Genomic DNA, 56,505 nt, shown 5'->3' with positions numbered 1-56,505 from the left:
TTCGCAACAACGCCTGTAAAGGCATCAAGGTGGAACAGGTGCTCGACGCCGTGGGCATCTCTCGCTCTAATCTGGAAAAACGCTTCAAAGAGGAGGTCGGGGAGACCATCCACACGGTGATCCACAGTGAGAAGCTGGAAAAGGCGCGCAGCCTGCTGGTGTCCACCAGCCTGTCGATCAATGAGATTTCACAGATGTGCGGCTATCCGTCGCTGCAATATTTCTATTCGGTGTTTAAGAAGGAGTACGACGTGACGCCGAAGGAGTACCGTGACCGGCACAGCGAGGTGATGCTGTAGGGCAAAAAAATGCCCGGCGACAAGGCCGGGCATCGGGATTACAGATGGGCAGCGATAAGCCGCTGATTGTCCTGATACATTGCGAAGAGATAGTTGTTGTAGCTCGACCCTTTGGTCGAATAACCCTTCAGCTTATGAATCATGGTGCTGGCCGTCACTTCCTGATCCGCCTTGCGCAGCTGCAGACGCGATTTGCGGAAAGAGGAATAGGCCGGGTGGGTGTTCAGGTTTGTTACGTAAGCCTGCACCGACTGCTCCACCGACTCAAACTGCGAGTAGCCTTTCATCGCTCCGCGGCAACGCCCGGCGCCGCACTTCATGCCAAACAGGTTGTTGTTCTCACGCGCCAGCCTGGAGGTCCCCCAGCCACTTTCCGCCGCTGCCATGGTTGCCACCATGCTGTTCGGAATAATGTCGACACGCTCAAGCAGCGCGTTCCAGGGCACATGACGCGTATTGCCTGACCACTTCACCTTATAACGGGCAGCGATGTCCTTCAGGCGCGCCTTCTCAGTCGGCGACCAGCGAGCATCGTACTGCTTGGAAACAAGCCAGTTACGATCCGCAGTAATCGCCTGATTCTGCTTGGTAATATAAGGCATGACCGTCCGGAGAAACGCTTTTTTCCTTGGTGTTCCGGAAGGGTATTTTCGCAAGTCAGGAAGTGAACTGCTCTTTACACTATTGCGAGAATACTCTTGTTTACTGCTTACCTTAGTACTACTGATCTTCTTAACCGTTGGGGCTTTATGACTCTTTGTTGCTGTGTGCGTTGTGGCCAACACACTACCTGAAAAAATGCAGGTTAGTAACATAAGTATTGCGGCCCCATATCGTCGTATGGGATTCGATATCATCAGGTCTCCTGGTCGGATATATGCATTCCAACACCTTGTTTTTCACAAAAAAACGATAGCTGAATCGCTAATAGTATCAAAAATACGCAATGAGAGCATCAACAGAAATAGTCCAATTCCGAATTGGTGTCATCTGAAATCGGTTTCTGCGCCGCAACGCGAGTGCGAAAATGCTAGCTCCGTCTCATTTTTAGCCTATTTTTTGAGCGGTGTCACTCACCCCTTTTCATCCTCCTGGTAAACCCCCTCGCCAGGAGGAGTTCACCCGCGCGGCAACAAGGCACACTAGTTAAAAACCGCTCACAGGATCCCGCAATGAAACTCGCTGCGCTTGCCACGTTATTCGTGCCTGGGATGGCCTTCGCCGCCTGGACTACTGCCGACTTCCCGGCTTTTACCGAAGAGGGGACGGGCCGATTCATCAGCCAGAAAGTGGTTGAGAAGGGTACACGTCCCCTGCAGCTAAATTTTGACCAACAGTGCTGGCAGCCGTCCGGCGCCATTAAGCTCAACCAGATGCTGTCCATGGAACCCTGCCGCGGCACCCCGCCGCAATGGCGCATCTTCCGCCAGGGTCTATATACCCTCGAGGTGGATACCCGCTCCGGCACGCCGACGATGATGATTTCGCTGGAGGAAAAAGAGACCAGCGCCGCGGCGCCGCAGATCCGTCAGTGTCCGAAGTGGGATGGAAAACCCCTGACCATCGACGTCAGTAAAACCTTCGCTGAGGGTAGTAAGGTCCGCGATTTCTACAGCGGCAATGTCGCGACCGTCAGCGGCGGCAAAATCACCCTGCAGCCCGCCTTCGGCAGCAATGGTCTGCTGCTGCTCGAGCGCGCCGAGACTGCCGCCCCAGCGCCGTTTGACTGGCACAACGCCACTGTCTACTTCGTCCTGACCGATCGCTTTGTAAACGGCAACCCGGCCAACGACAATAGCTACGGTCGCCATAAGGACGGCATGCAGGAGATCGGCACCTTCCACGGCGGCGACCTGCAGGGATTAACCAGCAAGCTGGATTATCTGCAGCAGATGGGGGTTAACGCCCTGTGGATCAGCTCCCCGCTTGAGCAGATCCACGGCTGGGTCGGCGGCGGCACGAAGGGCGATTTTCCTCACTACGCCTACCACGGCTATTACACCCAGGACTGGTCGAAACTGGATGCCAACATGGGGACCGAAGCGGATCTCCGCCGGCTGGTGGATGAAGCGCATAAGCGCGGCATACGCATCCTGTTTGACGTGGTGATGAACCATACCGGTTACGCTACCCTGGCCGACATGCAGGAGTTCCAGTTCGGCGCTCTGTATCTGCAAGGCGATGAGCTGAAAAAAACCCTCGGCGAGCGTTGGACAGACTGGAAGCCGGGCGCGGGCCAAACCTGGCACAGCTTTAACGACTACATCAACTTCAGCGACAAAGCCGGCTGGGAGAAATGGTGGGGCAAGAAGTGGATCCGCACCGATATCGGCGATTATGACAACCCAGGCTATGACGATCTCACCATGTCGCTGGCCTTCCTGCCGGACCTGAAAACCGAATCGAAGGAAGCCTCAGGCCTGCCGAACTTCTATAGCCATAAACCAGACACCGCAGCGAAAGTGATCCCGGGCTATACGCCGCGCGACTACCTGACCCACTGGCTGAGCCAGTGGGTACGTGACTACGGCATCGATGGCTTCCGCGTCGATACCGCCAAACATGTGGAGATGGACGCCTGGCAGCAGTTAAAAACCCAGGCCACCGCCGCGCTGGCGGAGTGGAAGAAAGCCAATCCGGATAAAGCCCTGGATGCGGCGCCGTTCTGGATGACCGGCGAAGCCTGGGGACATGGCGTGATGCAGAGCGATTATTATCGCCACGGTTTTGATGCGATGATCAATTTCGACTATCAGGACCAGGCGGCGAAAGCAGCGAACTGCATGGCCAATATTGACCTCACCTGGCAGCAAATGGCGGACAAGCTGCAGAGCTTTAACGTCCTGAGCTATCTCTCTTCACACGATACGCGCCTGTTCCGCGAAGGGGGCACTACGGCGGCGGAGCTGTTGCTGCTGGCCCCTGGCGCGGTGCAGATTTTCTATGGCGACGAATCATCGCGCCCGTTCGGCCCCACCGGTTCGGACCCGCTGCAGGGCACCCGTTCGGAGATGAACTGGCAGGACGTCAACGGCAAGGCGGCCCGCAGCGTCACCCACTGGCAGAAGATCGGCCAGTTCCGCGCTCGCCATCCGGCAATCGGTATGGGCAAACAGACAACGCTGTCGATGCCGCGCGGTTACGGTTTCGTACGTGAGCGCGGTGAAGACAAAGTGATGGTTATCTGGGCCGGACAGCAGCAGTAATCCACACGTGGCTCTCCGCCCTCGCGGGGAGCCACTCAGAACAAAACGCTAGCAAAATAGCAATTACCAGGATAAAGATAAAAAGCCTCCTCCTCCCTCAGATTTGCACCACGCTGGCGCTGGCGTTATGGTTAGCCACTTTCCAGAACCACCGACAGACTATTCGCGATGACATTTTCCCTTTTCGGCGACAAATTCACCCGTCATTCAGGCATCACCCGCCTGATGGAAGACCTTAATGACGGTCTGCGCACGCCGGGCGCTATTATGCTGGGCGGCGGTAACCCCGCGCAGATCCCGGAAATGAATGACTACTTCCAGCAGCTGCTGTCCGACATGCTGGATAATGGCAAAGCCCTTGATGCGCTATGTAATTATGATGGCCCCCAGGGCAAAAGCGAGCTGCTGAACCTGCTGGCGAACATGCTGCGCGACGAGCTGGGCTGGGAGATCGAACCACAGAATATTGCGCTGACAAACGGCAGTCAAAGCGCATTTTTCTACTTATTTAATCTGTTTGCAGGCCGTCGGGCAGATGGCACCACGCGTAAGGTGCTGTTCCCGCTGACGCCGGAATATATCGGCTACGCCGATGCCGGCCTGGAAGAGGATCTGTTCGTTGCCACCCGGCCGAACATCGAACTGCTGCCGGAAGGTCAGTTTAAGTACCATGTTGATTTTGAGCATCTGCAGGTAACGGAAGAGACCGGGATGATCTGCGTCTCGCGCCCCACCAACCCGACCGGCAACGTCATCACTGATGAAGAGCTGATCAAACTGGATGCGCTGGCGAATCAGCACGGGGTCCCGCTGGTAATTGATAACGCCTACGGCGTACCGTTCCCGGGGATTATCTTTAGCGACGCCCGACCGCTGTGGAATCCAAACATCGTGCTGTGTATGAGCCTGTCCAAACTGGGGCTGCCGGGGAGCCGCTGCGGGATTATCATCGCCAACGAGAAAATCATCACCGCCATCAGCAATATGAACGGCATTATCAGCCTCGCCCCTGGCGGCATCGGGCCGGCAATGATGTGCGAAATGATTAAACGACAGGATCTGCTGCGCCTGTCAGAGACGGTGATCAAGCCCTTCTATTATCAGCGGGTGCAGGAAACCATCGCCATTATTCGCCGCTATCTGCCGGAGGAGCGCTGCCTGATTCACAAACCGGAGGGAGCGATCTTCCTCTGGCTGTGGTTTAAGGACCTGCCGGTCTCCACCGAGCTGCTGTACCAGCGGCTGAAAAAGCGCGGCGTATTGATGGTGCCGGGGGATTACTTCTTCCCGGGGCTGGACAAGCCGTGGCCGCACACTCACCAGTGCATGCGCATGAACTATGTACCGGACCCGCAAAAAATTGAGGCTGGGGTGAAAATTCTCGCCGAAGAGATTGAATTCGCCTGGCGCGAACAGGAAGCGTAATCCATAACGCCGCTGACGGGTAATGCCTGTCAACGGCCCCGCTCACGCCAGCGCCAGCCGCTGGCGTTTTTGCGCGCACTGCGCCTCCAGCTCCGCGGGAGTCATCACCCGCAGGGCCTGCGTCGGGCAGGCGGCCACGCAGGCCGGACCCTCGGCGCGATGGTGGCATAAATCGCATTTCAGCGCCTGCGCCTGCTGGTTCACCACCGTGACGGTCATCGCGCCGTACGGGCAGGCCACCATGCAGGTTTTGCAGCCGATGCAACGCCGCTGGTCGACCCACCACACCTCATTATCGCGCTGAATCGCCCCCTGCGGGCAGACGCTGGCGCACGGCGCATCCTCGCACTGCCGACAGGCCGTCGCCGTCGATATGTCACCGCTTTTCACCACCCGAATACGCGGCGCAAAATGGTTCGTCGACAGGGCGGACACATCCTGCGCCTGCTGGTGCGCGACCACGCAGGCCACTTCACAGGTACGACAGCCAATACACTGCTGGGCACTGGCAATAAGAAACCGGTTCATCCTCTGCTCCCTGGGGATAAAACCGCAGGGTGCCAGAATAGTCCCTGCCCGCGCTTTGATCCTGAATGGAATCAGCGCTGTTTTTTGTCAGATGATGAGGAAGATGTGGTCATGTGCCTGACGCTTCACGCACCGTAAAGCCCAGCTCACGTGAGATTGCTTCGGCGGTCTCACGCAGTGGCTTTAACAAGTTCTTTTCGCCTATCTGCTTGAGGCGCGACGTCGACAGAGAAATAGAAATGGCGTAGGGCACGCGCTGGTGAATATCGAAAACCGGCACCGCCAGACAGGACACCCCCAGCTCATTCTCTTCCCGGTCCATGGCCATGTTCCGTTCACGGATCTGCGCCAGCTCATCATGCATGGCTGGCAAGCCGGTGATGGTGTTGCGGGTCAGCGGCTGAATAATATCCTGGTGAGTGTTCCAGTAATGCTCCACATAGTCAGGATGGCCGAACGCCATGTAAATCTTCCCCATCGCGGAGCAATAGAGCGGCATATGTTGGCCAATATAAGCGCGGGTACGCAGCATGCCGGTGGTCGGCTCAAGCTTGTAAATCAGGATCGCATGATCGTCTTCCCGGCTGGAAAAGTTCACCGTTTCGCCCGTCGCCAGGTTAAGCGCTTCAAGATGGGGAGCCGCCACATGGATGATATTCAGCGAGGAGAGCGCTTTCTGGCCAACGGCGATGAACTTGGTGGTGAGCCGATAGCTACCCGCCGCCGGGGCCGGTGTGACATACCCACAGGACTGCAAACCCTGCAGTAATCGATGGACGGTACTTTTATTGAGCCCCGCCAGCTCTGACAGATGCGCCAGCGGGCAACCGTTTGGATAGTTGCTCAGAATTTCAATCAGCATCAGTCCACGGAACAGGCTCTGACTTCCCGCCGGCCGCTCTTTGTCTTGTCCTGTCTCGCTCTCTTTCATCACCATCGCTTCCGCTCCCCCATTTCGTTGCGCTCTGATGGTAGCGCAAAGTGTGTGTCAGTTCACGATCTGAGATCAAAAAACATAATTCATTGATTTTTATTGTTTTTAAAAAATAGTCCTCCCGTTGATCTGGCCAATTTAGATCGTTATATTTGAAATCAGATTTCGCATTGTGAAATTTAACGATAAAAAAGCGATCAGAACTCACCAGGGAAACACGTATGAAAGTAACTTTTTCGCAGTTAAAAGAGGCCTTCAATCAGGTACTGCTTAAACGCGGCGTGGCGGCGGAAACCGCCGAGGCCTGCGCGGACATGTTCGCCCGCACCACGGAATCCGGCGTCTATTCACACGGCGTGAACCGCTTTCCCCGCTTTATTCAGCAACTGGACAATGGCGATATCATCCCGGAGGCCAAACCACAGCGGATTACCAGCCTCGGCGCGATTGAGCAGTGGGACGCCCAGCGCTCCATCGGCAATCTGACGGCGAAAAAGATGATGGACCGGGCCATTGAGCTGGCATCCGATCACGGCATTGGGCTGGTGGCGCTGCGTAACGCCAACCACTGGATGCGCGGGGGCAGCTACGGCTGGCAGGCAGCGGAAAAAGGCTACATCGGCATCTGCTGGACTAACTCCATCGCGGTGATGCCGCCGTGGGGCGCCAAAGAGTGCCGCATCGGCACCAACCCGCTGATCGTCGCCATCCCGTCCACGCCGATCACCATGGTGGATATGTCGATGTCGATGTTCTCCTACGGCATGCTGGAGGTGAACCGCCTGGCGGGTCGCCAGCTCCCCGTCGACGGGGGATTCGACGATGAAGGCAATCTGACCAAAGAACCGGGCGTGATTGAGAAAAATCGCCGCATTTTACCCATGGGCTACTGGAAAGGATCCGGCCTGTCGATCGTGCTGGATATGATTGCCACCCTGCTTTCCAATGGATCTTCTGTGGCCGAAGTGACCCAGGAAAACAGCGATGAATATGGTGTTTCGCAGATTTTCATCGCCATTGAGGTCGATAAGCTCATCGACGGTGCGACCCGCGATGCCAAGCTGCAGCGGATTATGGATTTCATCACCAGCGCCGAACGGGCCGATGAAAACGTGGCCATCCGTTTACCGGGACATGAATTTACCCGCCTGCTGGAAGAGAATCGTCGCAACGGCATCACCGTTGATGACAGCGTCTGGGCGAAAATTCAGGCGCTGTAAGGAGATATATCATGATCTTTGGCCATATCGCGCAGCCCAATCCGTGTCGGTTGCCTGCGGCAATTGAGCGAGCGCTCGACTTCCTGCGCAGCACCGATTTCAGCAAACTGGCCCCCGGCGTAGTGGAGATCGACGGCAAAAACATCTTCGCGCAGATTATCGACTTAACCACTCGCGAAGTTGCCGAAAATCGCCCGGAAGTACATCGCCGCTATCTGGATATTCAGTTTCTGGCCTGGGGTGAGGAGAAAATAGGTTTCGCTATTGATAACGGTAATAACACCATCAGCGAATCGCTATTAGCGCAGCGCGATATTATTTTCTATCACGGATGCGAAAATGAATCTTTTCTTGAAATGATCCCGGGAAGCTATGTCATATTTTTCCCGCAGGATGTTCATCGCCCGGGATGCCATAAATCGGTCGCCACGCCGATCAGGAAAATCGTGGTTAAAGTGGCGATTGACGCTTTATAAAAGCATTATTTTCAGGAGCACATTATGAAAAATAATACCGGTTATATTATCGGTGCGTATCCCTGTGCACCCTCTTTTCACCAAAAAAGTGAAGACGAAGAAAAAGCATTCTGGCGACAACTGGCTGATACCCCGGATATTCGCGGGCTGGAGCAACCCTGCCTTGAACATCTCCATCCACTGGGCGACGAGTGGTTAATGCGCCATACCCCAGCAGACTGGCAGATTGTCGTCACGGCAATTATGGAAACCATGCGCCGCCGCGGGGGTAACGGCGGCTTTGGCCTGGCATCGAGCGATGAGGAACAGCGTAAAGCCTGCGTGGCCTACTACCGCCACCTTTACCAGAAAATTAATGCGATCAATGCGGCAAATGCCGGAAAAATCGTGGCGCTGGAACTCCATGCCACGCCCTGCGCCAGCAACCCTAACGTCGCCCAGGCTACCGATGCCTTTGCCCGTTCACTGAAGGAGGTGGCCAGCTGGGACTGGTCGTGCAGTCTGGTGCTGGAACATTGCGATGCCATGACCGGCCCCGCGCCGCGCAAAGGATTTCTGCCTTTAGAGAATGTGCTGGAAACGCTTGCCGGTTATGAGATTAGCGTTGCCATAAACTGGGCCCGCTCCGCGATTGAAGGCCAGGACACCACTCTGCCGTTGACCCATACCCGGCAGGCCAGCCAGGCCGGTAAGCTTGGCGCGTTAATGTTTTCCGGCACCACGCTCAATGGCGAATATGGCGAATGGCAGGATTTACACGCGCCCTTCTCTCCGTTCTGTGCGCAAAGTTTAATGACCCACACGCATGTGCGGGAATTATTAGCCTGCGCGGGCAGCGACGCCCTGCAATTTCTGGGTATTAAATTACTGGAAATTAACCCGGATGCGGACGTCAATCACCGCATAGCGATATTACGCGACGGCATCGCTGCCTTAAATAAAGCACAACAATAATAAAAAAAGAACACTTACTCTACGAGACTATAAATATGAATATGACCTCTAGACCAGGACTAAATGAAGTCCCACGTCAGCGTTGGCTGCGAATTATTCCACCCATTCTGATCGCCTGTATTATCTCTTATATGGACCGCGTCAATATTGCTTTTGCAATGCCGGGCGGTATGGATGCTGAACTCGGTATTTCCGCCACCATGGCGGGACTGGCCGGCGGCATTTTCTTTATTGGTTATCTGTTCTTACAGGTTCCCGGCGGCAAGATTGCCGTTCACGGTAGCGGCAAGAAGTTTATTGGCTGGTCGCTGGTCGCCTGGGCGGTGATCTCCGTCCTGACGGGATTAATCACCAACCAGTATCAGCTGCTGGTGCTGCGCTTCCTGCTGGGGGTGGCGGAAGGTGGGATGCTCCCGGTAGTGCTAACCATGATCAGCAACTGGTTCCCGGACGCCGAACGCGGGCGCGCTAACGCCATTGTCATTATGTTTGTCCCTATCGCCGGGATCATCACGGCTCCGCTTTCCGGCTGGATCATCACCGTTCTCGACTGGCGCTGGCTGTTTATTATTGAAGGGTTACTCTCGGTGGTTGTCCTGCTGCTGTGGACCTATGCCGTTTATGACCGCCCACAGGAAGCGCGCTGGATCTCCGATGCCGAAAAGAATTATCTGGTGGAAACGCTGGCCGCCGAGCAAAGGGCCATTGCCGGCACCGAGGTGAAAAACGCCTCTCTCGGCGCGGTGCTTTCCGATAAAACCATGTGGCAGCTTATCGCACTGAACTTCTTCTATCAGACCGGGATTTACGGTTACACCCTGTGGCTGCCCACCATCCTCAAAGAACTGACTCACAGCAGCATGGGCCAGGTTGGGGTGCTCGCCATTCTGCCCTACGTTGGCGCCATTGCCGGCATGTTCCTGTTCTCTTCTCTCTCGGATCGTACCGGCAAACGCAAGCTGTTTGTCTGCCTGCCACTGATTGGTTTTGCCCTGTGCATGTTCCTGTCGGTGGCTCTGAAGAGCCAGATCTGGCTGGCCTACGCCGCGCTGGTCGGCTGCGGATTCTTCCTGCAATCGGCGGCGGGCGTGTTCTGGACCATTCCGGCACGGCTGTTCAGCGCCGAAATGGCCGGCGGCGCGCGCGGGGTCATCAACGCCCTCGGCAATCTTGGCGGTTTCTGCGGCCCCTATGCGGTGGGCGTCCTGATCACCCTCTATAGCAAAGACGCGGGAGTATATTGCCTGGCCATCTCTCTGGCGCTGGCCGCGCTGATGGCCCTGCTGCTGCCGGCGAAATGCGATGCCGGCGCCACGCCCGTCAATACGGTGAATCCGCGGAAGCACGCCGCGTAATACCGCGCCTGGCCTGTGGGGCATCCTCCCACAGGCCAGATAAGCGCAGCGCCATCCGGCAACATTGAGAGATGAAAAATGAGTGAGAAAGCACGCTTCTGGCTGGGCATTGATTGCGGCGGAACGTATCTGAAAGCGGGATTATATGACGCGCAAGGCCGTGAACATGGCATTAACCGGCAATCGCTGCAGACGCTATCGCCCTTGCCGGGTTACGCCGAACGCGACATGGACCAGCTCTGGCAACAATGCGCCGCCACCATCGCCGGCCTGTTACAACGTACCGGTATCCGCGGCGAACAAATTAAAGGCGTGGGCATCTCCGCGCAGGGTAAGGGGCTGTTCCTGCTTGATAAACAGGATCGCCCTCTGGGCCATGCCATGCTCTCTTCCGACCGTCGGGCGCTGGCGATCGTCCAGCGCTGGCAACAGGACGGGATCCCGGAAAAACTCTATCCCGTCACCCGCCAGACCCTGTGGACCGGTCACCCGGCTTCACTGCTGCGCTGGGTGAAAGAAAATGAACCGCAGCGCTACGCGCAAATTGGCTGCGTGATGATGGGCCATGACTATCTGCGCTGGTGTTTGACCGGCGTGAAAGGGTGCGAAGAGAGCAACATCTCTGAATCCAATCTCTACAACATGACCAGCGGCCAGTACGATCCACGCCTGACGCAATGGCTGGGGATCGGCGAAATTGACAGTGCGCTGCCGCCTGTCGTCGGTTCAGCAGAAAAAGGCGGGGAGATCACCCCTCAGGCAGCCGCCATCACCGGTCTGGCGGCGGGTACCCCCGTCGTCGGCGGCTTGTTTGATGTGGTCTCCACCGCACTCTGCGCCGGTATTGAAGATGAATTCACGCTCAACGCGGTGATGGGCACCTGGGCCGTCACCAGCGGGATCACCCATGGCCTGCGCGACCATGAAGCGCACCCTTACGTCTACGGCCGTTACGTTAACGACGGGCAGTACATCGTTCACGAAGCCAGCCCCACCTCGTCGGGCAACCTCGAATGGTTCACTGCCCAGTGGGGTGAACTCTCTTTTGACGAGATCAATCAGGCCGTCGCCAGCCTGCCGAAGGCCGGTAGCGACCTCTTTTTTCTGCCATTTCTCTACGGCAGCAACGCCGGACTGGAGATGACCTGCGGCTTCTACGGTATGCAGGCGCTCCACACTCGCGCGCACCTGCTGCAGGCGATTTATGAGGGCGTCGTTTTCAGCCACATGACCCACCTCAACCGCATGCGCGAACGCTTTACCCGCGTGCAGGCCCTGCGCGTCACCGGCGGCCCGGCGCACTCTGACGTCTGGATGCAGATGCTGGCGGACGTCAGCGGCCTGCGCGTCGAGCTGCCGCAGGTTGAGGAGACCGGCTGCTTTGGCGCCGCGCTCGCCGCCCGGGTCGGCACTGGCGTCTATCGCGATTTCAACGACGCCTGCCGCCACCTTCAGCATCCGGTGCGCACGCTGCTGCCCGACATGGCCGCCCACGCGCGCTACCAGCGCAAATATCACCATTACCAGAATCTGATTGAAGCACTACAGGGCTACCACGCCCGCATTAAGGAGCATGCATTATGAGCCGACCATTACTGCAACTGGCGCTCGACCACACCAGCCTGGAAGCCGCCAGCCGCGATGTCGCCCTGCTACAGGACCACGTCGATATCGTTGAAGCCGGTACCATCCTCTGCTTAACCGAAGGCCTGAGCGCGGTGAAAGCTCTGCGCGCCCAGTGCCCGGATAAACTCATCGTCGCCGACTGGAAGGTTGCCGATGCGGGGGAAACGCTGGCCCAGCAGGCCTTTGCCGCCGGCGCTAACTGGATGACCATCATCTGCGCCGCGCCGCTCGCCACCGTTGAGAAGGGCCACGCCGTCGCGCAGGCCTGCGGCGGCGAAATTCAGATCGAGCTGTTCGGTAACTGGACGCTGGATGACGCCCGCGCCTGGTACCGCACCGGCGTCCGCCAGGCGATTTACCATCGCGGCCGCGACGCTCAGGCCAGCGGACAACAGTGGAGTGACGCCGATCTGGCGCGGATGAAAGCGCTCTCTGATATCGGCCTTCAGCTGTCGATTACCGGCGGCATCACCCCGGCCGATCTGCCCTTGTTCAAAGATATTCAGGTGAAAGCGTTTATTGCCGGACGCGCGCTGGCCGGAGCACCGCAACCGGCGCAGGTCGCTGCGGCGTTCCATGCGCAGATCGATGCTATCTGGGGAGATAAGCATGCGTAACCATCCGTTAGGGATCTATGAGAAGGCGCTGGCGAAAGATCTCAGCTGGCCGGAGCGGCTGGTGCTGGCGAAAAGCTGCGGCTTTGATTTCGTCGAGATGTCGGTGGATGAGACCGACGAGCGGCTGTCGCGTCTCGACTGGAGCCCGGCGCAGCGCGCCTCGCTGGTCACCGCCATGCTGGAAACCGGGGTGGCGATCCCGTCGATGTGCCTCTCTGCCCATCGCCGTTTCCCGTTTGGCAGCCGCGATGCGGCCGTGCGCCAGCGGGCGCGGGAGATCATGAGCAAAGCTATCCATCTGGCGCGCGATCTCGGCATCCGCACCATCCAGCTGGCAGGGTACGACGTCTATTATGAAGCGCATGATGAAGGCACCCAACAGCGCTTCGCCGAAGGGCTGGCATGGGCGGTGGAACAGGCCGCGGCGGCGCAGGTGATGCTGGCGGTGGAGATCATGGATACCGCTTTTATGAACTCCATCAGCAAATGGAAAAAGTGGGATGAGATGCTCGCCTCGCCGTGGTTCTCGGTCTACCCCGACGTGGGCAATCTTAGCGCCTGGGGAAACGACGTCACCGCCGAGCTGAAGCTGGGTATCGATCGCATCGCCGCCATTCATTTAAAAGATACCCAGCCGGTGACCGCGCAGAGCCCAGGTCAGTTCCGCGACGTACCGTTTGGCGAAGGCTGTGTGGATTTTGTCGGCATCTTCAAAACGCTGCATGAGCTGAACTATCGCGGCGCATTTCTGATTGAGATGTGGACGGAAAAAGCCAAAGAGCCGGTACTGGAAATTATCGAGGCCCGACGCTGGATAGAAGCGCGGATGCAGGAAGGAGGATTTGCATGTTAGAACAGTTAAAAGCCGAGGTGCTGGCGGCCAACCTGGCGCTCCCGGCGCACCAGCTGGTGACGTTTACCTGGGGCAACGTCAGCGCGGTCGATGAAACTCGCACACTGATGGTGATTAAACCTTCCGGCGTGGAATACGACGTGATGACCGCCGAGGATATGGTCGTGGTCGAGATCGCCAGCGGCAAGGTGGTGGCCGGCGGCAAAAAACCGTCATCAGATACCCCGACCCATCTGGCGCTTTACCGCCGCTATCCGCAGATCGGCGGGATCGTGCATACCCACTCCCGCCACGCCACGATCTGGTCGCAGGCGGGTCTCGATCTGCCCGCCTGGGGCACCACCCACGCCGACTACTTCTATGGCGCGATCCCCTGTACCCGCCTGATGACCGAAGAGGAAATTAACGGGGAATATGAGTATCAGACTGGCGAAGTGATTATTCAGACCTTTGAAGAACGGCGCCTCGATCCGGCGCAAATCCCGGCGGTACTTGTCCATTCACACGGTCCGTTCGCCTGGGGAAAAGACGCCGCCGACGCCGTACATAACGCCGTGGTGCTGGAGGAGTGCGCGTATATGGGGCTGTTCTCACGCCAGCTCTCGCCTCAGCTGCCGGAGATGCAGTCGGTATTGCTGGATAAACACTATCTGCGCAAGCACGGCGCCAACGCCTATTACGGACAAGGCTGACATTCTGTTCCCCGGCAGGTCGCCATGCGCTGCCCGCCGGGGAACAGGCGATCATGATTACCGGAACAGCGCTTTATCGCGCAGGATATGATCGTTACCGCGACGGCGGGTGAAGCCAATCCGGTCAAAATACTCCAGGATCTGGATCGCCAGCTTCCGCCCTACGTTTAAGGTATCGCGGAAATCCGCTGCGCAGGTTGATCCGCGCAGTTGATCCAGCTCGCGCACCCGCTGGGCGAACTGCACAATGCGATCGTTGCGGTAGTAACGATCCTTTACGATCGCGGTTATCATCCCCTGCTGCGCGGCCTGACGCAGCACCGCGCGCATCAGCGACTCTTCAACATGGACTTCGCGCGCAAGATCGCGCACCCACCAGGGGTCATCGCCGAACAGGATCTCCACCTTCTGCCAGACCGCCTGCTGCTCGTCAGTAAATCCGGCTTTATGCTCCGGCAAATGCAGCCAACCGTGATGGCTGTGGACTAAGCCGCTCTCGCGCATCTGCTCAATCAGCAGCAGCACCAGCGCTTCATCTTCCATCGGCAGCGCGATGCGGCGCAGGCGCTCCCGGCCTGGACCGGGCTCGTCGCGATGCTGCTCATGGTAGCGTGCCAGGGCATCCAGCAATTTTCGCTGCCAGCGGGCGGCAAGCGGCGCGCTGAGCAGGCGCTGTCCGGCCTGCAGATAGTCCGGTCGCTGGATCAGAGCCGTCATTCCGGCTTCGCTGAGCTGCCGCGCCCAGGCGAAGCGCTCAAGGCGGACGGCGTCCCGCTGCAGATGCAGCTCCAGCGCCTGCGCATCGTCAGCGCCAGCTGCCGCCAGGGCGTGCAGCCACTGCAGATATTCCGGTTTCCGTTTGCCGCGACGCGGGGGATCCAGCGTCACCACCCGTGCGCCGGCCAGCGTTAAGCGAGCGGAGATATCGCGGAGCACCAGCCGGTCGTTATCCGCCAGCCACAGCGGGGTATCCAGCACCAGCTCCGCCAGGTTGCCCTCAAGGAGCGACACCCGGCCGGTAATGTGGCTGGCAGCGTGGTGAATATGCAGCGGCTGCCACTGGCTGAGCGGCGTATGGCACTGTAGCTCGACAATCACCCGCTCTGCGGCCTCCGGCGGCGGTGAGGAGAGCAGCCAGTCGCCGCGATGCACGGCCTCTTTTTGCGCATCGCCGACAATATTCAGCGCAATGCGCTGCCCGGCGTGCGCCTGTTCAACCGCTTGGTTCTGGGCATGCAGACCGCGGACGCGCATCGGCGTGTTGACGCCGGTGAGCCACAGGGTATCCCCGACCCGTACTTCGCCGGAGAGTGCCGTCCCGGTGACCACCAGCCCCGCCCCCTTGACGGTAAAAGCGCGGTCCAGCGCCAGGCGAAACCGCTGCTGCTGCGGGTGGGAACGCTCCGCAAGCTGCAGCAGATGGCTGCGCAGTTCGGCAATACCGATATTTTCCGGTGCCGCGGTGGGAAAGAAAGCGACGGCGTCAAAGCCCAGCTTGCGCAGGGTCTGCTCGACCTCTGCCTGAACTTCCGCCACCCTGGCGGCCGCCACGCGGTCCGTTTTAGTGAGCGCCACGGTCAGCGTCGGCTTTCCGGTCAGCTGCAGGATCGCCAGGTGTTCGCGGGTTTGCGCCATCACCCCGTCATCGCAGGCCACCACCAGCAGCGCATGGTCGATCCCACCCACCCCCGCCAGCATGTTGGACAAAAACTTTTCGTGCCCGGGAACGTCAATAAATCCCAGCACCCGCCCGTCCGGCTGCGGCCAGTAGGCATAGCCGAGATCGATCGTCATTCCCCGCGCTTTCTCTTCCGGCAGACGATCGGCATTCACGCCGGTTATCGCCTGCAGCAGCGTCGTTTTGCCGTGGTCAACATGTCCAGCGGTGGCAATAATCATCGTAACAACATCTCCATAAACCGGGTTTCATCTTCCAGACAGCGCAGGTCCAGCCAGAGCCGACCGTCATAAATGCGGCCAATCACCGGACACGGCAGCGCGCGCCAGCAGGCCGCCAGCGCCTCCAGCCGGCTGCCGCGGCCGTCATGCGGGGTAAAGGTCAACGCCGCGCTGGGCAGGCGGTCGACGGGTAACGAACCACTGCCAATCTGCGACTGACAGGCTGCCACGCTGACGGCAAAATCAGCATAGTGTGCCGCCAGGGCAGGCTGCAGGCGTTCACCCGTCCGGCGGATCTCCTCCGCCGGACGGGTGAGCAGGCGCAGCGTCGGCAATTTCTCCCTCAGCGCCTCCGGGTGCTGATAGAGGCGCAGCGTGGCTTCCAGCGCCGCGAGGGTCATTTTATCCGCGCGCAGGGCCCGCTTCAGCGGGTGGCTTTGCAGCCGGGCAATCAGCGCGCGTTTGCCGACGATAATTCCGGCCTGCGGACCGCCGAGCAGCTTATCGCCGGAGAAACTGACCAGGCTCACCCCGGCGGCAATCATCTCCTGCGGCATCGGCTCCTTTGGCAGGCCATACTGACTGAGATCCACCAGCGACCCGCTGCCCAGGTCGGCCACTACCGGGACGTCCAGTTCGCGGCCAATGGCCGCCAGCTCCGCTTCGTCGACGGCTTTGGTAAAGCCTTCAATGCTGTAGTTGCTGGTGTGAACCTTCATCAGCAGCGCAGTATTGTCATTCACCGCCTGGCGATAATCTTTAGCATGGGTGCGGTTGGTGGTGCCCACTTCGTGCAGCTGACAACCCGCCTGGCGCATCACGTCGGGGATGCGAAATGCCCCGCCGATCTCCACCAGTTCGCCGCGGGAGACCACCACTTCGCGGCCGCTGGCGGTGGCCGCCAGCATCAACAGAACGGCCGCCGCGTTGTTGTTCACAATGCAGGCATCTTCCGCGCCGGTGATCTGGCACAGCAGATCGGCAATGGCGCGATCGCGATGGCCACGCCCGGCGTCGTCGAGATCATATTCGAGGGTCACCGGCGCGCGCATCGCACTGGCAACTGCCTCCACGGCCGACTCTGCCTGGATGGCGCGTCCCAGATTAGTATGCAATACCGTACCGGTGAGATTAAACACCGGACGCAGGGCGCTCTGCCGACTGGCGGTCAGCCGCTGTGCGCAGGCGTTCAGCCAGTCATGGCTCCAGTCCGGCAGCGTCTGATGCTGGCGGATTTGCTCCCGCGCCTCATCGAGCATCTGGCGCAGTTGCGCCACTACCTGCGAATGGCCGTGCTGCGCCAGCAGAGAGGAAAAAGCGGGGTCGCGTAGTAAGCGGTCAATGGCCGGAAGCCGGGTATAAAGCGCACGAATTTCGGTAGTCATGAATGGGCCTGGCGGTAAGTTATTTTCCCCCCTCCCGACGGGAGAGGGAGTCAACAATCAGCGGCGATTGTAACGCCTCCTTGCACAAACTGTTACCTGCCTGGGTCAAGTCCGCGGCGGTTCGGTACGCGCAAAGCTGGCGCGCTGGAACAGGGCATCCACCAGCTTTACCAGCTGCGGCCGGGTGGCGCACCAGCCGGGCGCTACCCGGCGAAAGTTCAGGTAGGCAATGGCGCAGGCCGTGGAAATGGTCGCCAGATTGACCTCGTCGCCGCGCAGCGTTCCGTCTGCCGCGCAGGCTTCCAGCCTGTCGAGACCGCGAGCCACTTTCTCCCGCTGACGAAGCAGCTCTTGCTCTGACTGCTGCGCGCCTGGGCGGGCTTTTTCGCGCACCAGTGCCTGGGCGGCCTCCATCACCCCATCCGCCAGCGCTTCAAGCTGACGCATCCTGAGAGCGGCTCTGGGGTCGGAGGGGAGCATCGGCGGCGCCACGCCCAGCAGCTCCAGATACTGGGCGATGACCGGAGAATCAAACCAGCACTCACCGTCGTCCGTCACCAGCGCCGGCACTTTGCCCAGCGGGTTATAGCGCGCCACGCCGTTGTCTTCGCTGTACGGGGATTCGTTGACAAACTCAAACGGGATGCGCTTTTCCAGCAGGATGACGGAGATTTTGCGCACAAAGGGACTGGTGTAGCTGCCGATCAGTTTCATAGCCTGCTCCTTATCGCCAACAAATTATCGCCAATAAAGATATGAGTATGGCTCAGGGCAGGGCAAAAGGCAGGTGAGCGTCCCGCTCAACCTGCCGCCGATCGCATTAATGATCGAGATAGAGGTAGTGCATCCAGCTGGTCATGCGCAGCAGCACTTTACGCATCACCGAGACGTGGGTGAAATGGTCGGAGTAGACCGCCACCTGCGCGTAGATGCCATCAGGCAGCGCATCAATTTCGGCATTAGGATCAAGCTCGATGGTCGCCAGCACGCCATCGCTGCCCGGCGTCACGGTCAGCGACTGTAACGCCCCCTGCGCCTGATAAGTTCCTCCCGGCACTACCGGTAAAATATCGACCAGTTTGCCGTGGAACACCTGCCCGGGCAGGGCGTTAAACACCGCTTCCGCGTCATCGCCTTTCTCCAGCCTCAGCAGGGAATTTTGCCGAAACTGGGCGACGATCAGCCGTTTTTGCTCCGGGATAAACACCATCACCGGACGCAGCGGCAGCGAGGCAGCGTAGGTCCCAGGGCGGATCAGCACCTGGGTGATATACCCATCGCTTGGCGCCCGCACGGTGGTCTGATCGAGATTATATTTCGCCTCCGCCAGCTGGGCGCGCAGGCTGGCCACTTGCGACTGCTCGCCGTTGATCATGCTGTCCAGCTGGCTCTGGATCTGCGCCTGCTCCGCCACCGACGCCTTGACCAGCGCGTCCTGGGCAAGGTAATTCTGCCTGGCGTTATCGATGTCGCTTTCCGAGAACGGGTTCACCCGCGCCTGGCTCCCTTTCAGGTAGCGCTGATAGTCCTTGTATAAGCGATCGCGTTCCGCCGACACGCGGGTGGTGTTGGCCTGGGCTTCAGAGAGCTGCGCTTTGAGGGTGTTAATACTGTGCAGCGCCGTCACCAGGTCGGCCTGCAGGCGGTCGACTCGCGCCTGATAGCGCGCCGGGTCAATCGTAAAAAGCACTTCGCCCTTTTTAACGCGCTGATTCGCTTTGTCAGTAACGCTGTTCACCACCCCGGTAACCTGCGGCGTAACAGGAATAGATATCACCGCCTTTTGCGCCAGAAACGTATACGGGTGGTTATAGTTCATTAATAAAATAAGCGCGCTAACAATAAATACGCCACCCAGCGCCGCGGTGGGTACCGTCCATTTATTTACCGGTATTTTGAAGATTTTAAATATCGACCAGGCGATGGCCACGTAGGTCAAAATTATCAACAGATCCATCGTTTATTTCTCCGCCGCAGAGGTGGACTGCGGCCGCTGGATGGCCGCCACCTGGTGTTCAAGGTCGCTCAGTCGTTGGCGAAGCTGTTGTATATCGGTCTCTTTTTCAGGTTCGTCAGGGGCCGTATTCGCCTTATGCTGCATGCCCCAGCCGCGCTCAGGCTGGTACAACGTGGCCCAAATCCATAAAAACGGCCAGATGACGTGGAGCGTAAAAAGGCTCACCCATCCGGCAACATGAATAGCATCCGAATGGGGGTGGTTGCGTTTTTTAGCAATCATATAGGGAATATCGTGAAGAATGATAATCCCATAAAAAATGACCAGAAAAACGAAGATCAGAACGCCCAGCGCAAAATAATTGAGAAACATAATTCCCTCGGCTTTACGCTAATAATTTATATGAATTTTATTCACGACCCACTGACATTCGGGCCGCTATTTTGAGCATAATTCACGCCTTTCATTTTTGCCATCCGGCGTAAAAAAGTTATTCGGCAGTTAAGGTTGCTTAGTTACAGAGCCATCTCGCCCTGGCCGCAAAACCGGGCCGAGATCACAGCGGCAAAAATCCACCGTGAAATTCTTTGTGATCAAAATCACAAACAAACAACAAAACCACGAAACAAAATTGTGACAAATATCACACAAAAAGGCAGATCAGCGGCTAAAAAGGCGCTGTGTTGTTTTTTTACACAGGAATTATGTGATCAGCATCACTACAAAAAGCGCTTTGCCCCCTATATTCATGTGATCCGTATCACACAAAAGGGCGCTGGCTGGACAGCTAAACGATTCAGTGCCAGATTTCGCACTATCAATCAGGGCCCGGCTACCTCTGCCGCCACATTAACAACAAACCTCGGGCTTTTAGCCTGCGCGATACGCAAAACAGAAGAAGGGGTGTTTTATGTCATCCGATATCAAGATCAAAGTGCAAAGCTTTGGTCGTTTCCTCAGCAATATGGTGATGCCGAATATCGGCGCGTTTATCGCGTGGGGTATCATCACTGCGCTTTTCATTCCGACAGGGTGGTTGCCAAACGAAACGCTGGCGAAGCTGGTCGGTCCGATGATCACCTACCTGCTGCCGCTGCTGATCGGTTACACCGGCGGTAAATTAGTCGGCGGCGAACGTGGCGGGGTGGTCGGGGCGATCACTACCATGGGCGTTATCGTCGGCGCGGATATGCCGATGTTCCTCGGCTCCATGATTGCCGGCCCGTTGGGTGGTTACTGCATCAAGAAATTCGATAACTGGGTAGATGGTAAGATCAAATCCGGTTTTGAAATGCTGGTGAATAACTTCTCCGCCGGCATCATCGGGATGATCCTCGCCATTCTGGCCTTCCTCGGCATCGGCCCGGCGGTTGAAGTTCTGTCAAAACTGCTCGCAGCTGGCGTGAACTTTATGGTGGCGCACGACATGCTGCCGCTGGCGTCTATCTTCGTGGAACCGGCAAAAATCCTGTTCCTCAATAACGCCATCAACCACGGTATCTTCTCACCGCTGGGTATTCAGCAGTCCCACGAGCTGGGCAAATCCATCTTCTTCCTGATTGAAGCTAACCCGGGTCCGGGGATGGGCGTTCTGCTGGCGTACATGTTCTTTGGTCGCGGCAGCGCAAAACAGTCTGCAGGCGGGGCAGCTATCATCCACTTCCTGGGGGGTATCCATGAAATCTACTTCCCGTACGTGCTGATGAACCCGCGTCTGATCCTGGCCGTTATTCTCGGCGGGATGACCGGTGTCTTCACCCTGACTATCCTCAACGGCGGTCTGGTCTCTCCGGCTTCCCCGGGCTCTATCCTGGCGGTGCTGGCGATGACGCCAAAAGGCGCCTACTTCGCTAACATTGCAGCGATTATCGCGGCGATGGCGGTCTCCTTCGTGGTCTCTGCAGTTCTGCTGAAGACCAGCAAAGTCAAAGAAGAAGACGATATCGAAGCCGCAACGCGTCGTATGCACGACATGAAAGCGGAATCCAAAGGCGCCAGCCCGCTGGCGGCCGGTAATGTCACCAACGACCTGAGCCATGTGCGTAAAATCATCGTCGCCTGCGACGCCGGTATGGGTTCCAGCGCCATGGGCGCAGGGGTGCTGCGCAAGAAAGTGCAGGATGCCGGGCTGAGCCAGATTTCGGTCACCAACAGCGCAATCAATAACCTGCCGCCGGATGTTGACCTGGTCATCACCCACCGCGACCTCACCGAGCGCGCCATGCGTCAGGTGCCGCAGGCGCAGCATATTTCGCTGACCAACTTCCTCGACAGCGGTCTGTACACCAGCCTGACCGAGCGTCTGGTCGCGGCGCAGCGCCACATCGACAACGAAGTCAAAGTCACCGATAGCCTGAAAGACAGCTTTGACGATACTAACAAAAACCTGTTCCAGCTGGGCGCGGATAACATCTTCCTCGGTCGCAAAGCGGCCACCAAAGAAGAAGCGATTCGCTTCGCCGGTGAACAGCTGGTGAAAGGCGGCTACGTCGAGCCGGAATATGTACAGGCGATGCTCGACCGCGAAAAACTGACCTCAACCTATCTCGGGGAGTCCATCGCGGTCCCGCACGGCACCATTGAAGCGAAAGATCGCGTGCTGAAAACCGGCGTTGTCTTCTGCCAGTACCCGGAAGGGGTGCGTTTCGGCGAAGATGAAGACGATGTTGCCCGCCTGGTGATCGGCATCGCCGCCCGCAATAACGAACACATCCACGTTATCACCAGCCTGACTAACGCACTGGATGATGAAACCGTGATTGAACGACTGGCGAAAACCACCAGCGTCGACGAGGTTTTGGCGCTGTTGAATAAATAACCACAACGTCCCTTCCCTCTCCCTTTGGGAGAGGGTTGCGGTGAGGGAAAAGCCTCACCCCAGCCCTCTCAGGTAAAAACATTAATTGAAGGTTAATACTATGAAAGCATTACATTTTGGCGCAGGTAATATCGGACGTGGCTTTATCGGTAAATTGCTGGCCGACGCGGGCATCGAACTGACGTTCGCCGATGTCAATCAGACCGTACTTGATGCCCTGAATGCCCGTCATAGCTATCAGGTTCACGTCGTCGGCGAAAATGAGCAGGTGGATACCGTCTCCGGCGTCAATGCCGTCAGCAGCATCGGCGATGAGGTGGTGGACCTGATCGCTGAGGTCGATCTGCTCACTACCGCCGTCGGCCCCGTCGTGCTCGAACGTATCGCCCCGGCGATCGCCAAAGGGCTGGCGAAGCGCAAAGCACAGGGCAGCGAACGCCCGCTGAACATTATCGCCTGCGAAAATATGGTGCGCGGCACCACGCAGTTAAAAGGCCACGTGTTTAACGCGCTGGCGGAAGAAGATAAAGCGTGGGTGGAAGCGCATATCGGCTTCGTCGACTCCGCCGTAGACCGTATCGTGCCGCCGTCAGCCTCCGCCACCAACGATCCGCTGGAAGTCACTGTGGAAACCTTCAGCGAATGGATTGTGGATAAAACCCAGTTTAAGGGCGAGCTGCCGAACATCCCGGGAATGGAATTAACCGATAACCTGATGGCATTTGTCGAACGCAAGCTATTCACCTTAAACACCGGGCATGCTATAACCGCCTACCTCGGGAAACTGGCGGGCCACCAGACGATTCGCGATGCGATCCTCGATGAGAGCATTCGTGCCGTCGTTAAAGGCGCGATGGAAGAGAGCGGCGCGGTGCTGATCAAACGCTACAGCTTTGATGCCCAGAAGCACGCAGCTTATATCCAGAAAATTTTGGGACGTTTCGAGAACCCGTACCTGAAAGACGATGTTGAGCGCGTTGGCCGTCAGCCGCTGCGCAAACTGAGCGCTGGCGACCGTTTAATTAAGCCGCTGTTGGGTACCCTGGAATACGGTCTGCCGCACCGCAACCTGGTGAAAGGGATTGCGGCGGCGATGCATTTCCGTAGCGAAGACGATCCGCAGGCGCAGGAGCTGGCGGCACTGATCGCTGACAAGGGGCCGCAGGCGGCGCTGGCGCAGATTTCCGGCCTGGACGCTGCAAGCGCTGTTGTCGCGGAGGCCGTTAGCGACTACAACGCGGTAAAATGATGTACAACCTGGCGCGACCGACGTCGCGCCCATTACGACTCCTGTCAGATATGCAGGCAATGATGGAAGAAACACAAGCATTTGAAAACCGTGTGCTTGAGCGTCTGAATGCTGGCAAAACCGTACGAAGCTTCCTGATCGCCACCGTCGAGCTGTTAACGGAAGCGGTCAATATTCTGGTGCTTCAGGTGTTCCGTAAAGACGACTACGCGGTGAAATACGCCGTCGAGCCCTTGCTGGAGGGCAGCGGGCCGCTCGGCGATCTCTCTGTACGCCTGAAGCTGATTTATGGCCTTGGGGTGATAAGTCGTGCCGAGTATGAAGACGCTGAACTGCTGATGGCCCTGCGCGAAGAGCTTAACCACGACGGCAATGAGTACAGCTTCACCGACGACGAAATTATCGGTCCGTTCGGCGAGCTGCACTGCGTCACCGCCCTGCCGCCAACGCCGCAGTTTGATGACAGCGATGCAGAACTGCTGGCAATGCAGAAGCTGCGTTACCAGCAGATGGTGCGCTCAACAATGGTGTTGTCCCTGACTGAGCTGATTTCACGAATCAGCTTAAAAAAAGCCTTCCAGAAATCAACGCTCTGATTCCGGCTCCGTCTGGTCGCAGGTCGGCCGGTAAAGCTGACGATAATATTCCAGACGCTGCAGAAACAACGCTTCCTTCTCCTGAGGGATGTCTCGCGGTACATGCTGCAGACGCGGAGACTTTTTCAAATACTCCATAAACGCCTGACTGGAAGCCATAAAATCAACCGCTTTGTCGATTAAACGTGGTACGCCGTCGCCGATCTTTGCCATCACGTCCTCCTCTTTGGGAATAATCTGATTAAGCATTAGCCAAATCACCGGCGCGGGTTAAGGAAAACGTGCTTATCTGCCGACAGGCTTCACAGAAATGAAATTAGACCAGATATTAGGAAGAATATTAATAAAATTCAAATTATTAGCCATGGATGATATTGCATTCTGCAGGCGCTAAACGGCGAATTTTTGATAAAAAGCTATCAACAATGACAGTCACAGCACATACTATAGGCGAATGAAGCCCCTTTATTAACAGATTAAGTCACCATGAAAGAAGTCGAAAAGAATGAAATCAAGCGTCTGAGCGATCGTCTCGACACCATCCGCCACCAGCAGGCCGAGCTGTCGCTGGTGGAAGCCGCCGACAAATACGCTGAGCTGGAAAAAGAAAAAGCGACCCTGGAAACGGAGATTGAGCGCCTGCGTTCCGTCCAGAGCCAGAAACTGAGCAAAGAGGCGCAGAAGCTGATGAGTCTGCCGTTCCGCCGCGCGATAACCAAAAAAGAGCAGGCCGATATGGGCAAACTGAAGAAAAGCGTCCGCGGTCTGGTAGTCGTTCATCCGATGACCGCTCTCGGCCGGGAAATGGGTCTCAAAGAGATGACCGGTTTCGCCCGCAGCGAATTCTGATCCCAACCCTCTCCGTGCGGAGAGGGCCATTCTGTCTTCACTCCCCCACGCTTTTATGCCCTGCCAGGCCGATTGGTCCAACCAATAATTTCATCAACCCCTCAGTAGTTCACAAATCCATCAAAACACATCACAAACACGTTGCTTAAGAGTAACATCTGGTTAACCATTCGTTGTCATCAACCCTGCTATCCCTAATTGGCCGGGCCAATTTTACCCAGCATGTGATCGGCAATGAGCGCAGACTCAGCCCTCCTGTCCTGGCGGCCCGATGGAGACCCTGCATGAATCTCTGGCAACAAAACTACGATCCCGCCGGTAATATCTGGTTATCCAGTCTTATCGCATCGCTACCGATTCTGTTTTTCTTTTTCGCGCTGATTAAGCTCAAACTGAAAGGCTACGTCGCTGCCACCTGGACCGTCGCTATCGCGCTGGCCGTCGCCTTGCTGTTCTATAAAATGCCGGTGGACCGCGCTTTAGCCTCGGTGGTCTATGGCTTCTTCTACGGCCTGTGGCCTATCGCGTGGATTATTATCGCCGCGGTCTTCGTCTATAAAATCTCAGTGAAGACCGGGCAGTTCGATATTATTCGCTCGTCGATCCTGTCGATTACGCCGGACCAGCGCCTGCAGATGCTGATCGTCGGTTTCTCCTTCGGCGCCTTTCTCGAAGGGGCGGCGGGTTTCGGCGCGCCAGTCGCCATTACCGCCGCGCTGCTGGTCGGTCTCGGGTTTAACCCGCTGTATGCCGCTGGCCTGTGCCTGATCGTTAACACCGCGCCGGTGGCCTTCGGCGCGATGGGCATCCCAATTCTGGTCGCCGGCCAGGTGACCGGTATCGACAGCTTCGCCATCGGCCAGATGGTGGGCCGTCAGCTGCCGTTCCTGACCATTATCGTCCTGTTCTGGATCATGGCTATCATGGACGGCTGGCGGGGCATTAAAGAGACCTGGCCGGCGGTGATGGTGGCAGGCGGTTCGTTCGCTATTGCCCAGTACCTTAGCTCTAACTTCCTTGGCCCGGAGCTGCCGGACATCATCTCGTCGCTGGTCTCCCTGGTCTGTCTGACCCTGTTCCTCAAACGCTGGCAGCCAGTGCGTATCTTCCGCTTTGGCGATATCGGCGCCGCACAGGTGGATATGACGCTGGCCCGCACTCGCTACACGGCGGGACAAGTGATCCGCGCCTGGTCGCCGTTCCTGTTCCTGACCGCCACCGTGACCCTGTGGAGCGTACCGCCGTTCAAAGCGCTGTTCGCACCGGGCGGCGCGATGTATGACTTCGTCATCAATATTTCGGTACCGTTCCTCGACAAGATGGTCGCCCGCATGCCGCCGGTGGTCAGCGCAGCGACCCCTTACGCTGCTATCTACAAATTCGACTGGCTGTCGGCGACCGGCACCGCCATTCTGTTCGCCGCCCTGCTGTCCATTGTCTGGCTGCGCATGAAGCCGAAAGACGCGCTGACCACCTTCGCCGGGACGCTGAAGGATCTGGCGCTGCCGATCTACTCTATCGGGATGGTGCTGGCGTTCGCCTTTATCTCTAACTACTCCGGGCTGTCGTCGACCCTGGCCCTGGCACTGGCCCATACCGGCCACGCGTTTACCTTCTTCTCGCCGTTCCTTGGCTGGCTGGGGGTATTCCTGACCGGTTCGGACACCTCGTCTAACGCCCTGTTCGCCGCGCTGCAGGCAACGGCGGCACAGCAGATTGGCGTCTCCGATATCCTGCTGGTCGCCGCCAATACCACCGGCGGCGTCACCGGCAAGATGATTTCCCCGCAGTCGATCGCCATCGCCTGCGCCGCGGTAGGCCTGGTGGGTAAAGAGTCGGATCTGTTCCGCTTTACCGTCAAACACAGCCTGATCTTCACCTGCATGGTGGGCCTGATCACCACGCTGCAGGCCTACGTTTTAACCTGGATGATCCCGTGATAGTGATGCCTAAACGCCTGGCCGACGACGTAGCGCGTCGCGTCCGGGCGCTGATTGAAGAACAACAGCTGGAGGCGGGCATGCGACTGCCCGCCGAGCGCCAGCTCGCCGCCCAGCTCGGCGTCTCGCGCAATTCCCTGCGCGAAGCGCTGGCGATGCTGGTCAATGAAGGTGTGCTGCTGAGCCGTCGCGGCGGCGGCACCTTCGTCCGCTGGCAGCATGAGCCATGGTCCGAGCAAAACATCGTCCAGCCGCTGAAGACGCTGCTGGCAGATGACCCGGACTACAGCTTCGATATCCTCGAAGCCCGTCACGCCATCGAAGCCAGCACCGCGTGGCACGCGGCGATGCGGGCCACCGACGCCGACAAAGAAAAAATTCGTCTGTGCTTTGAAGCCACTCAGAGTGAAGACCCGGATATCGCCTCGCAGGCGGACGTCCGCTTCCATCTGGCGATCGCTGAAGCCTCGCATAACGTGGTGCTGCTGCAAACCATGCGCGGCTTTTTCGAGCTTCTACAATCCTCGGTGAAGCAGAGCCGCCAGCGGATGTATCTGGTGCCGCCGGTGTTTGCCCGCCTGACCGAACAGCACCAGGCCGTTATGGAGGCTATTGTTGCCGGTGACGCCGAGGCGGCGCGCCAGGCGATGATGGGCCACTTAGGTTTTGTCCACGCCACCATTAAACGTTTTGATGAAGACCAGGCCCGCCAGGCGCGAATTACCCGCCTGCCCGGTGACCACAATGAAAATTCCAGGGAGAATTCGTGATGATTATTTCCGCCGCCAGCGACTATCGCGCCGCCGCCCAGCGTATCCTGCCGCCGTTTCTGTTCCACTATATCGACGGCGGCGCCTACGCCGAACATACCCTGCGCCGCAACGTCGAGGACCTTTCCGATGTCGCCTTGCGCCAGCGTATTTTGCGCAATATGTCGGACCTGAGCCTGGAAACCACGTTATTCAACGAAAAGCTGGCGATGCCGACGGCGCTGGCGCCGGTCGGGCTGTGCGGGATGTACGCCCGCCGCGGCGAAGTGCAGGCCGCTGGCGCCGCGGATGAGAAAGGCATTCCGTTCACCCTTTCTACCGTTTCCGTCTGCCCGATCGAAGAGGTCGCCCCGACCATCAAGCGCCCGATGTGGTTCCAGCTGTACGTCCTGCGCGACCGCGGCTTTATGCGCAATGCGCTGGAGCGCGCTAAAGCCGCAGGCTGCTCGACGCTGGTCTTTACCGTCGATATGCCCACCCCTGGCGCCCGTTATCGCGACGCCCATTCCGGCATGAGCGGCCCGAATGCCGCCCTGCGTCGCTACTGGCAGGCGGTCACTCATCCCCAGTGGGCGTGGGATGTCGGCCTCAACGGTCGCCCGCACGATCTGGGCAATATCTCCACCTATCTTGGCAAACCGACCGGGCTTGAGGATTACATCGGCTGGCTGGCGAATAACTTCGATCCGTCGATTTCATGGAAAGACCTCGAGTGGATCCGCGATTTCTGGGACGGCCCGATGGTGATCAAGGGGATCCTCGATCCGGAAGACGCCCGCGACGCGGTGCGCTTCGGCGCTGACGGTATTGTGGTTTCCAACCACGGCGGCCGCCAGCTCGATGGCGTGCTGTCCTCCGCCCGCGCCCTGCCCGCCATTGCCGACGCGGTGAAAGGCGACATTACTATTCTCGCCGACAGCGGCATCCGCAACGGTCTCGACGTGGTGCGGATGATCGCCCTTGGCGCCGACAGCGTGCTGCTGGGCCGCGCGTATCTGTACGCCCTGGCGACCCACGGTAAGCAAGGGGTGGCGAATCTGCTGAACCTGATCGAGAAAGAGATGAAAGTGGCGATGACCCTGACCGGGGCAAAAACCATCGCGGATATCAGCCGCGATTCGCTGGTGCAGAACGCGGAGGCGCTGCAGACCTTCGATGCGCTGAAGCAGCATAACGCGGCATAAGCTGCGCCGTTATGCTCTCTCCCCTCACCCTAACCCTCTCCCTCAGGGAGAGGGAACCGTCCGGCAGACAGATTAGCGGCGACGTTTCCCTGCCCCTCAGTCCACGAGAAGTATCGACGGATGGGTAAGCCCTTTACCCGCCTTCCTCCAGCGCCCGACCGGCGCCGGTTTTCCCCCTCTCCCTTTGGGAGAGGGCCGGGGTGAGGGTGTTCCCTTTACCAGCCCCCCAGCCCACCGACCGGCACCGGTTTTCCCCCTCTCCCTTTGGGAGAGGGCCGGGGTGAGGGTTGACCAAATATCTGCTATTCTGCCCCGCAATTAAGGGGGCAGTATGTTGAACATCGTCTTATTCGAACCAGAGATCCCGCCGAACACCGGCAATATTATTCGCCTGTGCGCCAACACCGGCTTCAATTTACATATCATTGAGCCAATGGGCTTTACCTGGGACGATAAGCGCCTGAGACGCGCCGGACTGGACTATCACGAGTTCACTGCCGTGCAGCGCCATGCGGATTACGCGGCGTTTCTCGCCAGCGCGCAGCCACAGCGGCTGTTCGCCCTGACCACCAAAGGCACACCGGCGCACAGCGCGGTGAGCTATCAGGATGGCGATTTCTTGATGTTTGGCCCGGAAACCCGCGGTCTGCCGGCCAGCATCCTCGATGCCCTGCCGCCGGAGCAGAAAATCCGTATTCCAATGATGCCGGACAGCCGCAGTATGAACCTGTCAAACGCGGTGTCGGTGGTGGTGTATGAAGCCTGGCGCCAGCTGGGATATCCAGGCGCGGTGTTGCGCAGCTAACCTGAGCGGTTCCCGGATTGCGGCGCGTTGCGCCTTATCCGGGCTACCTTTCTGGGCTTAACAACGGCAAGTGGCAATACATCAAATCCCGTCGCCGTACTCGAAGGTATGGTGGATGCCGTTGAAATGCTGATCCATATCCATCGCCGGCTTGTCGCTCTCCGGCTTGCCGACGATGCGCGCCGGTACGCCTGCGGCGGTGGTGTGCGGCGGCACCGGCTGCAATACCACCGAACCGGCGCCTATCTTCGCCCCGCGCCCGACTTCAATATTGCCGAGGATCTTCGCCCCGGCGCCAATCATCACGCCTTCGCGAATTTTCGGGTGACGGTCGCCGCTGGTTTTACCGGTCCCACCGAGAGTGACCGACTGCAGAATAGAGACATCATCTTCAATCACCGCCGTTTCACCGACCACAATGCCGGTGGCGTGGTCGAGCATGATCCCGCGGCCGATTTTCGCCGCCGGGTGAATATCCACCTGGAAGGAGACGGAGACCTGATTTTGCAGGAAAATCGCCAGCGCACGCCGGCCCTGAGTCCACAGCCAGTGGCCGATACGATACGCCTGCAGCGCATGGAAACCCTTCAGGTAGAGCAGCGGCGTGGAGTATTTATCCACCGCCGGGTCACGCGTACGCACCGCCTGAATATCGCAGGCGGCGGAGGCGATCATTTCCGGATCGGCGGCGTAGGCCTCTTCCACTACTTCACGAATGGCGATGGCCGGCATAATTGGGGAAGCCAGCTTGTTGGCCAGCATATAGCTCAGCGCACTGCCCAGATTTTCATGCTTGAGTAGCGTTGCGTGGTAAAAACTGGCGAGCATCGGCTCACAGTCAGCCAGAGCCCGGGCTTCGGCTTTAATATTATTCCAGACGATATCCAGTTCTTCACACGGCATTGCATACTCCAGGCGATATAGTAATGACCTGCCAGTTCTGCGCTGGCAGGGTCATTCAGGTGACAAAGGAAAGCTAATTGCTGCTGCGCTCGTCCTTGCGGGCGCGACCCAATAAGGTCAATGCTGCCTCGCGCGCAATTTTTCCGCAATACAATACCTGATAAATTTCCTCGGTTATTGGCATTTCGACACCTAAACGCTGTGCCAGAACGCGAACTTCCTTGGTATTGCGGTAGCCTTCAACCACCTGGCCAATCTTTTCCTGAGCGCTTTGCACGTCCATCCCCTGGCCGAGCATCATGCCGAAGCGGCGGTTACGGGACTGGTTGTCGGTGCAGGTAAGCACCAGGTCACCGAGGCCGGCCATGCCCATAAAGGTTTCCGGATCGGCGCCCAGCGCCGCGCCGAGACGGGACATTTCCACCAGGCCGCGGGTAATCAGCGCCGTACGCGCATTGGCGCCGAAGCCGATGCCGTCCGACATGCCCGCCCCGATGGCAATGACGTTTTTCACCGCGCCGCCGAGCTGCACGCCGATAAAGTCCGGGTTGATGTAGACGCGGAAGCTTTTGCCGCAGTGCAGCAGGTGCTGCAGATCCTCGGCAAACTGCGGATCCGTCGCCGCCAGCGAAATCGCCGTCGGCAGGCCGGCGGCCAGCTCTTTGGCGAAGGTTGGCCCGGAGATCACCGCCAGCGGGATGTCGTCGCCCAGCGCTTCACGCGCCACGTCCTGTAGCAGGCGGCCGGTTTCGGCCTCCAGTCCCTTGGTCGCCCACACCAGCCGCGCGTCGGGACGCATCAGCGGTTTAATCTGGCGTAACACCTGACCGAACACATGGCTTGGTACCACGACAAGGATGTCGCGGCTGGCGGCCAGCGCGGTGGCCAGGTCGCTTTCAAGATGCAGCGTGTCGGGGAAAGGCACATCGGGAAGGAACGCGGCGTTGCAGCGATCGTGTTGCAGCGTCGCGATATGTTTCGGGTCATGGCCCCACAGCACAACGTGGTGGCCATTTCTTGCCAGGGTAATGGCAAGAGCGGTGCCGTAAGAGCCGGCACCGATCACAGTCATTGCAGCATTAAGTGCGTTCATCAGGCATCCTGATGTTGTTCTGCACCTTCGCCAGCCTGCTGCTGCAGATAGTTCATAAACAGCGCGTCGAAGTTCACTGGCGCAAGGTTAAGTTGCGGGAAGGTACCGCGGGAAACCAGGCTGGTGATGCACTCGCGCGCGTACGGGAACAGAATGTTCGGGCAGTATGCGCCGAGGCAGTGCGCCATCTGGGTGCCTTCGATGCCGTCGATGGAGAAAATACCGCCCTGCTGTACTTCACAGAGGAACGCGGTTTCTTCGCCCAGCGAGGCGGTCACGGTCACACGCAGCACCACTTCATAAACGCCTTCAGCCAGCTGGGTGGAGGCGGTATCCAGATCAAGTTTAACTTCCGGCTGCCAGTCTTTCTGGAAAACTTGCGGTGCATTCGGCGCTTCAAAAGAGATATCTTTGGTATAGATACGCTGGATCTGGAAGGTCATTTCGGTGCTGTTTTGTTCTGACATAGTAAAACCCTTTCGTGTTGTCCTTAAATACGCGCTTCCGCCAGGGAAAGCGCGCAAAAATTAGCGCAAGAGGGGATCAAGTCCACCACGTGAATCAAGCGCATACAAGTCGTCACAGCCGCCAATGTGCTGCGCATCAATAAAAATCTGCGGAACCGTCGTCCGTCCGCTGCGCTGGATCATCTCCTCACGCTTTGCGGCATCGCCATCGATCGGCAACTCATGGAACGTTACGCCTTTGCTGTTCAGCAGCGCTTTCGCGCGGATGCAAAACGGGCAGGTCGCTTTGGTGTAGATCTCAATATTGGCCATGACTTCACTCCTGTTGTTACCCTGAGGGTTTTACGCCGCGGACTGAGCTTCCCCTCACGTCAGGCATGCAGGGGAAAACGCGGCGGCATCACCACGCGAGGTAAGTTATTTGCCGCGTACCAGAGGAAGGTTTTCGCCGCTCCAGCCTGCGATGCCCTCTTTCAGTACAAAGACTTTTTCAAACCCGGCTTTGTTCAGCGCGCTGGCGGGCTCTTGCGCCTGCATGCCGGAACCGTCTACCACAATAATGGGTTGCGATTTGTGTTTTTCCAACTCGCCGACGTTATTGGCTTTGATATCGCTGGGCAACAGGTTGATAGCACCGGCAATATGGCCTTTACGGAAATCGTCACGCTGACGCAGGTCGACCACCACCGCATCTTCTTTATTGATAAGACGCGTCGCTTCACCACGGGTGATGACTTTGACTTTCGACATCAGGCCCTTGAAGGTGGTGAACAGTACCGCACCCAGCAGCGCGATCCACGCGATGCTCAGGACCGGGTGACGGCCGATGAATTGCATAATTTCTTGCATGGGGGGTTACAACTCCCGACTAAGTGAGAAAAAAACCAGGAAAGGAGTATACCTGTGCCTTGCGGCAATTACAGCCAGTGAGCGCGATGTAATGTATTTTCTGCGGACGGCGGCGAAAAAAACCGTTCTCGCAGACGCCCTGTGGCCTGGCCGCTCCCTTTCTTTGATCTTTCACGGGGATTTAAACGATTCAGCTGTAGTAAAATTATGCAAAATTTCTGTCTTTGAGCATGAGGTTGTCGCAATGTCGGTTTCTAAAAAACCTATGGTACTGGTGATTCTGGATGGCTACGGCTATCGTGAAGAGCATCAGGATAACGCTATTTACAGCGCTAAAACGCCGGTAATGGACGCGCTGTGGGCCAAACGTCCGCATACCCTGATCGATGCATCCGGCCTCGAAGTCGGCCTGCCGGACCGTCAGATGGGCAACTCCGAAGTGGGCCACGTCAACCTGGGCGCCGGTCGTATCGTCTATCAGGACCTGACCCGTCTCGATGTGGAAATTAAAGAACGCACCTTCTTCGCCAACCCGGTACTCACCGCCGCGGTCGACAAAGCGGTTGCCGCCGGCAAAGCGGTCCACATCATGGGCCTGATGTCGCCGGGCGGCGTCCACAGCCACGAAGATCACATCATGGCGATGGTGGAGCTGGCGGCAGAGCGCGGCGCTGAGAAGATCTATCTCCACGCTTTCCTCGACGGTCGTGATACCCCGCCGCGCAGCGCGGAAAAAACGCTGGCAAAATTCGAAGCCAAATTTGCCGCGCTGGGCAAAGGCCGCATCGCGTCGCTCATCGGCCGCTATTACGCCATGGACCGCGACAACCGCTGGGACCGCGTTGAACAGGCCTATGACCTGCTGACCCTGGCCAAAGGCGAATTCCAGGCCGATACCGCCGTCGCCGGTCTGCAGGCCGCCTACGCCCGTGACGAAAACGACGAGTTCGTGAAAGCGACCGTTATCCGCGCAGCCGGCCAGGCCGATGCCGCGATGGAAGACGGCGACGCGCTGATCTTCATGAACTTCCGTGCTGACCGCGCGCGTGAAATCACCCGCGCCTTCGTCAATGCTGACTTCGACGGCTTCGCGCGTAAGAAAGTGGTTAATCTCGATTTCGTGATGCTCACCGAATACGCCGCCGACATCAAAGTCGCCTGCGCTTATCCGCCAGCCTCGCTGGCCAACACCTTCGGCGAGTGGATGGCGAAGCACGATAAAACCCAGCTGCGCATCTCCGAAACCGAGAAATACGCTCACGTCACCTTCTTCTTCAACGGCGGCGTAGAAGAGCCGTTTAAAGGCGAAGAGCGGATCCTGATTAACTCGCCGAAAGTGGCGACCTACGATCTGCAGCCGGAAATGAGCTCCGCCGAGCTGACCGAGAAACTGGTTGCGGCCATCAAGGGCGGCAAATACGACACCATCATCTGTAACTACCCGAACGGCGACATGGTTGGCCATACCGGGGTGATGGAAGCGGCAGTGAAAGCGGTTGAAGCGCTGGATCACTGCATCGACCAGGTCGCTCAGGCGGTGGAATCCGTTGGCGGCCAGCTGCTGATCACTGCCGACCACGGCAACGCCGAGCAGATGCGCGACCCGGCTACCGGCCAGGCGCATACCGCGCACACCAACCTGCCGGTTCCGCTGATCTACGTCGGTAATAAAGCGGTTAAAGCGGTCAACGGCGGTAAACTTTCCGACATCGCCCCGACCATGCTGTCGCTGATGGGAATGGAAATCCCGCAAGAGATGACTGGCAAGCCGCTGTTCATCGTGGAATAATCCTTCCCCATGAGGGGAAAGGCGACGTATTCAACTACATGGATCGCAACGGCAGTTCGATCCGTCCTTTACGCCAGCGCGCTCAGCGCTGGCGTATTGCTGTGCGCGTCATCTGCTCACGCCGACGATCGCGATCAGCTAAAGTCTATTCAGGCCGATATCGCCGCGAAGCAGCGGGCGATTAAGCAACAGCAGCAGCAGCGCGCGAGCCTGCTTGCCCAGCTCAAAGCGCAGGAAGAGGCGATCGCCGCCGCAACCCGCAAACTCCGCGAAACCCAGGATACCCTGAACCAGCTCAATAAGCAGATTGACGAGATGAACGCCACGCTCGCAAAGCTGGAGCGCCAGCGCGCGTCTCAGGAGCGTAATCTCGCCGCGCAGCTCGATGCCGCGTTCCGTCAGGGGCCACACACCGGTATCCAGATGGTGCTCAGCGGTGAAGAAGGTCAGCGCAACCAGCGGATGCAGGTCTATTTCAGCTACTTCAACCAGGCCCGTCAGGAGACCATCGCGGAGCTGAAGAAAACGCGTGAAGAGATGGCGGTCCAGAAGTCGATGCTCGAAGAGAAGCAGAGCCAACAGCAGACGCTGGTCTACGAGCAAAAAGCCCAGCAGGCGAAGCTGGAGCAAGCACGTAACGAACGGAAAAAGACCCTTTCCGGACTCGAGTCCTCCATTCAGCAGGGTCAGCAACAGCTAAGCGAAATGCGGGCTAACGAATCGCGCCTACGCGGTCGTATTGCCCAGGCGGAAGCTGCCGCCAAAGCCCGCGCCGATCGGGAAGCACGCGACGCGCAGGCGGTGCGCGACCGCCAGCAGGAAGCGTCGCGCAAAGGCACCACCTATAAACCAACGGAAAGCGAGCGTTCGCTGATGTCACGCACCGGCGGGCTGGGCTCGCCGCGCGGTCAGGCATTCTGGCCGGTTCGCGGTCCTCTCCTTCATCGATATGGCGAACAGCTGCAAGGTGAACTACGTTGGAAAGGGATGGTTATCGCCGCGTCTGAAGGCACCGAAGTCAGAGCCATTGCCGATGGTCGGGTCATTCTGGCCGACTGGCTGCAGGGTTATGGTCTGGTGGTGGTGGTCGAACATGGCAAAGGCGACATGAGCCTGTATGGCTATAACCAAAGCGCGCTGGTCAGCGTCGGTACGCAGGTTCGTGCCGGCCAGCCTATCGCGCTCGTAGGCAGCAGCGGCGGTCAGGGCCGTCCGTCGCTCTATTTCGAAATTCGCCGCCAGGGTCAGGCGGTCAATCCACAGCCGTGGTTGGGAAGATAAGTTTTGCTTCAATTTCGCGCAATTGCTCTTGCCGTAGCCGGTTCGCTGGCTCTGGCGGCGCCAGCGTTCGCTGGCAAACTCTCCATCGTTATTGACGATTTCGGCTACCGCCCGCAAACCGAGAATCAGGTACTGGCGCTGCCATCCACTATCTCCGTCGCCGTGCTGCCGAACGCGCCGCACGCCCGGGAAATGGCCACTAAAGCGCATAATCTGGGCCATGAAGTGCTCATTCATCTGCCGATGGCGCCACTCAGCAAACAGCCGCTGGAAAAAGACACCCTGCGTCCTGAGATGAGCAGCGAGGAGATCGAGCGCATCATTCGCGAGGCCTACGGCAAAGTCCCCTACGCCGTCGGGCTGAATAACCATATGGGCAGCGCGATGACCTCCAACCTGTTTGGCATGCAGAAGGTGATGCAGGCCCTGGAGCGCTACAATCTCTATTTTCTCGACAGCGTCACCATCGGCAACACCCAGGCCATGCGCGCCGCCCAGGGCACCGGCGTAAAGGTGATTAAGCGCAAGGTATTTCTTGACGATACGCAGAACGAAGCCGATATCCGTAACCAGTTCAATCGCGCTGTCGCGCTGGCGCGACGCAACGGCTCGGCGATTGCTATTGGCCATCCGCATCCGACGACGGTGCGGGTGCTGCAGCAGATGGTCTATAACCTGCCGTCGGATATCACGCTGGTGCGCCCGAGCAGCCTGCTGAACGAGCCGCAGGTCGACAACTCGACGCCCAACTACGCTCAGCCGCCTGCGCAACAAACGCTGCCAGTGCAGCGGAAACCGCGTAATCCGTTCCATGGCGTGAAGTATTGCAAGCCGAAGCATCCACTGGAGCCCGTAAACGCCAGCCGCTTCTTCACTATCCTCAGCGACAGCATCAGCCAGAGCGCGCTGGTCCAGTACTATCGCCTCAAATGGCAGGGTTGGGACAATCCCGGCAACTAGACCACTCAGGGGTCCGTTCGTTTTTGCGCGACGGGCGCCTGATTATCTTCGTGGGCGTACCACGCCTTAAAATATTTGAGAAAGCTGTAAAACGTGGCGTACAGCCCGGTGACCACGCCGACCTTGCCATAGCGCCACGCTCCGCTAAACAGATACCACTTAAAGAAAGCGCCAATGGCGCTGACGATCCCCCGCGTCAGCGAAGGTTTGATCTGCTGGTACTTCACCAGCCGGGTGGTATAGCTGTTCAGCTTATTAAACACTTCATGCAGCGAAAAAAAGGTGTCATGGCGAACGAAGCCCGGCAATTTAACGGAGCGCGCGTGGCCGACCACCTGGTCATCCACCGGCCGGTCGTTAAAACGCGCCTGCTGGCGGTTGAAGAGGCGCACCGGGTAATCCGGCGAGGAAATGGGGTAGATCGTCCGCACCTGTTTGCCAAGCACAAACCAGTAGCGCGGCAGACGCCAGGCACAGGTTGGGTCGGGCTCCTCCCCCGCTTTTAGCGCCTGAATGGCCGCCACCACGTCATTATCAAGAATTTCGTCGCTGTCCATGCACAGCACCCAGTCATGGCTGGCCAGCCCGATAGCATAGTTCATCTGCGCGCCGTGAGCTTTGTAGGCATGGTGATGGACGGTAAGACCAAACTGCTGACAAATAGAGACTGTGTCGTCTGTACTGCCGGAATCGACAACGATACATTCATCGGCCACCTTCAGCAAAGGCGGGAGCACCTCCCTGAGCAGGCGTGCAGAGTTACAGGTTAGTAAGCATACGGAGAGTTTAAGCATGATAGTTACAAAGTTAAACTGAGACTAAACACACTGTATAAGCGAATAACCGGAAAATCGATGTAGAAATTGTGCGCTTAATATTAAGCAGGCTAAAAATGTTATCCAAATCTAAATTAAGGCGCCCGCAGGCGCCTTTTGGGCTCATTTTTACGACAGCACCAGGGGATTATTCCCAGCTCAATACCACTTTTCCGGACTGGCCGGATCGCATCGCATCGAAGCCCTTCTGGAAGTCGTCAATGCCGAAGCGGTGGGTAATGATCGGCGAAAGGTCGAGGCCAGACTGGATCAGCGCCGCCATCTTGTACCAGGTTTCGAACATTTCGCGACCATAGATACCTTTAATAAACAGCCCCTTGAAGATGACCTTGGTCCAGTCGATGGACATATCCGACGGTGGGATACCCAGCATCGCAATACGGCCGCCGTGGTTCATGGTATCGAGCATGCTGCGAAACGCCGGCGGCGCACCGGACATTTCCAGACCCACATCGAAACCTTCGGTCATGCCCAGCTCAGCCATCACGTCGTTGAGACTCTCTTTGGCCACGTTCACCGCGCGGGTGACGCCCATTTTGCGCGCCAGCTCCAGACGGTACTCGTTGACGTCGGTGATCACCACATTACGCGCGCCGACATGTTTCGCCACCGCCGCCGCCATCACGCCGATCGGGCCGGCGCCGGAGACCAGCACATCTTCCCCCACCAGATCGAAGGAGAGCGCGGTGTGCACGGCGTTGCCGAACGGGTCGAAAATAGACGCCAGACCATCAGAGATATTGTCGGGAATCTTAAAGGCGTTAAAGGCCGGGATCACCAGATACTCAGCAAAGCAGCCAGGGCGGTTGACGCCCACGCCGATGGTGTTGCGGCACAGGTGGGTGCGGCCTGCGCGGCAGTTGCGGCAGTGGCCACAGGTAATATGCCCTTCACCGGAGACGCGGTCGCCAATCTTAAAGCCGCGCACTTCCTGACCAATCCCGACCACTTCGCCGACATATTCGTGACCGACCACCATCGGCACCGGAATGGTCTTCTGCGACCACTCATCCCAGTTGTAGATGTGCACGTCGGTCCCGCAAATGGCGGTCTTGCGGATTTTAATCAGCAGATCGTTATGGCCGACTTCCGGTTCCGGTACGTCGGTCATCCAGATGCCTTCTTCCGCTTTCAGTTTGGATAACGCTTTCATCTCACACCCTTATTAGGCGATGACGCCCAGTTGTTTGCCGATGCGGGTAAAGGCTTCCACCGCACGCTCAATTTGTTCAGGGGTATGCGCCGCCGACATTTGGGTGCGAATACGCGCCTGGCCTTTCGGTACCACCGGATAGAAGAAGCCGGTGACATAAATCCCTTCTTTTTGCAGCTCGCGGGCAAAGTTCTGCGCCACCACCGCTTCACCCAGCATCACCGGAATGATGGCATGGTCGGCGCCCGCCAGCGTGAAGCCTGCCGCGGTCATTTTTTCGCGGAACAGACGCGCGTTAGCCCACAGGCGATCGCGCAGGTCTGCCCCCTCTTCGACCATCTCCAGCACTTTGATGGAGGCGGCCACGATGGCCGGCGCCAGAGAGTTGGAGAAGAGATACGGGCGGGAGCGCTGACGCAGCCACTCGACCACCTCTTTGCGCGCGGCGGTGTAGCCGCCAGAGGCGCCGCCCAGCGCTTTACCGAGGGTGCCGGTGATGATGTCGACGCGCCCCATCACGTCGCAGTATTCGTGGGAGCCGCGGCCGTTTTCGCCGACGAAGCCGACGGCGTGGGAGTCATCGACCATTACCAGCGCATCGTATTTGTCCGCCAGATCACACACGCCTTTCAGGTTGGCGATCACGCCGTCCATGGAGAAGACGCCATCGGTAGCAATCAGCACGTGGCGCGCGCCGGCTTCGCGGGCTTCTTTCAGACGCGCTTCCAGCTCCTGCATGTCGTTGTTGGCATAGCGGAAGCGCTTCGCTTTACACAGGCGCACGCCGTCGATGATCGAAGCATGGTTCAGGGCGTCGGAGATAATGGCATCCTCCGGCCCAAGCAGGGTTTCAAACAGGCCGCCGTTGGCGTCGAAACAGGAGGAGTAGAGGATCGCGTCTTCCATACCGAGGAAATCGGCCAGCTTCTTCTCCAGCTGCTTGTGCGTATCCTGAGTGCCGCAGATAAAGCGGACGGAGGCCATCCCGAAACCGTGGCTGTCCATGCCGGATTTCGCCGCGGCAATCAGTTCCGGGTGGTTCGCCAGGCCCAGATAGTTATTGGCGCAGAAGTTAATCACGTGGCTGTCGCCGACGGTAATATCCGCCTGCTGCGCCGAGGTGATGATGCGCTCTTCTTTAAACAAACCTTCGGCCCGAGCGGTCTCCAGATTGCTAGTTAACTGTTTGTAGAAATCACCACGCATTGCAACTCTCCAGATTCGGCAAAATTTGGCACATATTACCCAAAGCTATACGCTGATACGAGATGATGCAGGCCTGAATGAATTATTTGCAGCATAAATCACGTCAGCCCAGCACCTTATTCTGCGAATGGCTGTAGGCTTGCTCATGTGGTGATATGATATGAGCATTCATGTCCGGATTGTCTCCGGGCTCCCAACTTCAAAGGTACAGTTATGATCATCGTAACCGGCGGCGCAGGCTTTATCGGCAGCAACATCGTTAAAGCGCTGAATGACAAAGGGATTACCGACATTCTGGTTGTCGACAATCTGAAAGACGGCACCAAGTTTGTGAACCTGGTTGACCTGAACATCGCTGACTACATGGATAAAGAAGATTTTCTGATCCAGATTATGGCGGGCGAAGAGTTCGGCGACATCGACGCTATCTTCCACGAAGGCGCGTGCTCTTCCACCACAGAGTGGGACGGCAAGTACATGATGGACAACAACTATCAGTACTCCAAAGAGCTGCTGCACTACTGCCTGGAGCGCGAAATTCCGTTCCTGTACGCCTCTTCAGCGGCCACCTACGGCGGACGCACCAGCGACTTCATCGAATCTCGCGAGTACGAACAGCCGCTGAACGTCTACGGCTACTCCAAATTCCTGTTCGACGAATACGTGCGCCAGATCCTGCCGGAAGCCAATTCGCAGATTGTCGGCTTCCGCTACTTCAACGTCTACGGGCCGCGTGAAGGCCATAAAGGCAGCATGGCGAGCGTGGCTTTCCACCTCAATACCCAGCTGAATAATGGCGAAAGTCCGAAACTGTTCGAAGGCAGCGACGGCTTCAAGCGCGACTTCGTTTACGTGGGCGACGTAGCTGACGTCAATCTGTGGTTCTGGGAAAACGGCGTTTCCGGCATCTTCAACCTTGGCACCGGCCGCGCGGAATCCTTCCAGGCCGTCGCCGATGCGACCCTGGCATACCACAAAAAAGGCAGCATCGAGTACATCCCGTTCCCGGACAAACTGAAAGGCCGCTACCAGGCGTTCACGCAGGCGGATCTGACTAACTTGCGCAAAGCGGGCTATGACAAACCGTTCAAAACCGTTGCCGAAGGCGTAACGGAATATATGGCCTGGCTCAACCGCGACGCGTAAGAAACAAGCATGAAAATATTGGTGATAGGCCCGTCTTGGGTGGGCGACATGATGATGTCGCAAAGTCTTTATCGTACGCTCAGGGCGCGCTATCCCCAGGCGATTATTGACGTGATGGCGCCAGCCTGGTGCCGTCCGTTGCTATCGCGCATGCCGGAAGTGAACGAAGCGATCCCGATGCCGCTGGGCCACGGCGCGCTGGCTATCGGTGAACGCCGCAAGCTCGGCCATAGCCTGCGCGAGCGTCGCTACGATCGCGCTTACGTGCTGCCGAACTCGTTTAAATCGGCATTAGTCCCCTTCTTTGCCAACATCCCGCTGCGCACCGGCTGGCGCGGCGAGATGCGCTACGGGTTGCTCAACGACGCCCGGGTGCTGGATAAAGACGCCTGGCCGTTGATGGTGGAACGCTACGTGGCGCTGGCCTATGACAACGGCGTCATGCGCTGCGCCAAAGATCTGCCGCAACCTCTGCTATGGCCGCAGCTGCAGGTCAACGATGGCGAAAAATCACAGACCTGCAGCGCCTTTAATCTGTCGAACGACCGGCCGATCATCGGCTTCTGTCCCGGCGCGGAGTTCGGCCCGGCCAAACGCTGGCCGCACTATCACTATGCTGCGCTGGCGAAAAAGCTCATCGACGATGGCTATCAGATTGCGTTATTCGGCTCGGCAAAAGATAACGAGGCCGGCAAAGAGATCATCGCCGCGCTCAGCAGCGAGCAGCAGGCCTGGTGCCGCAACCTGGCGGGTGAAACCCAGCTGGAGCAGGCGGTCATTCTGATCGCCGCCTGTCAGGCCGTGGTCAGCAACGACTCGGGACTGATGCACGTTGCCGCGGCGCTGGACCGTCCGCTGGTGGCGCTGTATGGCCCCAGCAGCCCGGACTTTACCCCTCCGCTGTCACATAAAGCGCGGGTGATCCGTCTGATTACCGGCTACCACAAAGTGCGCAAAGGCGATGCCGCCGAAGGTTATCATCAGAGCCTGATCGACATTACGCCAGAACGCGTCCTGCAGGAGCTGAATGCGCTATTGACGGAAAAAACCGGGCACGAGGAAGCATAGCGGATGCGGGTATTGATCGTAAAAACCTCATCAATGGGCGATGTGCTGCACACGCTGCCCGCGCTAACCGACGCGGCGCAGGCGCACCCCGGTATTCGCTTCGACTGGGTGGTGGAAGAAGGCTTCGCGCAAATCCCCTCCTGGCATGAAAGCGTTGAACGCATCATTCCAGTGGCGATTCGTCGCTGGCGTAAGGCCTGGTTTTCCGCGCCGATTAAAGCCGAGCGTAAAGCCTTTCGCGAGGCCGTTCAGGCGGTAAAGTATGATGTCATCATCGACGCCCAGGGGCTGGTAAAAAGCGCCGCGCTGGTCACTCGCCTGGCACACGGCGTGAAACACGGTATGGACTGGCAAACGGCCCGCGAGCCGCTGGCCAGCCTGTTTTACAATCGCCGCCACCACATTGCGAAACCGCAGCATGCGGTGGAGCGTACCCGCGAGCTGTTCGCCAAAAGCCTCGGCTACGCGAAACCCCAGACGCAGGGAGATTACGCCATTGCGCGCCATTTCCTGCAGCATGAGGCTAGCGCTGCCGCCCCCTATCTGGTCTTCCTGCACGCCACCACCCGCGACGATAAACACTGGCCGGAACCCCGCTGGCAGGAGCTTCTCGATCTGCTTGCCGACAGCGGCGTTCGTATTAAGCTGCCGTGGGGCGCCCCACACGAAGAGGCGCGGGCAAAACGACTGGCGGAAGGACGGGAGTATGTTGAAGTACTGCCGCGCATGAGCCTTGAGCAGGTGGCGCAGGTTCTGGCCGGCGCCCGGGCCGTCGTCTCGGTCGATACCGGACTGAGCCATCTGACCGCCGCGCTGGATAAACCGAACTTCACGCTCTATGGCCCGACCGATCCGGGACTGATTGGCGGATACGGTAAAAATCAGCATATCGTGAGACCGGAAAACAGCACCAGCACCGGCGATATTTCAGCCAGCCAGGTTCATCTTCTCCTGCAAAATCAGGGGCTGCTCTGATGGGATCCCTGTTTAAACAGATCTATCGTTATACGCGCCCTCGCGCGTATCGCCACAATGAAAATCTGTGGCCTTTTACCCGCATCACGCGCGCGCCAAGCGGCGAAATCAGCGCGTTACGCTATAAAGGGAAAACGGTGCCGCTGGTCAGCCTGAGCGCGCTGAAAAACAGCATGCAGGGCGAAGTCCTGTTGACCGCCACCGGCCCTTCAACCCGCAATATCGATTTTTCCCTGCTATCGAAAACGATCCCGGTAATGGGCGTCAATGGCGCCTGGCATCTTGCCGATCGACTGCATTTTTCGCTCTATACCATCGTCGACATGGAATTTTTCGATAAAAAGCCGGACATTATCCGCGCCATTGTCAGCCAGCCGGACATTCTGTTATTCACCACCATGCATGGGGTCGCCAAAATTATCGATCGCCATGCGGATGTGCTGCGCTGCCGTTTGGCGTTGATTGAGGACGGTTGCTATAAGATTTACCAGCCGAAAGTCGCCAGCGAAGCGATAAAGCGCACATATCAGCAGAATCCGGCGATGTGCTTTCATCCCCAGCGCCCGGATATCTGCTTTAGCACCGATATCCGCCAGGGGGTTTTCGATGCCGGAACGGTGGTCTACTGGGCGCTGCAAATTCTCGCCTGGCTGGGCTTCAATACGATCCTGGTGAGCGGCCTGGATATGACCAACTTTAACCAGCCGCGATTCTACGAAACACAACAAGAAAAATTGCCTTCATATCTGGCAACGAAAGTGGATACCCTCGTCATGCCCTCCTTTGCGCATGCCGCGCAGGTACTGCAGCAACGCCAGATCCGGGTAATTAATTTTTCTCCAGAAAGCGCTGTGCCGGACACTATCTTCGAAAAGGTTGCGTTTAATGAGTACTTTAAAAGTGAGTAATTTCGCCAGACAGGGTTACTCGATTGTCTTTCCTTTGTTTTTATTTTTTAGCGCGATTTTTTGTATGTCCACCCGGACCAATAACCTGCTGCATTTATCGATCCTGCTGCTGTTGCTATCGCTGGTTCGCCAGGAAAACCGCCAGGCGCTGGCCGGGGTGTTACGCGAACAGTGGCAGACCTGGACGCTGCTGGCGGTCTTCTTTATTTATTACGCCCTCAGTAACCTGTGGGGCCATACGCCACAGCATATTGACTCGCCGATCACCCACGGCGTGTATCTGACCGGCTATCTGTTACTGATGGCGTTGCTGCTCAGCGACGAACGAACCCGCCGCCTGGCGATGCTGGCGGTGGTTGGCGGGATCACCGTGCTCTCACTGTGGACGCTGATTATCGACCACACGCTGGTTCTCACTGAACGTGCGGTCTCCCCCGAGAACCCTGGACCAACGAACGTTATCGACCTTGCCGGCTACTGCGGCATCGGCATTTTAATCTGCGGCATGTTACTGAAAGAAAAAGCCAGCCACTGGCTCTATCTGCCGGTCGCCATCATGCTGGTCATGATGCTACTGACCCAAAGCCGCGGGCCAATCATCGCCCTGGTGCTGGCGGTCGGTTGTACGCTGCACCTGCACGTCTTTACCCGCCGTAACCTGCTGATCGCCGCTGCGCTGGCCGTGCTGGTAGCGCTGCTTTTGGTCGTAACACCGGTGGGCGATATGCTGCTCGCCCGTTTCGAGGAGCTGGGCACCCAAAGTGGGCTGCGCCTGAGTATCTGGCACCATACGCTGTCGGAGATGGCCAGCCAGCCGTGGCTGGGGCGCGGTTTCAGCTATGAACTGGACTTCATCAACTACAGCGGCGAGCACATCACTACCACCCACAGCGTGTATATGGGTGCCCTGCTGAAAGGCGGCATCGTGGGCTTACTGCTGCTGCTGGCGGTCATTGCCTGCGGGCTATGGCAGGCGTGGCGCAAGCGCCGCACCGACAGCCGCTACAGTCTGGCGATCCTGTTTTACGCGCTGGTGTTTATGGCCTCTCAGGGGATGTTTATCATCAGCAATCCCCGGGAGACCTGGGTGCTGTTCTGGCTGCCGCTGGGCATTGCGCTCAGCAAAGGGCTGGCGGAAAAACGCTAATAAATAGGGCCGTCAGCGGCCCTTTTTATATTAACCTCTCGATTAACTGCGGGCGGCGACCAGCCGGTCGGCCTCTTCCTGAATCACGGGCCACACCGACTCAATCGCCACATCGGCGACATTTGCCTCTTCACAGACGATCTGTTTCGCCTTGTCATAGCCCGGCGCCCAGATGTGATAGCCGGGCAGCCCGGTATCTTTGAGTTTGCGTTTGTTATAGACCGCCACCATCGGCTTATCGAAGGCCCGGGCAATATGCACGATCGAGGTGTCCGGCGTAATGACTAAATCACAACTGCGGATCACTTCGACAGCGGAATTGATGGTGCTGTCGGCGATGTACAGTGCCATATCCAGTCCCAGCTGGCGGATTTTTTCACTGCGCCCCACCATCACGATACAGACCCGGTAAGGCAGAGCATGTAGCCGCTCAACCAGGGTCGCCACCTGGTGGCGACAGAAGTCTTTATCCTCGGACGCGGTAAAAGGGTTAATGGCAATACGCAGTTCGACCTCTCCGGCCTGGGAAAGCAAGCGGGCTACTTTCTCCCGCTCATGGCGGCAGCCGGGGAGATGATAGTGATACGGGTGGTCGTCAACGATGCCAAACAGCTTCACTACCTGTTTATAGCGCTGGGAAATATGGCTGTTGCTGTCAAAAAAAGCGATCGAATGATCGTAAAGTTTATATTGATCTTTATTAAAGCCAATCACGCTGGTCGCGCGTAAATCGGCGAGTAATTTAAAGCGTTCATAGCTGGTGACGTCATCAAAATCGATAACCGCATCAAAGCCCACCGCCCTTAAAACATTTAAGGACATGCGCGGCCGATATAAATATACTTGTTGAATGAATTCTGAGCCTGCTAATATTTCGCAGCATATTGGTCCGGTTAACACCGAAACCTGATATCCCCGTTCAGCCAGTATTCTGGCGCAGCCGGTCGTAACCACCATATCACCGACTTTATCGTCCAGACGCAATAGCAGTACGCGGTGCACAGGCGCCGGGTCAAAGGCTTTACGCGCCGGCTTATTTCTGTATCGATAGTTAATTAAATTAAATTTAATGCCGCGGAAAAAAGCATTCTTTTTCCGCGTTAATTGTTTAAGGATACGCATACGGTACCTTGAGCTGTGTTAGCGCTGTGTGATTTTCCGCTGGTAATATTCTGCCAACGTCATTCCCTTTACCTGCGGCGCCAGCCAGCTAAAAAAGGCTTCAAGGTCAGCGTATAAACGCTCAATATCCCGTTCATTCTGGAACGTGGGGCTGCCGCCGGGCATATACTCTGAAGAGTGGAGCATATATTCCACGTAGTCATTGCCCTGCGTCAACGTTTGTTCGACGACTTTTTTCATCGTCTCCACGTTGCCGCCCATCGGACGCAGCCAGTGCACGGAGGGAGAACGCACTTTGCCACGCAGCCGATCGTAACCCTGCTTCACGCTGTTCATCCACGCTGAGTGCTTGTACTGAATGCTCATCGGCACTTCCAGCAGCGGAGAGTGGCCTTCGCGGCTGATATCATTTTCATCGAGGAAATAGGCATGCTGCGGGAAGCGGCGATAATCGGTCCCGCCATCGCCCTGCGGCGCCCCCTTGGCGGTCTTCCAGTTCACCCGCGGGGTCACCGAGCAATCCACCTGATACCCGTACTCCACCAGCAGACGCGCATAGCGCTCGTCAAACGCCCAGCGCCCGGCGCGATGGCTGACCATTTTGGTCTGGAAGGTGTCCTCCAGCAGACGCGTCATATAGTCGACCTTCTCACGCATCATGGCATCGCTGTATTCAATAAGATAAGGCTTATGTCGCCAGTCATCGGCGGTCAGCGGCTCGGTCGGCGGGCTGTTCCACGCATGCAGATGCATGCCGATTTCCGCGGTGCCGCGGGCAATCACGTCTCTGGCAAATTCGATATAAAAAGGGTCGATGGCCATTTCATAATTGGTCAAATAGACCGGTTTAAAGCCATACTTTTCGCAAAGCTGCTGAAAACGCGGGAGATAGCGCGCATTCTCGGTGGTGATACTGTCATGTTTTTGCCAGAGGTTATCGCCCTCTGTATCAATCGTGATGAGAAATGCGGGATTGTGCACGAAAACGTCCTCAGGCCATACGTATCGGGTCATGGTAGAGCAATACAACGCTTCTCTCAATCTGTCTGATCCCCTAGAATCGGAACCCTTATCCTGGATGAAGAACAGAGTATGACGCCTGAAACCCTCTCCCGCGGCCCGTTGAACCCGGCGCGGATCCTGGTCATTAAGCTGCGCCATCATGGCGACATGCTGCTGATCACGCCGCTTATTCACGCGCTGAAACAGCAGTATCCCGCCGCCAGCGTGGATGTGCTGCTGTATGAAGAGACCCGCGATATGCTCGCTGCCAACCCTGATATCCACCATATTTATGGTCTCGATCGCCGCTGGAAAAAGCAGGGAAAAAGGCATCAGCTAAAGATGCAATGGCAGCTCATTCAGACGCTGCGCCAGCAGCGATACGATATGGTGCTTAACCTTGCTGACCAGTGGCCGAGCGCGGTCATCAGCAAACTGACCGGCGCCGCGACGCGGATCGGTTTTGATTTCCCAAAGCGCCGCCACCCGTTCTGGCGCTACTGCCACACCGCGCTGGCCTCAACCCAACAGCACAACCAGCTGCATACGGTACAGCAGAATCTCTCTATTCTCGCTCCACTTGGTATCCAGCTGCACGACGCGCCGGCGCGGATGGGCTACAGCGAAGCAGACTGGGCCACCAGCCGCGCCCTGCTGCCAGAGGAGTTCCGGGAAAACTACATCGTCATCCAGCCGACGTCGCGCTGGTTCTTTAAATGCTGGCGCGAAGATCGTATGAGTGCGCTGATCAACGCGCTATCCGCCGAGGGGTACGCGGTGGTGCTTACCTCCGGCCCCGATGATAGAGAGAAGAAGATGGTGGATACCATCATCGCCGGCTGTCCGCAGGCGCGACTGCACTCTTTAGCCGGCCAGTTAACGCTGCGCCAGCTGGCAGCAGTGATCGATCATGCCCGGTTGTTTATCGGCGTCGACTCGGTGCCGATGCATATGGCTGCGGCTCTTGGCACTCCGCTGGTCGCCCTGTTCGGCCCCTCGAAGCTGACCTTCTGGCGTCCGTGGCAGGCGAAAGGCGAGGTGATCTGGGCCGGCGACTTCGGTCCGCTGCCCGATCCGGACGCTATCAACACCAACACCGACGAACGTTATCTCGATTTAATTCCTACCGACGCCGTGATCGCGGCGGCGAAAAAGGTACTGGCATGAGTAAATTCAGGCTGGCTCTGGTGCGGCAGAAGTACCGCCCGGACGGCGGCGCAGAACGGTTTGTCTCCCGCGCGCTGGAAGCCCTCGACAGCAGTCATCTGCAGCTGAACGTCATCACCCGCGAATGGCAGGGGCCGGTGAAACCGGACTGGCAGATCCATATCTGTAACCCACGTAAGTGGGGGCGCATCAGCCGCGAGCGCGGCTTTGCCAACGCCGCGCGTGCGCTGTGGCAGCGTGAGTCTTTTGACCTGGTGCAGAGCCATGAACGTATTCCCGGCTGCGATCTCTACCGCGCTGGCGACGGCGTTCATCGCCGCTGGCTGCAACAGCGCTCGCGCATTTTACCGGCCTGGAAAAGCCGCCTGCTGTTCGCCGACCGTTACCACCGCTACGTCATGCAGGCGGAGCGCGAGATGTATGAAGACTCACACCTGCGCGGGGTGATCTGCAACGCCGAGATGATCAAGCGCGAAATTATCGAAGACTTTGGCCTGCCGGCGGACAAGATCCACGTTATTTACAACGCCATTGACAACCAGCGCTTCCTGCCGCCGGACGAAGAGACCTTTGCCGCCTTACGCGCCAAATGGCAGCTGCCGCTGCAGGCGACCTGCCTGATTTACGTCGGCTCCGGCTTTGAGCGTAAAGGGCTGGCGGCGGCAATCCGCGCCATCGCTCCCACCGATCGCTATCTGCTGGTGGTCGGCAAAGATAAGGATCAGCCGCGCTATCAGGCGCTGGCGAAGAGCCTCGGCTGCGAAGCGCGGGTGCGCTTCTTCGGCATGCAGTCGGAAACGCTGCCCTTCTATCAGATGGCCGATGGTCTGCTGCTGCCGACCCTCTACGATCCGTTCCCCAACGTGATCCTCGAAGCGATGGCCTGCGGTCTGCCGGTGATCACCACCACCGGCTGCGGCGGGGCGGAGTTTATCGTCGAGGGGCACAACGGTTACGTCTGCGATGCCCTGGATATCCCGGCGCTGCAGCAGGCGGTGATGGCCCTGCCGCCGCGCGCGCTGGGCTCCGCGGAAGGCGGCCACGCCCGCGAGCGTATTATGGACTGCACCAGCGAGCGCCTCTCAACCCAGCTGCTTTCTCTTTATCAGGATCTGGTGAAATAACGATGCGCATCTTATTTGTGATTGACGGTTTAGCCGGCGGCGGCGCGGAAAAAGTGGTCCTGACCCTGGCGGCACAGTTCCTGCGCGACGGCGATCGGGTGTCGCTCATTTCGCTGCGCGACGTCTGCGAGTATCCGTTGCCCGAGGGGCTCGACTACCAGGTGGTGACCGATCGTTGCCGTAAACCGTGGCGCAAGCTGACCGAGCTGTCCCGCCGCGCCCGCCAGCTGGACGCCGCGGTCATCCGGGCCGAACAGCAGGGGCAATTTGACCTTGTGCTCTCCAACCTGCACAAAACCGACCGCATCGTCGCCCGCAGCCGGGCACTGCGCGAGCGTAACGTCTGGTTCTGCCTGCACGGCGTCTTCTCTGCCTCCTACCTCGGACATCGCACCGGCTTTGACCGCTGGATGAAGCAGCAGAAGATTAAGCGAATTTACCAGGGTCGCAACGTGGTGACGGTTTCCGACGCCGTGGGGCGCGATCTGGTTGAAGCCTTCGCCCTGCGTCCGGCGCAGCTGAAGACTATCTACAACCCCTTCGATATCACTGCCCTGCGAGCTGAGGCGGAAGCCGACAGCGAGCGCCCGGCCGGTGACTATCTGATTCACGTCGGCCGCTTCCATCCGGGCAAACGCCACGACCGCCTGCTCGTAGCCTATGCGCAAAGCGGCATCGACGCACCGCTGGTGCTGTTAGGCCAGGGAAAACCGGAGCAAGAGCAGCGCCTGCGCCAGCTGGCGAAAACGCTGCAGATTGAGGACCGGGTGTGGTTCAAAGGCTTTCAGAAAAACCCCTTACCGTGGATCAAAGGCGCGCGGATGCTGGTTTTGAGCTCGGATAGCGAAGGATTCGGCAATGTGGTGGTGGAGGCGCTGCTGTTGCATACGCCGGTCGCCAGCACCCGCTGCCCCGGCGGCGTCACCGAGATCCTCACCGGCGAACTTGCCCGCGGTCTGGCGGATCTGACCAGTCCGGCGCTGGCTCAGACGATGCAAAGCATTTACCATAACCCGCCGGCCATCGACGATGCCGCGCTGGAAAAATTCAGCGTCGTGTCCATTTGTCAGCAGTACCGTCAGCTGCAGCGCACCTGACGCCGTTAGTTAACCAGGATCGAAGATTTATGAGTCAAACGCCTTTATTGAGCATCGTGGCTGCCGTCTACAACGGTGAGAAATTTCTTGCGCAATTCTTTGAGTGCCTTGAACAGCAGCAGCTGGACAGCTATGAACTGATCCTGGTGAACGATGGTTCGACGGACAACAGCCTGGCGGTGATCGCTGAATGGCGGGATCGGCTGCAGAATGTCCAGGTGCTGGAGCAGGAAAACCAGGGCGTCTCGGTCGCGCGCAATACCGGCCTCGCCGCCGCCCGCGGCAAATATCTGGCGTTTCCGGATATCGACGACAAACTCTATCCAGGCATGTATCGCACGCTGCTGGAGATGGCCGAGAAAGAACATCTCGATATCGCCACCTGCAACGGCACCTATGTGTACGAAAAGCGCCGCGAGAGCCACCCGATTTTCCCGCTGGATCGCCTGCCCTCAACCGGCGTGCTGCCGGGCCATGTCTGGCTTAAGCAGGCCCTGGACTCGCGGAAGTTTCTGCACGTCACCTGGCTCAATATTTATCGCCACGACTTTATCCGCCAGCACAACTTCCATTTCGAGCCTGGCCTGCGCCATCAGGATATCCCATGGACCACAGAGGCGCTGCTGGCTGCGGAGCGCGTGCAGTACACCAGTCAGCAGTTCTATGATTACTACATTCACTCTGAGTCGGTATCGCATAAGCCGGACAACGACGACACGCTGATGCGTTCGGCGCGCCATTACATGAAAATTCTGGAGATGCTGGAGGCGATCAACCAGCGCTACCCGGATAAAGTGCGCCATATCGCCGCCTGTCGCTGGCAGATTGCCAAAGAAGGCCTGGGGATCATCCATACCTTCGACAGCATGAAAGATGAGTCGAAAAAGCATGTTATTATTAACGAATTCTTCGATCGCGGTATCTGGCGGTTAATCTGGAAAAACGCCTGTACTTTCCGTTTACGCTGGCGCCTGGGACGCCGCTATCTGCGTATTAAGCGTTATCGCCACGCGGGATAGACCAAAAACCCGCTGTTTCCGCCAAAGAGATAGCTTTACGCGGGCGAAATGCTTAGAATTTGCCCGCCAAAACAGAGAACGGATAAATAGTTTGGAATTGCTTTATACCACCCTACTTTACCTTATTCAGCCGCTGGTGTGGCTGCGGCTGCTGCTGCGTAGCCGTAAGGCTCCTGCCTACCGTAAACGCTGGGCGGAACGCTATGGCTACTGTCAGAACAAGGTAGAGCCGGATGGCATTCTGCTGCACTCCGTTTCCGTCGGCGAGACCTTAGCCGCCATTCCGCTGGTTCGCGCCCTGCGCCACCGCTACCCTTCTCTGCCGATCACTGTCACCACAATGACGCCGACCGGCTCCGAGCGCGCCATGTCGGCGTTCGGCAAAGATGTTCATCACGTCTATCTGCCCTACGATCTGCCTGGCGCCATGAACCGTTTCCTGAACACCGTTCAGCCGAAGCTGGTGATCGTTATGGAGACCGAGCTGTGGCCAAATATGGTGGCCGCGCTGCATAAGCGTAAGATCCCGCTGGTGATTGCCAACGCGCGCCTGTCCGAACGTTCCGCTAAAGGCTATGCCAAACTGGGCGGCTTTATGCGCCGCCTGTTAAGCCGCATTACGCTTATCGCGGCGCAGAACGAAGAAGATGGTAACCGCTTCCTCTCGCTGGGGCTGAAGCGCAACCAGCTGGCGGTCACCGGTAGCCTGAAATTCGATATCTCGGTCACGCCTGAGCTGGCGGCCCGGGCGGTGACGCTGCGCCGGCAATGGGCGCCGCATCGTAAAGTCTGGATCGCCACCAGCACCCACGACGGCGAAGAGCAAATCATCCTGCAGGCGCATAAAAAGCTGCTGGAGACCTTCCCGAACCTGCTGCTGATCCTTGTGCCCCGGCATCCGGAGCGCTTCCCCGACGCGCGTGAGATGGTGCAAAAGGCCGGAATGAGCTTCACCCTGCGCAGCACCGGCGAGATCCCTTCTTCCAGTACCCAGGTGGTGATTGGCGATACCATGGGCGAACTGATGCTGCTCTACGGCATTGCCGACCTCGCCTTCGTCGGCGGCAGCCTGGTGGAGCGCGGCGGCCATAACCCGCTCGAGCCGGCGGCGCACGCCATTCCGGTGCTGATGGGGCCGCACACCTTCAACTTCAAAGATATCTGCGCCAAGCTGCAGCAGGACGATGGCCTGATTACCGTTACCGACGCCGACTCGCTGGTCAGAGAGGTGTCCACGCTCCTCACTGATGAAGACTACCGTCTGTGGTATGGCCGTCACGCGGTGGAAGTACTGCATCAAAACCAGGGCGCGCTGTCGCGTCTGCTACAGTTACTGCAACCCTACCTGCCGCAGCGGAGTCATTAATGTCGAACCGGCTTTCCGTGGTGATGATCGCCAAAAATGCAGCCGATCTGCTGCCGGATTGTCTCGACTCCGTTAGCTGGGCGGATGAAATTATCGTCCTCGACTCCGGCAGTACCGACAATACCGTCGAGCTGGCCCGTCGTCTCGGCGCCCAGGTCTATACCCATACCGACTGGCGAGGCTATGGCATTCAGCGCCAGCGCGCGCAGGACTATGCCACCGGCGACTGGGTGTTGATGATCGATACCGATGAGCGCGTCACGCCTGAACTCAGGCAGGCTATTCTCAAGGTGCTGGCAGCGCCGCAGCGCGGCGCTATCTACAGCATCGCTCGCCGCAACTATTTCCTGGGACGCTTTATGCGCCACAGCGGCTGGTATCCCGATCGCGTCCTGCGCCTGTACGAACGCGCCCGTTACCGCTATAACGATAATCTGGTCCATGAATCGCTGGATAGCCTTGGCGCCGAGGTTATTCCGCTGACCGGCGATCTCCTGCACTTGACCTGCCGCGACTTTGCGGGCTTCCAGCAAAAACAGCTGGCGTATGCCGCCGCGTGGGCGCTTGAGCGCCACCGCAAGGGCAAGAAGACCTCGATGGCAGGGATTTTCAGCCATACGCTGGGCGCGTTTCTCAAGACGCTGCTGCTGCGCGGTGGGGTGCTGGACGGTAAGCAGGGCTGGTTACTGGCGATGGTCAATGCCCAGTATACGTTTACAAAATATACCGAGCTGTGGGCGCTGAACCACGGCTACTCGGAGAAAGAGTCATCATGAGCACAAAAGCGATCTATCCGGGTACCTTCGATCCCATCACCAACGGCCATATCGATATTGTCACCCGCGCGGCGAGCATGTTCGATAAAGTGGTGCTGGCTATCGCCGCCAGCCCGAGCAAAAAGCCGATGTTCAGCCTTGATGAACGCATTGCGCTGGCGGAGCAGGCGACGGCCCATCTGGTGAACGTCCAGGTGGTCGGCTTTAGCGATCTGATGGCCAATTTCGCCCGCGCGCAGCAGGCCAATATTCTCATTCGCGGCCTGCGGGCGGTGGCGGATTTTGAGTACGAGATGCAGCTGGCCCATATGAACCGCCATCTGATGCCAACGCTGGAGAGCGTGTTTCTGATGCCGTGCAAAGAGTGGTCGTTTATCTCTTCCTCACTGGTGAAGGAAGTGGCGCGCCATCAGGGTGATGTTTCTCACTTCCTGCCAGCGAACGTCCATCAGGCGCTGCTGAATAAGCTGAAGTAACCTATCAGCTGCTCTGTCCCCGTCTGTGTGCCAGGTGGCGCTACGCTTACCTGGTACACAAACGTTCGTGTTCCTGAGACTACTTCTGACACTGGCGGCAATAAAAAGTCGCCCGCTGGGCATGTTTGGTCCCGACGACCGGCGTACCGCAGATCCGGCATGGCTCGCCCTTGCGGCCATAGACCTGCAGCTCCTGGGCAAAATAGCCCGGCTTGCCATCGCTTTGCAGGAAATCCTTCAGCGTAGTGCCGCCCTGCTCTATCGAACGCAGCAGGACCAGCTTGATCACCTTCACCAGTTGCTCGCACTCGTCCCGCGACAGCGAGGACGCCAACCGGTCAGGATGGATCCCGGCGGAGAACAGCGATTCACTGGCGTAGATATTGCCGACCCCCACTACCAGCTTGTTATCCATCAGCCAGGGTTTGATCGCAGTTTTCTTCTTCGCGCATTTTTGCTGGAGATAGTCAGCGTTAAATTCATCGCTGAGCGGCTCCGGGCCAAGATGCGCCAGTACCGGATGGCCTTCCAGCGTTTTGGTCCACAGCCAGGCGCCAAAGCGACGCGGATCGGTGTAGCGCAGCACCTTGCCATTACTCATGACCAGGTCAACGTGATCGTGTTTTTCAGCAGGCAGCTCTTCGCTCAGGATGCGCAGGCTCCCCGACATCCCAAGATGGACGATGATCCAGCCGTCCGGCAGCTCCAGAAGCAGGTATTTGGCGCGGCGACGCACGCTGAGAACCGGAACGTCGCTCAGGCGATAAATCTCTTCGGAAACCGGCCAGCGCAGCCGTCCGTTGCGCACGACGGCGTGCAGAATGGTTGCGCCAACCAGGTGCGGCTCGATGCCGCGGCGGCTGGTTTCAACCTCTGGTAATTCAGGCATGATTTTCCTCATCAACTTAGGCAGGCGCCACTATTTTACCTCGTTCAGGAGGCAGCGACGCGATTAGTGGAGAAAATTCACGCCAACGGTTATGCGCCTCGCATCAGGCAGCGGCTTAAAGTTCCAGCGCCACAGCATATCGACCGCCTGCGCATCATACTGTTCCACTGCGCTGCTTTTGCTGACGAGTACCAGCGTCGGCATGCCTGTGTCATCGATATCAACGGTCAGTTCTACCCGCTGTCCGTCCGGCAGCTGCGGCGCTTTCCACTCCACGTTGAAGAGAGCAGCATTCAACACCTCATCCCGATCGATATCAACCGTCATGCGCTGCGCGGGATCCAGGGGGGCGACGGCTTCCTGACGATCCAGTTTTTCACTGGCGGGTAAGATCTCCGCGGCCTTTGCCGTATTCTCTCCTTTCGCTCTTTCCCCGAGGATATCGCCATAGTCGGCGTAGACTTTTGCCGAAAGAATCGCCTTACGTGGCCCCATGCCAACCCGCATCAGCAGCTTCGTTTTGATATTCTCTATTTTCTGCTCGGTATCCTCGGTGAACGGCTGTAGCAGCATGGAAGCGATCATCGCGCCCATGTACAGCTCAGGATCGCGATCGGCCCACACGCTCCCCCAGGCCATCCACACCTGCGGATCCTCTGGCGCCAGCGCCAGCAGCTGCGACCATGTGGCCCGCTTCTTCTCAAAGGAAGCGTAACTTTTTCTGAAGGCCAGATCTTTCAGTAGCGGCGCGTAGTACGGGTGCGTATCCACCAGGGCTTCCATCGCCTGCGTCATTTCAGTAAAGCTTTCTATTCTGCCTTTGGTCGTTTTATCCCGTTTTTTGAGGTAGATAAGCTGTAACTGACGCGCCTCTTCCGCGCTCAGTTTCTGTTGCGGAAACAGTGTTTTCATTCGCGTAAATTGCGCAATCATCTCCTTGCTGGCGCTTTCCATCGCCGTTTTATTATGGCGAGCGGCCAGCCGGGGGGGGGGGGGGGGCCCCGCCCCCCCCCCCCCCCAAAAAAAAAAACCCCCCTCAATAAATATAA

At 58.1% G+C, this 56,505-nt stretch carries 55 protein-coding genes (1 of these 55 only partly in view); 34 read left to right on the top strand and 21 right to left on the bottom strand.

Annotated features, from left to right (window positions below; translation table 11 throughout):
- On the top strand, positions 1-299 hold the 3' portion of the coding sequence (gene xylR / locus ACKLKD_RS20045; RefSeq protein ID WP_025714096.1) for a D-xylose utilization transcriptional activator XylR. The gene continues 880 nt to the left of window position 1, outside the view; 299 of the gene's 1,179 nt are visible here — the last part of the coding sequence; the start codon falls outside the window, past its left edge; its stop codon occupies positions 297-299.
- Between the two features lie 38 nt (positions 300-337).
- On the opposite strand, the gene ACKLKD_RS20040 is transcribed toward xylR, so the two are convergent.
- The gene (locus ACKLKD_RS20040; RefSeq protein WP_071993305.1) at positions 338-1,156 is read right to left on the bottom strand and encodes a protein bax; all 819 of its coding nucleotides are present in this window, start codon (positions 1,154-1,156) and stop codon (positions 338-340) included.
- A gap of 315 nt (positions 1,157-1,471) precedes the next feature.
- Here ACKLKD_RS20040 and ACKLKD_RS20035 point away from each other — a divergent pair, with 315 nt between their 5' ends.
- Together ACKLKD_RS20035 and avtA are read left to right on the top strand one after the other, a co-directional pair.
- Complete coding sequence (locus tag ACKLKD_RS20035; protein WP_025714094.1) at positions 1,472-3,505, top strand: alpha-amylase; 2,034 nt, start codon at positions 1,472-1,474, stop codon at positions 3,503-3,505.
- 168 nt (positions 3,506-3,673) lie between these two features.
- On the top strand, positions 3,674-4,930 hold the full coding sequence (gene avtA / locus ACKLKD_RS20030) for a valine--pyruvate transaminase (RefSeq protein ID WP_025714093.1): 1,257 nt from the start codon (positions 3,674-3,676) through the stop codon (positions 4,928-4,930).
- A 42-nt stretch (positions 4,931-4,972) separates the two neighbouring features.
- Here the strand turns inward: avtA and ACKLKD_RS20025 are convergent, their stop codons facing one another.
- Positions 4,973-5,458 carry a 4Fe-4S dicluster domain-containing protein gene (locus ACKLKD_RS20025; RefSeq protein WP_025714092.1) on the bottom strand — a complete coding sequence of 162 codons (486 nt, stop codon included), beginning with the start codon at positions 5,456-5,458 and terminating at the stop codon, positions 4,973-4,975.
- 109 nt (positions 5,459-5,567) lie between these two features.
- Entirely contained in the window at positions 5,568-6,395 is an 828-nt protein-coding gene (gene yiaJ, locus ACKLKD_RS20020) for an IclR family transcriptional regulator YiaJ (protein ID WP_025714091.1), read from the bottom strand.
- A gap of 218 nt (positions 6,396-6,613) precedes the next feature.
- Here yiaJ and yiaK point away from each other — a divergent pair, with 218 nt between their 5' ends.
- From yiaK to araD, 8 genes are all read left to right on the top strand, one after another.
- Positions 6,614-7,612: a 3-dehydro-L-gulonate 2-dehydrogenase gene (gene yiaK / locus ACKLKD_RS20015; RefSeq protein WP_021440874.1), complete on the top strand. Its 999-nt coding sequence runs from the start codon at positions 6,614-6,616 to the stop codon at positions 7,610-7,612.
- An 11-nt stretch (positions 7,613-7,623) separates the two neighbouring features.
- Positions 7,624-8,088 carry a YhcH/YjgK/YiaL family protein gene (locus ACKLKD_RS20010; RefSeq protein WP_004889290.1) on the top strand — a complete coding sequence of 155 codons (465 nt, stop codon included), beginning with the start codon at positions 7,624-7,626 and terminating at the stop codon, positions 8,086-8,088.
- 24 nt (positions 8,089-8,112) lie between these two features.
- Positions 8,113-9,042: a DUF4862 family protein gene (locus ACKLKD_RS20005; RefSeq protein WP_025714090.1), complete on the top strand. Its 930-nt coding sequence runs from the start codon at positions 8,113-8,115 to the stop codon at positions 9,040-9,042.
- Between the two features lie 35 nt (positions 9,043-9,077).
- Positions 9,078-10,397, top strand: coding sequence for an MFS transporter (locus ACKLKD_RS20000; protein ID WP_025714088.1), 1,320 nt, complete (start codon positions 9,078-9,080; stop codon positions 10,395-10,397).
- A 78-nt stretch (positions 10,398-10,475) separates the two neighbouring features.
- The gene (locus ACKLKD_RS19995; protein WP_025714087.1) at positions 10,476-11,981 is read left to right on the top strand and encodes an FGGY-family carbohydrate kinase; all 1,506 of its coding nucleotides are present in this window, start codon (positions 10,476-10,478) and stop codon (positions 11,979-11,981) included.
- Positions 11,978-12,640, top strand: coding sequence for a 3-keto-L-gulonate-6-phosphate decarboxylase UlaD (gene ulaD, locus ACKLKD_RS19990; RefSeq protein WP_004889285.1), 663 nt, complete (start codon positions 11,978-11,980; stop codon positions 12,638-12,640). Before ACKLKD_RS19995 ends, ulaD begins: the two co-directional genes overlap by 4 nt.
- Positions 12,633-13,493, top strand: a complete 861-nt coding sequence (locus ACKLKD_RS19985; RefSeq protein WP_004889283.1) for an L-ribulose-5-phosphate 3-epimerase — start codon at positions 12,633-12,635, stop codon at positions 13,491-13,493. Before ulaD ends, ACKLKD_RS19985 begins: the two co-directional genes overlap by 8 nt.
- Positions 13,487-14,185: an L-ribulose-5-phosphate 4-epimerase gene (gene araD / locus ACKLKD_RS19980; protein WP_021440878.1), complete on the top strand. Its 699-nt coding sequence runs from the start codon at positions 13,487-13,489 to the stop codon at positions 14,183-14,185. Before ACKLKD_RS19985 ends, araD begins: the two co-directional genes overlap by 7 nt.
- Before the next feature lie 57 nt (positions 14,186-14,242).
- On the opposite strand, the gene selB is transcribed toward araD, so the two are convergent.
- The 5 genes from selB to ACKLKD_RS19955 all read right to left on the bottom strand — a co-directional run bounded on the left by selB (position 14,243) and on the right by ACKLKD_RS19955 (position 19,798).
- Positions 14,243-16,084 carry a selenocysteine-specific translation elongation factor gene (gene selB, locus ACKLKD_RS19975; RefSeq protein WP_080897615.1) on the bottom strand — a complete coding sequence of 614 codons (1,842 nt, stop codon included), beginning with the start codon at positions 16,082-16,084 and terminating at the stop codon, positions 14,243-14,245.
- The gene (gene selA, locus ACKLKD_RS19970; RefSeq protein ID WP_087804725.1) at positions 16,081-17,469 is read right to left on the bottom strand and encodes an L-seryl-tRNA(Sec) selenium transferase; all 1,389 of its coding nucleotides are present in this window, start codon (positions 17,467-17,469) and stop codon (positions 16,081-16,083) included. The genes selB and selA overlap by 4 nt, the downstream gene beginning before the upstream one ends.
- A 105-nt stretch (positions 17,470-17,574) precedes the next feature.
- On the bottom strand, positions 17,575-18,183 hold the full coding sequence (locus ACKLKD_RS19965; protein ID WP_080897617.1) for a glutathione S-transferase: 609 nt from the start codon (positions 18,181-18,183) through the stop codon (positions 17,575-17,577).
- A 106-nt stretch (positions 18,184-18,289) separates the two neighbouring features.
- Complete coding sequence (locus ACKLKD_RS19960; protein WP_080897618.1) at positions 18,290-19,426, bottom strand: HlyD family secretion protein; 1,137 nt, start codon at positions 19,424-19,426, stop codon at positions 18,290-18,292.
- A gap of 3 nt (positions 19,427-19,429) precedes the next feature.
- Complete coding sequence (locus tag ACKLKD_RS19955; protein WP_087804727.1) at positions 19,430-19,798, bottom strand: DUF3302 domain-containing protein; 369 nt, start codon at positions 19,796-19,798, stop codon at positions 19,430-19,432.
- A gap of 538 nt (positions 19,799-20,336) precedes the next feature.
- Here ACKLKD_RS19955 and mtlA point away from each other — a divergent pair.
- The 3 genes from mtlA (at position 20,337) to mtlR (ending at position 24,089) form a co-directional block, all read left to right on the top strand.
- Positions 20,337-22,244 carry a PTS mannitol transporter subunit IICBA gene (gene mtlA / locus ACKLKD_RS19950; RefSeq protein ID WP_025712161.1) on the top strand — a complete coding sequence of 636 codons (1,908 nt, stop codon included), beginning with the start codon at positions 20,337-20,339 and terminating at the stop codon, positions 22,242-22,244.
- 100 nt (positions 22,245-22,344) lie between these two features.
- Complete coding sequence (mtlD, locus tag ACKLKD_RS19945) at positions 22,345-23,493, top strand: mannitol-1-phosphate 5-dehydrogenase (RefSeq protein WP_025712162.1); 1,149 nt, start codon at positions 22,345-22,347, stop codon at positions 23,491-23,493.
- Entirely contained in the window at positions 23,493-24,089 is a 597-nt protein-coding gene (gene mtlR, locus ACKLKD_RS19940; protein WP_025712163.1) for a mannitol operon repressor MtlR, read from the top strand. The genes mtlD and mtlR overlap by 1 nt, the downstream gene beginning before the upstream one ends.
- Here the strand turns inward: mtlR and ACKLKD_RS19935 are convergent.
- On the bottom strand, positions 24,078-24,302 hold the full coding sequence (locus tag ACKLKD_RS19935; protein WP_025712164.1) for a hypothetical protein: 225 nt from the start codon (positions 24,300-24,302) through the stop codon (positions 24,078-24,080). The two genes, mtlR and ACKLKD_RS19935, sit on opposite strands and share 12 nt — an antisense overlap.
- A 273-nt stretch (positions 24,303-24,575) precedes the next feature.
- Here ACKLKD_RS19935 and ACKLKD_RS19930 point away from each other — a divergent pair, with 273 nt between their 5' ends.
- The 5 genes from ACKLKD_RS19930 (at position 24,576) to trmL (ending at position 29,637) form a co-directional block, all read left to right on the top strand.
- The gene (locus ACKLKD_RS19930) at positions 24,576-24,938 is read left to right on the top strand and encodes a YibL family ribosome-associated protein (RefSeq protein ID WP_025712165.1); all 363 of its coding nucleotides are present in this window, start codon (positions 24,576-24,578) and stop codon (positions 24,936-24,938) included.
- A gap of 284 nt (positions 24,939-25,222) precedes the next feature.
- Positions 25,223-26,878 carry an L-lactate permease gene (gene lldP, locus ACKLKD_RS19925; RefSeq protein ID WP_025712166.1) on the top strand — a complete coding sequence of 552 codons (1,656 nt, stop codon included), beginning with the start codon at positions 25,223-25,225 and terminating at the stop codon, positions 26,876-26,878.
- Positions 26,875-27,648, top strand: a complete 774-nt coding sequence (gene lldR, locus ACKLKD_RS19920; protein ID WP_025712167.1) for a transcriptional regulator LldR — start codon at positions 26,875-26,877, stop codon at positions 27,646-27,648. The genes lldP and lldR overlap by 4 nt, the downstream gene beginning before the upstream one ends.
- Complete coding sequence (gene lldD / locus ACKLKD_RS19915) at positions 27,648-28,832, top strand: FMN-dependent L-lactate dehydrogenase LldD (protein ID WP_025712168.1); 1,185 nt, start codon at positions 27,648-27,650, stop codon at positions 28,830-28,832. Before lldR ends, lldD begins: the two co-directional genes overlap by 1 nt.
- Positions 28,833-29,163: 331 nt before the next feature.
- Entirely contained in the window at positions 29,164-29,637 is a 474-nt protein-coding gene (gene trmL, locus ACKLKD_RS19910; RefSeq protein WP_016161951.1) for a tRNA (uridine(34)/cytosine(34)/5-carboxymethylaminomethyluridine(34)-2'-O)-methyltransferase TrmL, read from the top strand.
- Positions 29,638-29,718: 81 nt separating this feature from the next.
- On the opposite strand, the gene cysE is transcribed toward trmL, so the two are convergent.
- From cysE to ACKLKD_RS19885, 5 genes are all read right to left on the bottom strand, one after another.
- A complete protein-coding gene (gene cysE, locus ACKLKD_RS19905) occupies positions 29,719-30,540 on the bottom strand; it encodes a serine O-acetyltransferase (RefSeq protein ID WP_002922426.1) in 822 nt (273 codons plus the stop codon).
- A gap of 73 nt (positions 30,541-30,613) precedes the next feature.
- Entirely contained in the window at positions 30,614-31,633 is a 1,020-nt protein-coding gene (gene gpsA / locus ACKLKD_RS19900; RefSeq protein ID WP_004205045.1) for an NAD(P)H-dependent glycerol-3-phosphate dehydrogenase, read from the bottom strand.
- Positions 31,633-32,100 carry a protein-export chaperone SecB gene (gene secB, locus ACKLKD_RS19895; protein WP_023291349.1) on the bottom strand — a complete coding sequence of 156 codons (468 nt, stop codon included), beginning with the start codon at positions 32,098-32,100 and terminating at the stop codon, positions 31,633-31,635. The genes gpsA and secB overlap by 1 nt, the downstream gene beginning before the upstream one ends.
- Positions 32,101-32,160: 60 nt before the next feature.
- Positions 32,161-32,412, bottom strand: a complete 252-nt coding sequence (gene grxC, locus ACKLKD_RS19890; protein ID WP_002922429.1) for a glutaredoxin 3 — start codon at positions 32,410-32,412, stop codon at positions 32,161-32,163.
- Between the two features lie 105 nt (positions 32,413-32,517).
- A complete protein-coding gene (locus ACKLKD_RS19885; protein WP_023291350.1) occupies positions 32,518-32,949 on the bottom strand; it encodes a rhodanese-like domain-containing protein in 432 nt (143 codons plus the stop codon).
- A 244-nt stretch (positions 32,950-33,193) separates the two neighbouring features.
- On the opposite strand from ACKLKD_RS19885, the gene gpmM reads away from it, so the two are divergent.
- From gpmM to ACKLKD_RS19870, 3 genes are read left to right on the top strand one after another with little or no spacing between them, the layout of a single operon-like run.
- Positions 33,194-34,738, top strand: a complete 1,545-nt coding sequence (gene gpmM / locus ACKLKD_RS19880) for a 2,3-bisphosphoglycerate-independent phosphoglycerate mutase (RefSeq protein WP_025712171.1) — start codon at positions 33,194-33,196, stop codon at positions 34,736-34,738.
- Positions 34,739-34,747: 9 nt separating this feature from the next.
- Complete coding sequence (gene envC, locus ACKLKD_RS19875) at positions 34,748-36,019, top strand: murein hydrolase activator EnvC (RefSeq protein ID WP_025712172.1); 1,272 nt, start codon at positions 34,748-34,750, stop codon at positions 36,017-36,019.
- A gap of 3 nt (positions 36,020-36,022) precedes the next feature.
- Positions 36,023-36,979, top strand: coding sequence for a divergent polysaccharide deacetylase family protein (locus ACKLKD_RS19870; protein WP_025712174.1), 957 nt, complete (start codon positions 36,023-36,025; stop codon positions 36,977-36,979).
- A gap of 5 nt (positions 36,980-36,984) precedes the next feature.
- Here ACKLKD_RS19870 and ACKLKD_RS19865 read toward each other — a convergent pair whose 3' ends face one another.
- The 3 genes from ACKLKD_RS19865 to kbl all read right to left on the bottom strand — a co-directional run bounded on the left by ACKLKD_RS19865 (position 36,985) and on the right by kbl (position 40,174).
- Complete coding sequence (locus ACKLKD_RS19865) at positions 36,985-37,773, bottom strand: glycosyltransferase family 2 protein (protein WP_025712175.1); 789 nt, start codon at positions 37,771-37,773, stop codon at positions 36,985-36,987.
- A gap of 169 nt (positions 37,774-37,942) precedes the next feature.
- Complete coding sequence (gene tdh, locus ACKLKD_RS19860; RefSeq protein WP_087804729.1) at positions 37,943-38,968, bottom strand: L-threonine 3-dehydrogenase; 1,026 nt, start codon at positions 38,966-38,968, stop codon at positions 37,943-37,945.
- Positions 38,969-38,980: 12 nt separating this feature from the next.
- Positions 38,981-40,174: a glycine C-acetyltransferase gene (gene kbl, locus ACKLKD_RS19855; RefSeq protein ID WP_012967063.1), complete on the bottom strand. Its 1,194-nt coding sequence runs from the start codon at positions 40,172-40,174 to the stop codon at positions 38,981-38,983.
- A 213-nt stretch (positions 40,175-40,387) separates the two neighbouring features.
- Between kbl and rfaD the strand changes: the two genes are divergently transcribed.
- The 5 genes from rfaD to ACKLKD_RS19830 are packed head-to-tail and all read left to right on the top strand — an operon-like array spanning position 40,388 to position 45,418.
- Positions 40,388-41,320, top strand: a complete 933-nt coding sequence (gene rfaD, locus ACKLKD_RS19850; protein WP_023291355.1) for an ADP-glyceromanno-heptose 6-epimerase — start codon at positions 40,388-40,390, stop codon at positions 41,318-41,320.
- 9 nt (positions 41,321-41,329) lie between these two features.
- Positions 41,330-42,388: an ADP-heptose--LPS heptosyltransferase RfaF gene (rfaF, locus tag ACKLKD_RS19845; RefSeq protein WP_080897620.1), complete on the top strand. Its 1,059-nt coding sequence runs from the start codon at positions 41,330-41,332 to the stop codon at positions 42,386-42,388.
- A 3-nt stretch (positions 42,389-42,391) separates the two neighbouring features.
- Positions 42,392-43,363 (top strand): lipopolysaccharide heptosyltransferase RfaC, encoded by a 972-nt coding sequence (gene rfaC, locus ACKLKD_RS19840; RefSeq protein ID WP_025712179.1) that lies wholly within the window; start codon positions 42,392-42,394, stop codon positions 43,361-43,363.
- Positions 43,363-44,271: a sugar glycosyltransferase gene (locus ACKLKD_RS19835; RefSeq protein ID WP_025712180.1), complete on the top strand. Its 909-nt coding sequence runs from the start codon at positions 43,363-43,365 to the stop codon at positions 44,269-44,271. Before rfaC ends, ACKLKD_RS19835 begins: the two co-directional genes overlap by 1 nt.
- Entirely contained in the window at positions 44,249-45,418 is a 1,170-nt protein-coding gene (locus ACKLKD_RS19830) for an O-antigen ligase family protein (protein ID WP_025712181.1), read from the top strand. Before ACKLKD_RS19835 ends, ACKLKD_RS19830 begins: the two co-directional genes overlap by 23 nt.
- 42 nt (positions 45,419-45,460) lie before the next feature.
- Here ACKLKD_RS19830 and ACKLKD_RS19825 read toward each other — a convergent pair whose 3' ends face one another.
- The gene (locus ACKLKD_RS19825) at positions 45,461-46,540 is read right to left on the bottom strand and encodes a glycosyltransferase family 9 protein (RefSeq protein ID WP_025712182.1); all 1,080 of its coding nucleotides are present in this window, start codon (positions 46,538-46,540) and stop codon (positions 45,461-45,463) included.
- Positions 46,541-46,558: 18 nt separating this feature from the next.
- The gene (locus tag ACKLKD_RS19820; RefSeq protein WP_025712183.1) at positions 46,559-47,521 is read right to left on the bottom strand and encodes a polysaccharide deacetylase family protein; all 963 of its coding nucleotides are present in this window, start codon (positions 47,519-47,521) and stop codon (positions 46,559-46,561) included.
- Between the two features lie 111 nt (positions 47,522-47,632).
- Between ACKLKD_RS19820 and rfaQ the strand changes: the two genes are divergently transcribed.
- The 7 genes from rfaQ (at position 47,633) to coaD (ending at position 54,567) form a co-directional block, all read left to right on the top strand.
- Positions 47,633-48,709 (top strand): putative lipopolysaccharide heptosyltransferase III, encoded by a 1,077-nt coding sequence (gene rfaQ / locus ACKLKD_RS19815; RefSeq protein ID WP_080897621.1) that lies wholly within the window; start codon positions 47,633-47,635, stop codon positions 48,707-48,709.
- Positions 48,706-49,833, top strand: coding sequence for a glycosyltransferase family 4 protein (locus ACKLKD_RS19810; RefSeq protein ID WP_025712185.1), 1,128 nt, complete (start codon positions 48,706-48,708; stop codon positions 49,831-49,833). Before rfaQ ends, ACKLKD_RS19810 begins: the two co-directional genes overlap by 4 nt.
- 2 nt (positions 49,834-49,835) lie before the next feature.
- Positions 49,836-50,930 (top strand): glycosyltransferase, encoded by a 1,095-nt coding sequence (locus tag ACKLKD_RS19805; RefSeq protein WP_025712186.1) that lies wholly within the window; start codon positions 49,836-49,838, stop codon positions 50,928-50,930.
- A 29-nt stretch (positions 50,931-50,959) separates the two neighbouring features.
- Positions 50,960-51,949, top strand: coding sequence for a glycosyltransferase (locus tag ACKLKD_RS19800; RefSeq protein ID WP_025712188.1), 990 nt, complete (start codon positions 50,960-50,962; stop codon positions 51,947-51,949).
- Positions 51,950-52,040: 91 nt separating this feature from the next.
- Complete coding sequence (waaA, locus tag ACKLKD_RS19795; protein ID WP_025712189.1) at positions 52,041-53,315, top strand: lipid IV(A) 3-deoxy-D-manno-octulosonic acid transferase; 1,275 nt, start codon at positions 52,041-52,043, stop codon at positions 53,313-53,315.
- On the top strand, positions 53,315-54,091 hold the full coding sequence (locus tag ACKLKD_RS19790) for a glycosyltransferase family 2 protein (RefSeq protein WP_025712190.1): 777 nt from the start codon (positions 53,315-53,317) through the stop codon (positions 54,089-54,091). Before waaA ends, ACKLKD_RS19790 begins: the two co-directional genes overlap by 1 nt.
- Positions 54,088-54,567 (top strand): pantetheine-phosphate adenylyltransferase, encoded by a 480-nt coding sequence (gene coaD / locus ACKLKD_RS19785; RefSeq protein WP_025712191.1) that lies wholly within the window; start codon positions 54,088-54,090, stop codon positions 54,565-54,567. Before ACKLKD_RS19790 ends, coaD begins: the two co-directional genes overlap by 4 nt.
- Positions 54,568-54,646: 79 nt before the next feature.
- On the opposite strand, the gene mutM is transcribed toward coaD, so the two are convergent.
- Both mutM and ACKLKD_RS19775 read right to left on the bottom strand, forming a co-directional pair.
- Complete coding sequence (mutM, locus tag ACKLKD_RS19780) at positions 54,647-55,456, bottom strand: bifunctional DNA-formamidopyrimidine glycosylase/DNA-(apurinic or apyrimidinic site) lyase (RefSeq protein ID WP_080897622.1); 810 nt, start codon at positions 55,454-55,456, stop codon at positions 54,647-54,649.
- 63 nt (positions 55,457-55,519) lie between these two features.
- Positions 55,520-56,389 (bottom strand): energy transducer TonB family protein, encoded by an 870-nt coding sequence (locus ACKLKD_RS19775; protein ID WP_420061983.1) that lies wholly within the window; start codon positions 56,387-56,389, stop codon positions 55,520-55,522.
- Positions 56,390-56,505: the final 116 nt, after the last annotated feature.

Source organism: Klebsiella sp. 10982 (genome assembly GCF_048589245.1).
GTDB classification, from domain to species: domain Bacteria; phylum Pseudomonadota; class Gammaproteobacteria; order Enterobacterales; family Enterobacteriaceae; genus Klebsiella; species Klebsiella quasivariicola.
This window is presented reverse-complemented; position numbering and strand designations above follow the sequence as displayed.

Coding starts and splice junctions, on each gene's coding strand:
- ACKLKD_RS20035 (WP_025714094.1), top strand. CDS start 1,472: ATGAAACTCGCTGCGCTTGCCACGTTATTCGTGCCTGGGATGGCCTTC.
- ACKLKD_RS19995 (WP_025714087.1), top strand. CDS start 10,476: ATGAGTGAGAAAGCACGCTTCTGGCTGGGCATTGATTGCGGCGGAACG.
- lldD (WP_025712168.1), top strand. CDS start 27,648: ATGATTATTTCCGCCGCCAGCGACTATCGCGCCGCCGCCCAGCGTATC.
- ACKLKD_RS19790 (WP_025712190.1), top strand. CDS start 53,315: ATGTCGAACCGGCTTTCCGTGGTGATGATCGCCAAAAATGCAGCCGAT.
- ACKLKD_RS19800 (WP_025712188.1), top strand. CDS start 50,960: ATGAGTCAAACGCCTTTATTGAGCATCGTGGCTGCCGTCTACAACGGT.
- ACKLKD_RS19960 (WP_080897618.1), bottom strand. CDS start 19,426: ATGGATCTGTTGATAATTTTGACCTACGTGGCCATCGCCTGGTCGATA.
- ACKLKD_RS19830 (WP_025712181.1), top strand. CDS start 44,249: ATGAGTACTTTAAAAGTGAGTAATTTCGCCAGACAGGGTTACTCGATT.
- rfaF (WP_080897620.1), top strand. CDS start 41,330: ATGAAAATATTGGTGATAGGCCCGTCTTGGGTGGGCGACATGATGATG.
- ACKLKD_RS20010 (WP_004889290.1), top strand. CDS start 7,624: ATGATCTTTGGCCATATCGCGCAGCCCAATCCGTGTCGGTTGCCTGCG.
- grxC (WP_002922429.1), bottom strand. CDS start 32,412: ATGGCCAATATTGAGATCTACACCAAAGCGACCTGCCCGTTTTGCATC.
- ACKLKD_RS19810 (WP_025712185.1), top strand. CDS start 48,706: ATGAGTAAATTCAGGCTGGCTCTGGTGCGGCAGAAGTACCGCCCGGAC.
- gpsA (WP_004205045.1), bottom strand. CDS start 31,633: ATGAACGCACTTAATGCTGCAATGACTGTGATCGGTGCCGGCTCTTAC.
- ACKLKD_RS19775 (WP_420061983.1), bottom strand. CDS start 56,389: ATGATTGCGCAATTTACGCGAATGAAAACACTGTTTCCGCAACAGAAA.
- tdh (WP_087804729.1), bottom strand. CDS start 38,968: ATGAAAGCGTTATCCAAACTGAAAGCGGAAGAAGGCATCTGGATGACC.
- trmL (WP_016161951.1), top strand. CDS start 29,164: ATGTTGAACATCGTCTTATTCGAACCAGAGATCCCGCCGAACACCGGC.
- ACKLKD_RS19955 (WP_087804727.1), bottom strand. CDS start 19,798: ATGTTTCTCAATTATTTTGCGCTGGGCGTTCTGATCTTCGTTTTTCTG.
- kbl (WP_012967063.1), bottom strand. CDS start 40,174: ATGCGTGGTGATTTCTACAAACAGTTAACTAGCAATCTGGAGACCGCT.
- coaD (WP_025712191.1), top strand. CDS start 54,088: ATGAGCACAAAAGCGATCTATCCGGGTACCTTCGATCCCATCACCAAC.
- lldP (WP_025712166.1), top strand. CDS start 25,223: ATGAATCTCTGGCAACAAAACTACGATCCCGCCGGTAATATCTGGTTA.
- rfaC (WP_025712179.1), top strand. CDS start 42,392: ATGCGGGTATTGATCGTAAAAACCTCATCAATGGGCGATGTGCTGCAC.
- ACKLKD_RS19805 (WP_025712186.1), top strand. CDS start 49,836: ATGCGCATCTTATTTGTGATTGACGGTTTAGCCGGCGGCGGCGCGGAA.
- gpmM (WP_025712171.1), top strand. CDS start 33,194: ATGTCGGTTTCTAAAAAACCTATGGTACTGGTGATTCTGGATGGCTAC.
- ACKLKD_RS19865 (WP_025712175.1), bottom strand. CDS start 37,773: ATGCTTAAACTCTCCGTATGCTTACTAACCTGTAACTCTGCACGCCTG.
- ACKLKD_RS20005 (WP_025714090.1), top strand. CDS start 8,113: ATGAAAAATAATACCGGTTATATTATCGGTGCGTATCCCTGTGCACCC.
- ACKLKD_RS19825 (WP_025712182.1), bottom strand. CDS start 46,540: ATGCGTATCCTTAAACAATTAACGCGGAAAAAGAATGCTTTTTTCCGC.
- avtA (WP_025714093.1), top strand. CDS start 3,674: ATGACATTTTCCCTTTTCGGCGACAAATTCACCCGTCATTCAGGCATC.
- ACKLKD_RS19985 (WP_004889283.1), top strand. CDS start 12,633: ATGCGTAACCATCCGTTAGGGATCTATGAGAAGGCGCTGGCGAAAGAT.
- mtlA (WP_025712161.1), top strand. CDS start 20,337: ATGTCATCCGATATCAAGATCAAAGTGCAAAGCTTTGGTCGTTTCCTC.
- ACKLKD_RS19930 (WP_025712165.1), top strand. CDS start 24,576: ATGAAAGAAGTCGAAAAGAATGAAATCAAGCGTCTGAGCGATCGTCTC.
- mutM (WP_080897622.1), bottom strand. CDS start 55,456: ATGCCTGAATTACCAGAGGTTGAAACCAGCCGCCGCGGCATCGAGCCG.
- selA (WP_087804725.1), bottom strand. CDS start 17,469: ATGACTACCGAAATTCGTGCGCTTTATACCCGGCTTCCGGCCATTGAC.
- mtlR (WP_025712163.1), top strand. CDS start 23,493: ATGTACAACCTGGCGCGACCGACGTCGCGCCCATTACGACTCCTGTCA.
- ACKLKD_RS19935 (WP_025712164.1), bottom strand. CDS start 24,302: ATGGCAAAGATCGGCGACGGCGTACCACGTTTAATCGACAAAGCGGTT.
- selB (WP_080897615.1), bottom strand. CDS start 16,084: ATGATTATTGCCACCGCTGGACATGTTGACCACGGCAAAACGACGCTG.
- ACKLKD_RS19885 (WP_023291350.1), bottom strand. CDS start 32,949: ATGCAAGAAATTATGCAATTCATCGGCCGTCACCCGGTCCTGAGCATC.
- mtlD (WP_025712162.1), top strand. CDS start 22,345: ATGAAAGCATTACATTTTGGCGCAGGTAATATCGGACGTGGCTTTATC.
- ulaD (WP_004889285.1), top strand. CDS start 11,978: ATGAGCCGACCATTACTGCAACTGGCGCTCGACCACACCAGCCTGGAA.
- ACKLKD_RS20000 (WP_025714088.1), top strand. CDS start 9,078: ATGAATATGACCTCTAGACCAGGACTAAATGAAGTCCCACGTCAGCGT.
- yiaJ (WP_025714091.1), bottom strand. CDS start 6,395: ATGGTGATGAAAGAGAGCGAGACAGGACAAGACAAAGAGCGGCCGGCG.
- ACKLKD_RS19965 (WP_080897617.1), bottom strand. CDS start 18,183: ATGAAACTGATCGGCAGCTACACCAGTCCCTTTGTGCGCAAAATCTCC.
- rfaQ (WP_080897621.1), top strand. CDS start 47,633: ATGACGCCTGAAACCCTCTCCCGCGGCCCGTTGAACCCGGCGCGGATC.
- ACKLKD_RS20025 (WP_025714092.1), bottom strand. CDS start 5,458: ATGAACCGGTTTCTTATTGCCAGTGCCCAGCAGTGTATTGGCTGTCGT.
- cysE (WP_002922426.1), bottom strand. CDS start 30,540: ATGCCGTGTGAAGAACTGGATATCGTCTGGAATAATATTAAAGCCGAA.
- rfaD (WP_023291355.1), top strand. CDS start 40,388: ATGATCATCGTAACCGGCGGCGCAGGCTTTATCGGCAGCAACATCGTT.
- ACKLKD_RS19835 (WP_025712180.1), top strand. CDS start 43,363: ATGGGATCCCTGTTTAAACAGATCTATCGTTATACGCGCCCTCGCGCG.
- yiaK (WP_021440874.1), top strand. CDS start 6,614: ATGAAAGTAACTTTTTCGCAGTTAAAAGAGGCCTTCAATCAGGTACTG.
- secB (WP_023291349.1), bottom strand. CDS start 32,100: ATGTCAGAACAAAACAGCACCGAAATGACCTTCCAGATCCAGCGTATC.
- ACKLKD_RS20040 (WP_071993305.1), bottom strand. CDS start 1,156: ATGATATCGAATCCCATACGACGATATGGGGCCGCAATACTTATGTTA.
- araD (WP_021440878.1), top strand. CDS start 13,487: ATGTTAGAACAGTTAAAAGCCGAGGTGCTGGCGGCCAACCTGGCGCTC.
- envC (WP_025712172.1), top strand. CDS start 34,748: ATGAGGGGAAAGGCGACGTATTCAACTACATGGATCGCAACGGCAGTT.